General features: G+C 51.6%; 52 protein-coding genes, 1 tRNA gene and 2 pseudogenes (1 of these 55 running past the window's edge). 27 read left to right on the top strand and 28 right to left on the bottom strand.

The annotated features are described in order from the left end of the window. Positions 1-2,096 carry the 5' portion of an AAA family ATPase gene (locus B5F17_RS11820; protein WP_162608173.1) on the bottom strand. The gene continues 100 nt to the left of window position 1, outside the view, so the window shows 2,096 of its 2,196 coding nt (coding positions 1-2,096); the start codon lies at positions 2,094-2,096; its stop codon lies off the left edge, out of view. Then, positions 2,068-3,480: a DNA phosphorothioation system sulfurtransferase DndC gene (gene dndC / locus B5F17_RS11815; protein ID WP_087374091.1), complete on the bottom strand. Its 1,413-nt coding sequence runs from the start codon at positions 3,478-3,480 to the stop codon at positions 2,068-2,070. Before dndC ends, B5F17_RS11820 begins: the two co-directional genes overlap by 29 nt. A gap of 1,409 nt (positions 3,481-4,889) precedes the next feature. Between dndC and B5F17_RS11810 the strand changes: the two genes are divergently transcribed. Genes B5F17_RS11810 through B5F17_RS11800 form a run of 3 tightly spaced genes read left to right on the top strand, consistent with a single transcriptional unit; the run spans position 4,890 to position 6,894 of the window. After that, a complete protein-coding gene (locus B5F17_RS11810) occupies positions 4,890-5,735 on the top strand; it encodes a GIY-YIG nuclease family protein (protein ID WP_087374089.1) in 846 nt (281 codons plus the stop codon). A gap of 26 nt (positions 5,736-5,761) precedes the next feature. Next, the gene (locus B5F17_RS11805; RefSeq protein ID WP_087374087.1) at positions 5,762-6,172 is read left to right on the top strand and encodes a peptide deformylase; all 411 of its coding nucleotides are present in this window, start codon (positions 5,762-5,764) and stop codon (positions 6,170-6,172) included. 14 nt (positions 6,173-6,186) lie between these two features. Next, positions 6,187-6,894, top strand: coding sequence for an SDR family oxidoreductase (locus B5F17_RS11800; protein WP_016148559.1), 708 nt, complete (start codon positions 6,187-6,189; stop codon positions 6,892-6,894). Between the two features lie 42 nt (positions 6,895-6,936). On the opposite strand, the gene B5F17_RS11795 is transcribed toward B5F17_RS11800, so the two are convergent. Beyond that, entirely contained in the window at positions 6,937-7,695 is a 759-nt protein-coding gene (locus B5F17_RS11795) for a MerR family transcriptional regulator (RefSeq protein ID WP_087374085.1), read from the bottom strand. Between the two features lie 129 nt (positions 7,696-7,824). On the opposite strand from B5F17_RS11795, the gene B5F17_RS11790 reads away from it, so the two are divergent. Both B5F17_RS11790 and B5F17_RS11785 read left to right on the top strand, forming a co-directional pair. Then, positions 7,825-8,463 carry a Vat family streptogramin A O-acetyltransferase gene (locus B5F17_RS11790; RefSeq protein WP_087374083.1) on the top strand — a complete coding sequence of 213 codons (639 nt, stop codon included), beginning with the start codon at positions 7,825-7,827 and terminating at the stop codon, positions 8,461-8,463. 47 nt (positions 8,464-8,510) lie between these two features. Beyond that, on the top strand, positions 8,511-9,014 hold the full coding sequence (locus tag B5F17_RS11785) for a DUF6933 domain-containing protein (protein ID WP_087374112.1): 504 nt from the start codon (positions 8,511-8,513) through the stop codon (positions 9,012-9,014). Positions 9,015-9,078: 64 nt separating this feature from the next. Here the strand turns inward: B5F17_RS11785 and B5F17_RS11780 are convergent, their stop codons facing one another. Then, positions 9,079-9,867 carry a hypothetical protein gene (locus tag B5F17_RS11780; RefSeq protein WP_087374081.1) on the bottom strand — a complete coding sequence of 263 codons (789 nt, stop codon included), beginning with the start codon at positions 9,865-9,867 and terminating at the stop codon, positions 9,079-9,081. A gap of 288 nt (positions 9,868-10,155) precedes the next feature. On the opposite strand from B5F17_RS11780, the gene B5F17_RS11775 reads away from it, so the two are divergent. Then, positions 10,156-11,025, top strand: coding sequence for a CPBP family intramembrane glutamic endopeptidase (locus tag B5F17_RS11775; protein ID WP_162608172.1), 870 nt, complete (start codon positions 10,156-10,158; stop codon positions 11,023-11,025). A 49-nt stretch (positions 11,026-11,074) separates the two neighbouring features. Here the strand turns inward: B5F17_RS11775 and B5F17_RS11770 are convergent, their stop codons facing one another. Then, positions 11,075-11,473 carry a (deoxy)nucleoside triphosphate pyrophosphohydrolase gene (locus B5F17_RS11770; protein WP_164470521.1) on the bottom strand — a complete coding sequence of 133 codons (399 nt, stop codon included), beginning with the start codon at positions 11,471-11,473 and terminating at the stop codon, positions 11,075-11,077. 561 nt (positions 11,474-12,034) lie between these two features. Here B5F17_RS11770 and B5F17_RS11765 point away from each other — a divergent pair. The 10 genes from B5F17_RS11765 (at position 12,035) to B5F17_RS11725 (ending at position 21,584) form a co-directional block, all read left to right on the top strand. Next, positions 12,035-12,619 (top strand): restriction endonuclease subunit S, encoded by a 585-nt coding sequence (locus B5F17_RS11765; protein ID WP_087374074.1) that lies wholly within the window; start codon positions 12,035-12,037, stop codon positions 12,617-12,619. Positions 12,620-12,621: 2 nt separating this feature from the next. Next, positions 12,622-14,151, top strand: coding sequence for a type I restriction-modification system subunit M (locus B5F17_RS11760; RefSeq protein ID WP_206396733.1), 1,530 nt, complete (start codon positions 12,622-12,624; stop codon positions 14,149-14,151). A gap of 10 nt (positions 14,152-14,161) precedes the next feature. Then, positions 14,162-15,076, top strand: coding sequence for a Kiwa anti-phage protein KwaB-like domain-containing protein (locus B5F17_RS11755; RefSeq protein WP_087374071.1), 915 nt, complete (start codon positions 14,162-14,164; stop codon positions 15,074-15,076). Between the two features lie 2 nt (positions 15,077-15,078). After that, positions 15,079-15,663: a KwaA family protein gene (locus B5F17_RS14885; protein ID WP_087374069.1), complete on the top strand. Its 585-nt coding sequence runs from the start codon at positions 15,079-15,081 to the stop codon at positions 15,661-15,663. After that, positions 15,647-16,954 carry a restriction endonuclease subunit S gene (locus B5F17_RS11745; protein ID WP_162608171.1) on the top strand — a complete coding sequence of 436 codons (1,308 nt, stop codon included), beginning with the start codon at positions 15,647-15,649 and terminating at the stop codon, positions 16,952-16,954. The genes B5F17_RS14885 and B5F17_RS11745 overlap by 17 nt, the downstream gene beginning before the upstream one ends. Continuing rightward, positions 16,951-17,133, top strand: coding sequence for a hypothetical protein (locus tag B5F17_RS11740; protein WP_087374064.1), 183 nt, complete (start codon positions 16,951-16,953; stop codon positions 17,131-17,133). Before B5F17_RS11745 ends, B5F17_RS11740 begins: the two co-directional genes overlap by 4 nt. Positions 17,134-17,149: 16 nt before the next feature. Continuing rightward, the gene (locus tag B5F17_RS14975; RefSeq protein ID WP_164470518.1) at positions 17,150-17,323 is read left to right on the top strand and encodes a hypothetical protein; all 174 of its coding nucleotides are present in this window, start codon (positions 17,150-17,152) and stop codon (positions 17,321-17,323) included. Between the two features lie 79 nt (positions 17,324-17,402). Then, positions 17,403-20,492: a type I restriction endonuclease subunit R gene (locus B5F17_RS11735; protein ID WP_087374062.1), complete on the top strand. Its 3,090-nt coding sequence runs from the start codon at positions 17,403-17,405 to the stop codon at positions 20,490-20,492. Between the two features lie 5 nt (positions 20,493-20,497). After that, a complete protein-coding gene (locus tag B5F17_RS11730) occupies positions 20,498-21,223 on the top strand; it encodes a M48 family metallopeptidase (protein ID WP_087374060.1) in 726 nt (241 codons plus the stop codon). 70 nt (positions 21,224-21,293) lie between these two features. Then, positions 21,294-21,584 carry a DUF6809 family protein gene (locus tag B5F17_RS11725; protein WP_021748640.1) on the top strand — a complete coding sequence of 97 codons (291 nt, stop codon included), beginning with the start codon at positions 21,294-21,296 and terminating at the stop codon, positions 21,582-21,584. Between the two features lie 8 nt (positions 21,585-21,592). On the opposite strand, the gene B5F17_RS11720 is transcribed toward B5F17_RS11725, so the two are convergent. Next, a complete protein-coding gene (locus B5F17_RS11720) occupies positions 21,593-22,465 on the bottom strand; it encodes a hypothetical protein (RefSeq protein WP_087374058.1) in 873 nt (290 codons plus the stop codon). After that, positions 22,455-25,484: an RNA dependent RNA polymerase gene (locus tag B5F17_RS11715; RefSeq protein WP_242968759.1), complete on the bottom strand. Its 3,030-nt coding sequence runs from the start codon at positions 25,482-25,484 to the stop codon at positions 22,455-22,457. Before B5F17_RS11715 ends, B5F17_RS11720 begins: the two co-directional genes overlap by 11 nt. Before the next feature lie 122 nt (positions 25,485-25,606). Here B5F17_RS11715 and B5F17_RS11710 point away from each other — a divergent pair, with 122 nt between their 5' ends. The 5 genes from B5F17_RS11710 (at position 25,607) to B5F17_RS11690 (ending at position 30,493) form a co-directional block, all read left to right on the top strand. Next, positions 25,607-26,683, top strand: coding sequence for an AAA family ATPase (locus B5F17_RS11710; protein WP_087374056.1), 1,077 nt, complete (start codon positions 25,607-25,609; stop codon positions 26,681-26,683). Between the two features lie 201 nt (positions 26,684-26,884). After that, positions 26,885-27,196 carry a plasmid mobilization protein gene (locus tag B5F17_RS11705; RefSeq protein ID WP_087374054.1) on the top strand — a complete coding sequence of 104 codons (312 nt, stop codon included), beginning with the start codon at positions 26,885-26,887 and terminating at the stop codon, positions 27,194-27,196. A gap of 3 nt (positions 27,197-27,199) precedes the next feature. Then, a complete protein-coding gene (locus B5F17_RS11700; RefSeq protein ID WP_087374051.1) occupies positions 27,200-28,564 on the top strand; it encodes a relaxase/mobilization nuclease domain-containing protein in 1,365 nt (454 codons plus the stop codon). A gap of 14 nt (positions 28,565-28,578) precedes the next feature. Next, a complete protein-coding gene (locus B5F17_RS11695) occupies positions 28,579-28,776 on the top strand; it encodes a hypothetical protein (RefSeq protein ID WP_087374049.1) in 198 nt (65 codons plus the stop codon). Positions 28,777-28,969: 193 nt separating this feature from the next. Continuing rightward, a complete protein-coding gene (locus B5F17_RS11690) occupies positions 28,970-30,493 on the top strand; it encodes a recombinase family protein (protein ID WP_242968758.1) in 1,524 nt (507 codons plus the stop codon). A gap of 45 nt (positions 30,494-30,538) precedes the next feature. Here the strand turns inward: B5F17_RS11690 and B5F17_RS11685 are convergent. After that, positions 30,539-30,615, bottom strand: a tRNA-Ala gene (locus B5F17_RS11685). A 326-nt stretch (positions 30,616-30,941) separates the two neighbouring features. Between B5F17_RS11685 and B5F17_RS11680 the strand changes: the two genes are divergently transcribed. Further along, positions 30,942-31,574 (top strand): hypothetical protein, encoded by a 633-nt coding sequence (locus B5F17_RS11680; RefSeq protein WP_087374046.1) that lies wholly within the window; start codon positions 30,942-30,944, stop codon positions 31,572-31,574. 69 nt (positions 31,575-31,643) lie between these two features. Here the strand turns inward: B5F17_RS11680 and B5F17_RS11675 are convergent, their stop codons facing one another. Then, a complete protein-coding gene (locus B5F17_RS11675; protein ID WP_016148567.1) occupies positions 31,644-32,126 on the bottom strand; it encodes a COG2426 family protein in 483 nt (160 codons plus the stop codon). 188 nt (positions 32,127-32,314) lie between these two features. Between B5F17_RS11675 and B5F17_RS11670 the strand changes: the two genes are divergently transcribed. After that, positions 32,315-33,130, top strand: a complete 816-nt coding sequence (locus B5F17_RS11670; protein ID WP_162608170.1) for a Cof-type HAD-IIB family hydrolase — start codon at positions 32,315-32,317, stop codon at positions 33,128-33,130. Between the two features lie 422 nt (positions 33,131-33,552). Here B5F17_RS11670 and B5F17_RS11665 read toward each other — a convergent pair whose 3' ends face one another. Next, positions 33,553-34,353 carry a M23 family metallopeptidase gene (locus tag B5F17_RS11665; protein WP_087374042.1) on the bottom strand — a complete coding sequence of 267 codons (801 nt, stop codon included), beginning with the start codon at positions 34,351-34,353 and terminating at the stop codon, positions 33,553-33,555. 76 nt (positions 34,354-34,429) lie between these two features. Further along, the gene (gene spoIID, locus B5F17_RS11660; RefSeq protein WP_087374040.1) at positions 34,430-35,467 is read right to left on the bottom strand and encodes a stage II sporulation protein D; all 1,038 of its coding nucleotides are present in this window, start codon (positions 35,465-35,467) and stop codon (positions 34,430-34,432) included. Positions 35,468-35,597: 130 nt separating this feature from the next. On the opposite strand from spoIID, the gene B5F17_RS11655 reads away from it, so the two are divergent. Together B5F17_RS11655 and B5F17_RS11650 are read left to right on the top strand one after the other, a co-directional pair. Further along, a complete protein-coding gene (locus B5F17_RS11655) occupies positions 35,598-36,947 on the top strand; it encodes a citrate/2-methylcitrate synthase (protein ID WP_242968757.1) in 1,350 nt (449 codons plus the stop codon). 206 nt (positions 36,948-37,153) lie between these two features. Beyond that, positions 37,154-37,933: a ZIP family metal transporter gene (locus tag B5F17_RS11650; RefSeq protein WP_016148572.1), complete on the top strand. Its 780-nt coding sequence runs from the start codon at positions 37,154-37,156 to the stop codon at positions 37,931-37,933. A gap of 395 nt (positions 37,934-38,328) precedes the next feature. On the opposite strand, the gene B5F17_RS11645 is transcribed toward B5F17_RS11650, so the two are convergent. The 6 genes from B5F17_RS11645 to B5F17_RS11620 form a co-directional block, all read right to left on the bottom strand. Beyond that, entirely contained in the window at positions 38,329-38,964 is a 636-nt protein-coding gene (locus B5F17_RS11645; protein ID WP_087374036.1) for a cytidylate kinase-like family protein, read from the bottom strand. A gap of 70 nt (positions 38,965-39,034) precedes the next feature. Beyond that, positions 39,035-39,745: an ABC transporter ATP-binding protein gene (locus B5F17_RS11640; RefSeq protein ID WP_016148574.1), complete on the bottom strand. Its 711-nt coding sequence runs from the start codon at positions 39,743-39,745 to the stop codon at positions 39,035-39,037. A 16-nt stretch (positions 39,746-39,761) separates the two neighbouring features. Continuing rightward, positions 39,762-40,520 (bottom strand): ABC transporter ATP-binding protein, encoded by a 759-nt coding sequence (locus B5F17_RS11635; RefSeq protein ID WP_016148575.1) that lies wholly within the window; start codon positions 40,518-40,520, stop codon positions 39,762-39,764. 1 nt (position 40,521) lies between these two features. Beyond that, positions 40,522-41,586, bottom strand: coding sequence for a branched-chain amino acid ABC transporter permease (locus B5F17_RS11630; RefSeq protein ID WP_087374034.1), 1,065 nt, complete (start codon positions 41,584-41,586; stop codon positions 40,522-40,524). A gap of 10 nt (positions 41,587-41,596) precedes the next feature. Further along, positions 41,597-42,478: a branched-chain amino acid ABC transporter permease gene (locus tag B5F17_RS11625; protein WP_016148577.1), complete on the bottom strand. Its 882-nt coding sequence runs from the start codon at positions 42,476-42,478 to the stop codon at positions 41,597-41,599. Positions 42,479-42,650: 172 nt separating this feature from the next. Beyond that, on the bottom strand, positions 42,651-43,826 hold the full coding sequence (locus B5F17_RS11620) for an ABC transporter substrate-binding protein (protein ID WP_087374032.1): 1,176 nt from the start codon (positions 43,824-43,826) through the stop codon (positions 42,651-42,653). A gap of 549 nt (positions 43,827-44,375) precedes the next feature. Between B5F17_RS11620 and B5F17_RS15125 the strand changes: the two are divergent. Then, a pseudogene (locus B5F17_RS15125) lies at positions 44,376-44,474 on the top strand (AbrB/MazE/SpoVT family DNA-binding domain-containing protein); the annotation flags it as partial. Between the two features lie 296 nt (positions 44,475-44,770). On the opposite strand, the gene B5F17_RS15340 reads toward B5F17_RS15125, so the two are convergent. From B5F17_RS15340 to B5F17_RS11590, 6 genes are all read right to left on the bottom strand, one after another. Further along, a complete protein-coding gene (locus tag B5F17_RS15340; RefSeq protein ID WP_407922594.1) occupies positions 44,771-44,953 on the bottom strand; it encodes an IS3 family transposase in 183 nt (60 codons plus the stop codon). Continuing rightward, positions 44,899-45,357, bottom strand: coding sequence for a DDE-type integrase/transposase/recombinase (locus B5F17_RS14715; RefSeq protein WP_162608169.1), 459 nt, complete (start codon positions 45,355-45,357; stop codon positions 44,899-44,901). Before B5F17_RS14715 ends, B5F17_RS15340 begins: the two co-directional genes overlap by 55 nt. A 282-nt stretch (positions 45,358-45,639) precedes the next feature. Further along, positions 45,640-45,768 carry a hypothetical protein gene (locus B5F17_RS15245; protein ID WP_275532129.1) on the bottom strand — a complete coding sequence of 43 codons (129 nt, stop codon included), beginning with the start codon at positions 45,766-45,768 and terminating at the stop codon, positions 45,640-45,642. Between the two features lie 462 nt (positions 45,769-46,230). Next, positions 46,231-47,592 carry a GntP family permease gene (locus B5F17_RS11600; protein WP_087374028.1) on the bottom strand — a complete coding sequence of 454 codons (1,362 nt, stop codon included), beginning with the start codon at positions 47,590-47,592 and terminating at the stop codon, positions 46,231-46,233. Positions 47,593-47,642: 50 nt separating this feature from the next. Then, positions 47,643-49,358: a dihydroxy-acid dehydratase gene (gene ilvD, locus B5F17_RS11595; RefSeq protein ID WP_164470517.1), complete on the bottom strand. Its 1,716-nt coding sequence runs from the start codon at positions 49,356-49,358 to the stop codon at positions 47,643-47,645. 250 nt (positions 49,359-49,608) lie between these two features. Further along, positions 49,609-50,328: a FadR/GntR family transcriptional regulator gene (locus B5F17_RS11590; protein ID WP_087374024.1), complete on the bottom strand. Its 720-nt coding sequence runs from the start codon at positions 50,326-50,328 to the stop codon at positions 49,609-49,611. Between the two features lie 305 nt (positions 50,329-50,633). Here B5F17_RS11590 and B5F17_RS15335 point away from each other — a divergent pair, with 305 nt between their 5' ends. Next, positions 50,634-50,990 (top strand): tyrosine-type recombinase/integrase, encoded by a 357-nt coding sequence (locus tag B5F17_RS15335; RefSeq protein WP_143287731.1) that lies wholly within the window; start codon positions 50,634-50,636, stop codon positions 50,988-50,990. Between the two features lie 64 nt (positions 50,991-51,054). On the opposite strand, the gene B5F17_RS11580 is transcribed toward B5F17_RS15335, so the two are convergent. The 5 genes and pseudogenes from B5F17_RS11580 to B5F17_RS11565 form a co-directional block, all read right to left on the bottom strand. Further along, on the bottom strand, positions 51,055-51,228 hold the full coding sequence (locus B5F17_RS11580; RefSeq protein WP_242968756.1) for a helix-turn-helix domain-containing protein: 174 nt from the start codon (positions 51,226-51,228) through the stop codon (positions 51,055-51,057). A gap of 171 nt (positions 51,229-51,399) precedes the next feature. Next, entirely contained in the window at positions 51,400-52,542 is a 1,143-nt protein-coding gene (locus tag B5F17_RS11575) for a hypothetical protein (RefSeq protein WP_087374020.1), read from the bottom strand. A gap of 290 nt (positions 52,543-52,832) precedes the next feature. Further along, positions 52,833-55,118 carry an S-layer homology domain-containing protein gene (locus B5F17_RS11570; protein ID WP_242968755.1) on the bottom strand — a complete coding sequence of 762 codons (2,286 nt, stop codon included), beginning with the start codon at positions 55,116-55,118 and terminating at the stop codon, positions 52,833-52,835. Between the two features lie 249 nt (positions 55,119-55,367). Continuing rightward, a pseudogene (locus tag B5F17_RS15330) lies at positions 55,368-55,886 on the bottom strand (leucine-rich repeat domain-containing protein); the annotation flags it as partial. A 608-nt stretch (positions 55,887-56,494) separates the two neighbouring features. After that, the gene (locus B5F17_RS11565; RefSeq protein WP_087374016.1) at positions 56,495-57,625 is read right to left on the bottom strand and encodes a zinc-ribbon domain-containing protein; all 1,131 of its coding nucleotides are present in this window, start codon (positions 57,623-57,625) and stop codon (positions 56,495-56,497) included. Positions 57,626-57,671 lie beyond the last annotated feature (46 nt).

Here is a 57,671-nt window from a genome sequence, read left to right as displayed (position 1 = left end):
ATTGCGCGATATGAGCCCACCACCTCTTCGTCGGTGGAAAGAATAATCACTTGACCGCTAATGTTTGGGAAAAACACGGCTGCAATCTGTTCGCGATGTTCTGTGTCGATGCGCGCAAAGGGCGTATCAATAATGAACGGAACAACCTGATTGGAAGTTTTGATGATCGCCCAATACAGCGAGAGAATGAAAACCTGTTTTTCGCCTTTGGATAGCTGATTGAGTTCCACACGATTGTATAGTGGAAGTTCTATATCGTCCTGAAGAGAGATTTGATCTGTGACAATTTTTCCAGAAAAATACCGACGTAAATCATCGATAGAGTCATTTGTTAACAGATGTGCGGCTTCTCTAAGTCCAGCATTCCCCAATCGTTTTTCTAAGGCCTCCACTCCGATATTGTTGGCTAAGAGCAGCAAGTCTCGTGTTATATAGGTCTGCTTCTTATAGAGGTTTACGTTGAAATTATCATCCAGCTCAATAAGCTGTACAAAGTTTTCTTTACGGATGATCTTATTAAACATCTCGAGTGTCAGAGATTCAATCTGGTGGAACTTCTCCTTCGTTACATCAGAAATCATGCGCTGCATAACTTGACTAATACGGCTGGTAAACTCATGCGCAGTGCGGTCCTTCGCTTTGGCCAGCAATGCTTTACGTAAGCGTTCAACCAGAGCCTTTTGATCTGTGATCATTGCCTCCAACTCCGCAATTTGTTTGTCCAGAGTTTCCAGACTATCCTCATAAGCAGCAATGCGTTCGGTCAGGAATTTCACTCTTTCAAAGTAGACGGCGGCGTCCACAGAAGGTAATGCCTCTCGAATCTTTTTGCTGATCTCTTCGTATTTTTGTGAAGCCTTTTTCTTGTCTGCGACAACTTTAAGCAATTGAGCCGCTTCTTCTTCAGCAAAATGCTGCGTTCTGACAATGTCGCTGACGACCTGACTTTCTTGTTCCTGAGACAGGTCGTGGATGGAGGTGAAACACTCCAAAGGAAAGGTAGGCAACGCTTTTTCCGCAATCCCATTAGAAATTGCCTGTGCCAATGCAGGAACCTGCGCAACATCACAAACAGGCTGCTGTTCCAAGACATTCTGAATAGTTTGGACATCCAACAAATTGCAGATGATCTGATACTGACGAACCGCCTGTTCATCTTTAAGCTGCTTATAAGCAACGGCAGCAAGATCTCTTGTGATGTAAAGCGGCATCATAGATTCTACGAACTCTCGAATTCGCTTTGCCTTATCACCCTTTACACGCTCTTGCGTTGCGCGCTGTGCTTCAAGCTGTTCTTGTTCTTGCACGGTCAGCCCACCAGAACGCTCAAACTGATGGTCAAGAGATTCTTTTTCTTCCTGAGTAGAAAGCAGCTGCGCAGCTAACTGCTGCTTTTGTGCTTCCAAGTCTGAGCTTCTGACCATATAAGTCGAAAGATTGGTCTCTTCCTGTTCTACTAATTTAGCAACCTTATCGTAATCTTCGTTATCCTCTTCTTCCCCGATATAAGAATCACAAAACTTCTGTATAATATTAAAAGTGTCATAACCACTTAAAGTTAAAACTGCATTTTTGATATAATTACTGTAATTTCCCGTTGCAAAAAAATCGCCAATTTTTTCGCCGTCGAAAAAGAAGAAATCAAATAAATTTGGGGGAATGATTGAGAACAAATAGTTCTGAAAAAAATCTAGATTCTTGTCAGCAAGAAGCTGATGATCTTTGTATACGGTATAACTTTCCTGAAGTCGCTTTTCGATAAAGGACCATTCGCGACGGATAGTATATAGTGTGTGTACACGATCCGTGGGGAGGTCAATCTCTACTTCGACATAGGCCTTCACATTATCAGATAAAAACGCATCATGGTTGATCAGCTCTTTGATTCGCGCGGTATAACGGTTGTTTTTGTCTTGAAAGCGGAAACACTGAGGCCCATATAAAGCCAGTTTGATAGCGGTGAAAAAAGAGGTCTTTCCTGCACCATTATTTCCACCAATCAGAACAATATTTTGCTTATCGTGGGTGTCCAATGTAATCGTATTTTCTCCCACATAAGAGCTGAAATTATAGAGTGTCACTCTGTTGATCTTCATTCCTGGTTCCTTCCTGCACATTCACCAATTCAGCTTCCTGAAGCCATTGCTGCGTAACAGCTTTTCGGAGAGAGTCGCGAAGAATGCGAGTATTCGAGAAAAATTTGGTTTTGTTTGTTCTAAAAATCATGCTTTTCATCAGGTCCATAGGAACCAAGAATTCATCGGCATACATTTCCAGCTTTTTACAGGTTTCTTCATCAAAGACAGGATGTTTTAATTCGTCCCAAGGCAAATGTTCTCCCATTTCATCATAATAGAGATCTACCAGTACACGACAACTCAAATCCTGCTCTTCATCCCAAATGCGGTCAATCGCGCGAAGCTCATCGATAGTGATAAGCTCATAGTTCATCTGCTTCTGCGTCTGCAGAAGACGACGCAAAATCATTTGACGAGCTTCCCAGGTAAACGGACCAAAGCCAAGCTGATTTTGAGAAGTGCGATATACGCTTCCATCACGGCGTTTTTTTTCACGATACTCAGGTACATCACGAATACTCATGAGCCATTTTCTGAATTCGGCTAGCGGAATCAATTCACGGTGTCCAGAGCGGATGAAACCATTCAAAGAACGATCTTCCTGTACAACTGTACAAATCCAGCATCCAAATCTGGACTTACCACAAGACTGTTGCTGATCATCTTTGGAAGAATATCCCGCAAACGGGCACTCACCGCTGTCTGCATCGGAATACAATTCAATTAACTGAGAATTATCTCCCCCCCAAGCATTCTTTCGATTATTGGACATCAAAATGTCCCAGACATCATCGGTAGATAAAGAAACGATAGGGGGATATACATAGGCTTCTTTGATCGTTTCATGGCGATTCAAAAGGCGATCTGCCAATTCTCTGCCTTCGATGCGCCGCTTTCTGGCAGCACTTTCAGCCTTACGCACGCCCAGAATAAAAACGATCTCTGTATGTTGTTTCTTAATGATATTTTCTACAAACTGTCCACTGGGAGCAATCTTCAAACGGTCGGTGCACCAACGGAATGTGCCGTTTAAACGCGGCGTTGGAAAGCCTCTTCCAATTACATTGGCCCAGAAAGAAGTGTCTGGATCTGGGGTTACCTTATTCACAGAGAGTGGTAAATGATCCCGTTTGGCTGCTTCTCGCAATAATTGAAGCATGTTATCTAAGTAGATTTCAATCAGTGGGTTTTCCACAAGCGTATCGGATGAAACAATATAGACTGTTTTGTGTCGTTCCTCAGGGTGTAAATTCTTCAACATTTGGTATACCAAATGCACAACAACCGTAGAGTCTTTTCCTCCACTATATCCAATAACCCAAGGACGTTTATCCGATTTGTATACGTACTCTATTTCTTCAAGTAGGCCCTTGACCAAAGGCTTCCCATTGTATTCTTTCATGTGTGACCTTTGCTCCCTTTAGAAGTCTTTGGATTGTATAGGAAAATGGAATATATTTCTCATTATAAAGAAAACAATATCCTTTCCTATACTATATTATTATTTAGTATATCATTTTACCGAAAAAAAATCCACCTTGACGGGTCAAAAAACTACACCTTGTCCCCGCGCCGTTAAATTCATGATAATCTCTTATAATTTCTTTTGAATAGAAGTGACACAAATATTGTTAAACGAGAAAAAACATCGTTTTCATGCATACGATCTGGAAAGGTAGTTCTATACAGACATTTGAACGCATAGCCACGACTACGGATATCCACTATTCTTCAAAGCGATTGCCAACGGAATATGGACATACACAGACACGCTAAAACGCCAATAACAAAACAACATGCATTGCGTATATATCCACGAGCTCTGTCCAATTTTCTGAACAAACCAAGACACATGAAGCTAGATTAAACTTTACAAACTTTCTATTTCGGACCTATATAATCAAAGCTATTAAAGAAGTGGAATTTCCTTTTGAAATCATTTCCATTTATTTACATTATAGCATTTTGTATGTACGTTAAAAGGGACTCAATTGTGTATCCCCTTATCAAAATAGAAAACGTATGATTCAAACTATGTATACCTTCTGAACTAAACATAAAATAATATTTATTTCCTAATTCTTGAGGTAAATGTGTCTATCAGCTATCGCAACACTCCTCTGACGAGATCCAGAAGGTACCTGAATCCGCACAGGCCGCTGGCCGTTCACACTGGTAGCCATCAGTAATCTGGACTGGAATCACGACATATTTTTTGAGACTATCCACAACTCCTCATCGGGAAGATTAAACAACAGAGAGCGAAATTAACGAAGTCCCTTGTTGGCGAGGAATCACCAGGTACTCTCTGGCAGAGCTGTGGTTGTTTGCTCTTTATGCCACCTATTTAGATAGATCTATTTTCCTTTATAAAAAGTATATCCTGTTCCTACGGTTTTCCGGAACAAAGAAGTACATGTTTTCCTATGAACTGAAGAACCAGCTGAAGCATATGTATTTCTGCCAAATCCGAGTAATTAGCGGTAAAACACACAGCTACAGGCCTTTGTTAGTTCCTGAGTAGGTAAGGTAACTCCTCCTTCCGTCAGGCTGTGTTCTTTGTATAGACGTGTTAAAAATTAGTATGTCTGGCTCGAAAAAACACCTTGCTTCTCAGGTACAATACCCCAAACACAAAAAAGCCCTTCTGGATAAGCGGCACAGAATACCGTAGGTTCGAGTCCTGTCATCATAGTATTTCTTCTTTCACTGTGCTATAATCTCTGTAATAAGCCAAACAAGAAAGGGCATATCGCGACATTATACGTTTCATATCTTGATTGCAAACCGTTTGAGGGAAGGTTTATTATCATGGCTATTCTATACTTTTCCGATATTCTAAAAAAAGTTGGGTTAGAACCCGCAAAAGTGAAATTGATCCGGCATGCTTTAACAGACAAAGGCTTTCGGACGTGCTATGATCAAAAGATGGTCTTGGAATACACACGTCAACAAAAATGTAGTTTCAGCAAGGGTTATGACTATTGGTGCGTATTTATCAGCGGAAAAGGAACCTTAGCTAAACTATTTGCTTGTTATAAAGTCAACGGCAGCGTCCCGGACACCCCTGATGTCATGCCGCAAGGCTTTCCCTATCCCGAATGGTTCCGAGGCGAAGGCGCTTATTTCGATTTGCAATATGTCGATTTGTTGCAGGACTATGAAAACAGACTAACCATTGATTGGGGCAGTTCTACACGCATGTGGCATCAAAAAGGAACAACCGAAAAGCCCATTGTTTCCATTCAAGCAGACGAAAAGAAAGTATTCTCTGGCTTTGAAAACTTAATTCTTACCTATGATAATTTAAAAGAAATCATTTCCAACCCAACCGTTTATGAGTCGTGGCACACCGCCCTCTCTTCGGTAAATGCCATTTATTTAATCGTTGATCGAGAAACCGGAAAACAATATATTGGATCAGCATACGGAAAAAATGGCTTACTTGGGCGCTGGACTTGCTATGTAAACTCACTCCATGGACATGACAAATTGATAAAAGAGTTGATCTGTGCTTATCCCGAAAGATATCACCAATTTCAATTCTCAATTCTACAAATTTTGCCGAAAACAATTACCGATGATGAAGTAATTCAAATTGAGCGCTTGTACAAGAGAAAACTTCTCACCATCCCCTTTGGTTTAAATGATAATTAAAAAGACAATACAAGGAGCACTCTCTTATGATTCGAGAAATCTGTAAAGACGAAACTTTCTTAGCCCAAAAGGCCGAGCCTGCAACCCCGGACGATCTGTCCATCGCTGCCGATCTGCTGGAAACCCTGGAACACCACAAGGACGGCTGTGTCGGCATGGCGGCCAACATGATCGGTGTCAACAAGCGCATCATCGCGTTTGACAACGAGGGCACCTATATGGTCATGTTCAACCCAGAAATCGTCAAGAAATCCCAGCCCTACCAGACCGAAGAGGGCTGTCTGTCGCTGACCGGCATCCGTCCCACAAAGCGCTGGCAGTCCATCAAAGTGCGCTACCAGAATGAAAAATTTCAGGAGCGCTTCAAGACCTTCACGGGCTGGACGGCGCAGATCATCCAGCACGAAATCGACCACTGTGAGGGCATTATCATCTAAAAGGAGGCTCGTCCATGTTCCAAAACCGTGTTGTCGTCGTGACCGGCGGTGCCAAGGGCATCGGCAAGACCATCGCGGATGAATTCCGCAAGGCCGGTGCGCACGTATGCGTGATCGACCTGCTGGAAAACGACTATTTTGTCGGCGATCTGGCCGATCAGACCGTGCTCGATGCCTTTGCAGACAAGGTCATCGCAGACTATGGCCGGGTAGACGTGCTCGTCAACAATGCTCTGCCGCTCATGAAAGGCATTGACGAATGCACCTACGAACAGTTCAACTATGCGCTGCGCGTCGGTGTCACCGCACCGTTCTATCTGACCAAGCGCTTTGCGCCCTATTTTGCGCCCGGTGCATCGGTCATCAACATTTCTTCCTCTCGCGACCGCATGAGCCAGCCCCAGACCGAGAGCTACACCGCGGCCAAGGGCGGTATCTCCGCGCTGACCCACGCGCTTGCGGTCAGTCTTGCGGGCAAAGTCCGGGTTAACTCCATCTCTCCCGGCTGGATTGACACCGATTTCACCGTATATGACGGCGCGGACGCTATCCAGCATCCTGCTGGCCGAGTGGGCAATCCGCTGGATATCGCCAACATGGTGCTCTTCCTGTGCTCGGACAAGGCAGGCTTTATCACTGGCGAAAATATCTGCATTGACGGCGGTATGACCCGTCAGATGATCTACCACAACGATTTTGGCTGGAAATTACAAACAGACTAAAGACAAAGGCCGTCTGCGCTGATGCACAGACGGCCTGCTTTTTTACTTTGCCCAGTGCTGAACCGCATCGCGCAGGAAGCGGGCACAGCCCGGAACCTGACGGTCATAGTAGGCGATGAATCGCTCGTCTGCTACATAAAGCTCTGCGATTCCACGGTGCTTGGCCGGGTCGTACCGGTTGCCAGTGATGGTCAGCCAGCGGCGGTGCAAGTCGGTAATCGCCCGTCCTTGCTCGCTCTGCGGGGACAATCCAGCCTGCACGGCATCTTCCAGTCGGTTCTGGATCTCCTGCCCCAGATTGCTCCATTCCTCATACTGCGCCTGCGTCAAGCCCATGACCGCAGCGTGTGCCGCGTCCACCTGCTCATCTCCATATTTGGCACGAATTTCCGCCCCGTAGGTCTGTTCGTTATGCGCTACGACTCTCTCCTTGAATGCTTCAAACTTCTGTGCGTCGCTCATGATCTCATTCCTTTCCTGTGCTCTGATGGTGTCTTTCACCGATCGAATCAGTGCTTGCAGCCGTTTCTGCTCGGTCTCCAAAGCGGTCAGGTGACTGCGCAGAGCAGCTAAACGGTCAAAGGAAGGATTGTCCAGGCATTCTTTGATCTGTGCCAGCTCCACCCCAAGCGCACGGTAATAGAGAATGTCCTGCAATCGGTCGACCTCTGCCCCGCTGTAATAGCGGTAACCGCTCTCCGCCACCCGGCTGGGCTTGAGCAGACCAATCTCGTCGTACCAGCGCAGGGTGCGGGTGGTCACCCCGGACAGGCGCGACAGCTGCTGAATGGAATATTCCATGTTCATCCCTCCTTACCGACAGTGTAACAGTTGACGGAACGTCAAAGTCAAGAGAAAAATATATTTCTTTCGGAAGATTTCAAAATCTGGTATACTGATGGCAGCACAACGATGAGAGGAGGCCATCTTATGTTTGGACCAAACCCCGACGCCATTCACCCGAACGAATCCATTCCCAGTCTTTGCTATATCAAAAACGTCATCACTCGCCCCAACATTGAGATTGGTGCGTACACTTACTATGACGATGCCGCGACCGGAGGCGTGGATTTTGAGTCCCACGTGACCCATCACTATGAATTTATCGGTGACAAACTCATCATCGGCAAGTTCTGTGCCATCGGCAAGGGCGTAGAATTTGTGATGAACGGAGCCAATCACCGCATGGCCTCGGTCACAACCTATCCCTTTAACATCTTCGCACACGGATGGGAGAAATGCACGCCGACGCTGGACGAGCTGCCCTTCAAGGGCGATACCGTAGTGGGCAACGACGTGTGGATTGGACAGAATGTCACAGTCATGCCCGGTGTGCACATCGGTGACGGTGCGATCATCGGTACAAATGCGGTCGTTGCCAGCGATATCCCGCCCTACACGATTGCAGCCGGAAATCCCTGCCGTGTGATTCGTCCCCGCTTTGACCCGGAACTGACCGACTACCTGCTCGCGCTGCGGTGGTGGGACTGGGATGCGGACAAGATCTTCCGCAACTTAGAAGCCCTGTGCAGCGGTGATCTGACCCAGATCCGCAAGATCGTCCCGTAATGGACGCAGACAACGTTCGTCATTATCTTTTTATGCGAGGTATCCCCATGGAACTCGGTCTGACCTTCCCCTTACAGCGTTTTCTCAAACAAAAAACCGACTACGGTACCCAACCCGACCGCCGGTACTGCTGGGACGCGCACGTCATCGACCTGCGCGGATGCAAAAGTCTGCTCGCCGTCCACTGTCACAGCCGGTACACCTTTGTGTGCTTCGACGTGTCCCCGCTCGCGTGGCGCGATTTGCCCGCGCTCTTTGAAACCGGACTGCGCGACAGTCTGACCGCTGCCGGGTTCACCCAGCCGGTCATCGACGGCTATCTGTCCCGCGCAGGTGCGCTTTCCCTGACCCGCACGCATGGTCGTCGGGAAGTCGCCTTCCTCAACCGTGCATGGGATGACGTGCTCGCGCTCGACATGGCCGTGGACACCGCTACGCAGGTGCAGCCCCTGCTCGATGCCGCCGTCAACGCCCGTCCAAGCCGCTGCGTTGGCTTCGATGGACTGGGCACGGCTGCGTCGCGCATTGCATGTTCCCTTTCGGGTGACTGAATGCCATTTTACAGACAAAAACCGCCCTTGCAGGCGGTTTTGCTTTTGTTTTAAGGAAATACACTCACAGACCGGTCTGCACCAGACGGTCTGCCAGAAATTCGCGCAGTTCGGGCAGCGTGCCGGTAATCAGGTCGCGCTTTTGCAGAACGGTCACCGACTCCGCATAAATGGGCAGCATCAAGTCCTCTGTCTCGATGAGATAGGTTAGCTGCGTGAGCGGTACGGTGTACTTCTGGTCGGGCTGGTCGAGCGTCTCCATCATAATCTCCTGCTCGGAAATGGTGAATCGCACCTGCTCCATCGTCTGCGGGTCGGTTTCTCGCGTGAGCAGCTTCTGTGCTGCGCGATCATAAGCAGTCACACGACGGCGTCTGCCTGTAAACAGGCATACCAGACCGAGCACGGCCAGACCAATACCCAACGGCAGCAGATTGCCGAACTCTTGCGGACTGCCATGTCCCACAACGCACAGGAAGAATGCGCTGAGCATGCTCAGTACACCAAGCAACATGCGCTGATACTTCCACAGCACAACTATGCCGCATGCAACTCCCGTCGTTCCGGCAATCAGCAGAACATACAGCCCGGCGGGATCGGTCACAGCCGGGATGAGCAGCAGCATACCCAGAAACCAGTCGATCAGTCCCAACACCGTACGCCGTCTGCGGCGTTTTCTGCGCACCTCTGCGGGTGCTTTGGGCACTCGGCGCAGCCGGTCGACCAAACGCCAAGTACCCGGGTACTTGCGTCTGGACTCCTGCTCATTATAAGCTTCCAGCGCACAGCTAACCTGCGGCATCAGGGCTGCGGTATCCATCGGGCTGATTCGGAAGACAAATTCAGACGACATGGCGTGGCCTCCTTGTACGCTCAAAAGGTTATTTTTATGATCTATCTGCAAAATATTCCTGTAAATATGAAATAGTATATCATAGGTTTTTATCCACTTTATGAAATTTTTGCAAATTATATTTCCCGTGTTTTGTCTTATATCATCGGTTTTTCGTCACATTTTTCCTGCATTTTTATCTGAAAAATGGCAGAAATTCTCATTTTGTTCTTTCAATCGCTCACAGCGCATGTTACAATGAACAAAATACCGTGCGCTCTGCCGCGTGTCGACTGGAGGCCGTCCCTCATGCAAGAAAAATCTGACTCCCGCTCATTTACCGCCGTCTGGCTGTGTCTGTTCCTGTTCAGCGGCTTGTTTGCCGTGCTGCAAGCCTTCATCCTGCCCCCGCTCCATCTACCCCAAGGCATTATGTTCATGCTGTGTTCCTGCCTGGCCGCCTCTCCAATTCTCTGCTACGGCAGCCGTACCGGTGTCTGGCGACTCTATCCGGTGACCGGCACACAGCGTCCCCCGGTGCGCGTCTTTCTCTATCTGTTCAGCATCATTCTGATTCTCAATCTGCTGCTCTCTCTGTGCACGCCTGCCATAGAACACGCGCTGCGTCTGGCCGGCATCGGCCTGCGTGAGGTCACCATCAATACAGCCTCTTCCCTGTCGCTGACTCTGTACGTCTGCATCGTTGCCCCAATCGTTGAGGAACTGATTTACCGCGGTGTTATCCTGCGCAAGCTGCTGCCCTATGGCACGCATCTGGCAATCGTGCTGCCGGCGGTGTGCTTCGCACTGATGCACCACAATTTCTATCAGGGGCTGTCCGCTGTACTGGGTGGTCTGGTCTATGGCTTTGTCGCCCTGCGCTACTCGCTCGCCGCGTCCATCTGTCTGCACATCGCAAAAAATACCGTTTCAACCGTGCTTCCGCTGCTCGAAAAGGGCGGCGAACTGGGCGCTTGGGCCACGCTTCTGCTCTTCTTCATCGCCGGCGTTTTTGTGCTGATCGGCTCTATCGTCGTCATCCGTCGTAAGTCGTTCCGGCTTCCGCAGTCTGTGTCCTTCCCCAACCAGCCGCGTGCCATTCTGTCCCATCCTGCGCTCTGGCTGGTCCTGCTGTTTGACACGGTGATGCTGATTGTGCTGAGCTTTACCCACGTGTAACAGCATCTATATCACAAAAACCGCCTTTTCAGGCGGTTTTGTTGTCCTGTCATACATTTTGATCGGCGTAAGTCTGTCTCAACCGTTCTAAAATCTCCTCGTCTGCCGGGCAGAAGGCATACTGTCCGATTTCATCCGCAGTGATCCAGCGAATGTCATTGTGCTCGAGCATCTGCGGCTCACCCTCCACGATGGAGGCGTGAAAAAGGACCAAGTGGACGGTAATGTCCGGGTAAGTGTGCGTGACTTCCATAAACGGCTTGCCGACCGACACCGTAACCCCAAGCTCTTCCCGGCACTCACGCACCAGCGCTTGTTCCCCGGCCTCTCCCGGCTCTACCTTTCCGCCGACAAACTCCCACAAAAGCCCCCGCGCTTTATGCGCCGGTCGCTGACAGATCATAAACTCTTTGCCCCGCCAAATCAGGGCAGCTACTACTTCGGTCACCATATTTTTCCTCCGTTAGTCGTTCTTTTTCTCAATTATACGGCCTTTTTAGGGAAAAGGAAATAGAGAAGAGTGAAGAAGTAAAAATCATCCCTTCACTTATTACCGATTCCCTATTACTTCTTACTTCCAAAAATCGACTTCTCCGTTTTCACGGAAAAGCGAATCGAACATCGCGAATAAGCAAAAAAAAAACGACAAGCTCCTTGCGAAACTTGTCGATTTTTGGTGGACCTGGAGGGATTCGAACCCTTGACCTCTCGGATGCGAACCGAACGCTCTCGCAAGGTGGTAAGTTTTCTGCCCACGGACTGCGGTGTATGGTTTGATAAAAATGCTGGACGAGGAGCAGATGCAAGAAACACTACCCCCAGTTTTTCAATAAGGAGGGAGTGGACAGCAAGCTTATATGCGTAGAAGACCAAAAGTTATTTTTTTGCCATGACAAATTTGTTCTTGACAAGGAAAGGCGGCCTGGTGTATAATGGGAATAATTCATCAGGGTAAAATTTTTTTAGAAAGTTATTGTTATTTATTAGCCGTGACAAAAGAGGTGAAAGGATGAAATTGCAGGACCTTGCGAGTGTTCGCAGCGGCCTGGTCTTGTCGAGAAAACAGGCCAAAGAGCCAAGTGAGTATCGATATCCCTTGATTAATCTGCGGTGTATCCAGCAGGAAGGGACAATTCAATTAAAAGAGGCCGATATTTATGAAGCAAAAGAACCGCTGAAAGAAGAATACCTCTCGCAAAGCGGAGATATCATTGTCCGCCTTACAGCTCCCTATACAGCAGTTCTGATTGATGAAACTACATCTGGAATGGTGGTTTCCTCAAACTTTGTAGTGATTCGAGTTGAAGATAAGAGCCTGTTGCCGGAGTATCTTTTTTGGTTGCTGAATACAGAAAAGATAAAACGAAAAATTTATGAGAATGCAACCAGTAATATGCTTGGCGCAGTTAACGCAAGATTTTTAGCTGACTTTGAATTGGCCCTTCTTTCCGTGGAGGATCAGCGTAAAATCTCCCAGTTCAATCTGCTGGCAAAAAAAGAACGCCAATTACTTAGGATGTTGGCAGATGAAAAAGAAAAGTATTATGCTGGTGTACTGAATCAGGCGTACAAAAGAGCAAAGAAAGGGAAATGAAGATGACAACCAGAAAAGATATTGAACAGGTCCTGTGGAACGCCTGTGATAGTTTCCGCGGCAAGATCGACAGTTCCCGCTATAAAGACTATATCCTCTCTATGCTGTTCGTAAAGTACCTCAGCGATGTTTCCAAAGAGAGGCGCGAAGGGTATATCAAACAGTATGACGGGGATATGCGCCGGGTGGAACGGGCCATGAGCCGGGAACGCTTTGCAATGGACGAGCAGTCCACCTTCGACTATCTCTATGCCAACCGGAACGATGCTGAAATCGGCCAGAAAATCAATGTGGCATTGAACCATATTGAGGAACATAACAGCGGAAAGTTGCGCAATGTATTCCGGGCCATCGACTTCAACTCCCAGGTAGACTTCGGTGAACCCAAAGAGAAGAACGCTACCCTGCGCAACTTGCTGGAGGATTTCAACGGTCTGGATCTGCGTCCCAGTCAGCTGGGTTCCGCCGATATCATCGGAGATGCCTACGAGTACATGATTGCTATGTTCGCCTCTGATGCCGGAAAGAAGGGAGGCGAGTTCTTCACGCCAAGCCAGGTCTCTGAGTTGGTGGCTTCTCTGGTTCAGCCCAAAGAGAATGACCGAATCTACGACCCCACCTGCGGCAGCGGCGGTTTGTTGCTGAAAGCCTATAAAAAAGTACCCAGTGGCAAGGTGGCTATCTATGGCCAGGAGCTCAACGCTCAGACCTGGGCTCTCTGCACTATGAATATGTTCCTGCACGGTGTGGATGACGCCAGGATCTGGCAGGGCGATACTCTCTCCAATCCTCAGAATGTTGAGGATGATAATTTAATGAAGTTCCAGGTTGTGGTGGCAAATCCGCCGTTCAGTCTGGATAAGTGGGACAGTGGATTCCTCTCAGAGGCCGAAGCGGACAGCAAGGGAAAGAAGAAAATGTCCGCTGAACTGGATCAATACCACCGTTTCGATTGGGGTGTGCCTCCTACTTCCAAAGGCGACTACGCCTTTGTGCTGCACATGCTCTCCAGCCTGGATGCGGAAAACGGCCGCATGGCAGTGGTGCTGCCCCATGGTGTTCTGTTCCGTGGGGCCAGCGAGGGAAAAATTCGCCGTCAGTTGGTGGAGATGAATCTGCTGGATGCAGTCATTGGCCTCCCTGCCAACCTGTTTTACGGCACCGGTATCCCTGCCTGTATCCTGATATTCAAGAAGAACCGGACATGCCGTGATGTGCTGTTCATCGACGCCTCTGGGGACGGGAACTTCGAAAAGGGTAAGAACCAGAACATTCTGCGGGACAGCGACATCACCCGCATTGTCAATGCCTATCAAGCACGACAGAACGAGGATAAGTATAGCTATGTGGCCTCCTTCGACGAGATTAAGGAGAACGACTTCAACTTGAATATCCCCCGGTATGTGGATACCTTTGAGGAAGAAGAACTGGTGGATATTGAAGAGGTACAGCGGAACATTGCTAATATTGAGGCAGAACTGGCCCAGGTTCAAGCACAGATAAAGAAGTATCTGAAAGAGTTGGGGCTATAAGGAGGATAACATGGAGCGTATTAAAGATATTATCGTTGATGATAACTCTAATGTGCGTGTATATTTGCTTAAAAAGAAGGGGTATAAAGGCCAATATGAAGCCGTTGTGTTTCCTAATGCACTGGATCAAAAAATCAAGGAGACCTATGCTACGAATTATGAGCACTTTTGTGGTGAAAGAAAGATTGCAGAATACGATAGTGTGCATAGTGAAAAAGGAACAATTAAAAAAATACCACTGGCTGACCTGCCGTATTGGAACAACATGATAGTTGCTTTATCTACCGCTGATCAGAATGGAATTATTTTAAATAAAGAGAATTTTACTGACAATTATGCTGCCATTGTATTAGCCTATGAGAGAGTAAAAGATGATCATGTTGAGAAAACTTATTTAATTGCGCAGTATCGTAAAGTTGAATCATGGTATAAACGTAGTGTAAAGTTCGGCTTTGTAGCAAACACCATTAAACAGAAGGATGAAGAGATTTTTGTACTTAATGGTTGTATCGATACTGCAATTGTTGCTGAAGATGTCTTTGTCCTTCAGGAGACAGCTTTTGAAAAAGTATTTAGTTATTATGAAAAATCAAAGCGTACCGTTGCCGCTAAGAAAGCTGAAATTGAAAATTGGAAATTCTTAGATAATCCAAAGTCGTTTTATGAGGATGTTGTCGGTAAAAAGGGTGCGACCACGAAACTTGCACGTGCATTAGAGAAAGCAGTTGGAGATTTTTCTGCTTTAGAGCCTGCAACAGTAAAGCACACTCTTTCTCAGTATGATGAGTTTAAAGACCTTGCTTATGATGAGAATGATTGCATTAAGTTTACTCCGTCCGTAAGGGATTTGATTATAGATATTCTTCGGCTAACATATGCACGAGATTTGTTTTCTGATAGTTTGGTTCATACCAAGGGGGTATAGTTATGCTCCGGAAGTTGGTGATGTATCTCTCTGCATTTTTACCGATGTTTTTGATTATGTGGATCAAAGAGATACTATTGGGAATCCGAAATGTGCTGGAAAAACCATGGAAGTATTCCTGGAAAAGTATTTATCTAAATCCATATTTGATTGGGGAAATTATAGTAATTTTTCTTATCGGACTAATATTATATTGTTTGCTGAAACGTAATCAAAGGACCAGCGTGTATACTATAACGCTTAAAACAGTAAAAAATCGGTCTGCGGAATACTATCTTGCATACTATTCGCTGTTTATTTTAGCCCTAATTGAATTTTCGCTAACAGATCCAATCGATTTGACGGTTTTATCACTTTTACTTCTTGTATTGGGTATTGTTTATATCAAAAACGATCTGTTCTTTATGAATCCTACAGTTAACATTTTTCAGAGCTATATCTATGAAGTCGAGTACGAGACACATCAAACTACTATATCAAAACTTATTATCTCTCCGGTAAAACTTTCAGAAGGGAACATCATAGATATTGATGTTTCAGAGTTTGAGTTTACCTTTTTTAGGAGGAAACATGAAGACAGAGACTAAACAGCGAATAGAGCAAATCCGGCACGGAAATGTTCCAGAGGGATATAAAAAAACAAAAGCAGGGATTCTCCCTGCTGATTGGGATGTGCATATGCTTGGAGATTGCCTTAGCCGTGTGGAGAGACCGGTGGAGATTAAGCCTAACGAATTGTATACGCAAATCGGTATCCGTTCCCACGGAAAAGGCCTTTTCTATAAAGAACCAGTTACAGGCGCAGTACTGGGAAATAAGTCTGTTTTTTGGATTGAGCCGGACTGCTTTATAGTAAATATTGTTTTCGCATGGGAACAGGCAATTGGAAAGACCACACAATCTGAAGTAGGAATGATTGGTTCCCACCGTTTTCCGATGTACCGTCCTGTAAACGATAGAGTTGATGTCGATTACCTGATTTCTTATTTTTTGACAAAGCGAGGAACTGATATTCTGGAGGCAGCCTCTCCTGGAGGAGCAGGGCGAAACAAAACTCTGGGGCAAGATCGCTTTTTAAAAAGCAAAATCATACTGCCGCCCATTGAAGAACAACGAAAAATTGCCGCTATCCTTACCACCCAGGATAAGGTGATTGAACTGAAAGAGAAGAGACTGGTCGAAAAGCAGCGACAAAAAAAGTATCTCATGCAGCAGTTATTGACCGGGAAAAAGCGCCTTCCGGGGTTTAGTGGACAATGGGAGATAAAAGGGTTTAATCAGGTTTTTACATTTGGTGCCACAAACACATTTTCAAGAGAATGTATGTGCGAAGATAGTACAGGGGTAAAAAATATACATTATGGTGATATACTTGTAAGATATGGAGAAGTTCTCAAACTGTCTGAACAAGAAATACCGTCATTGCTTTCGGATATCGGTGCAAAAATTACCACCTTTGTTGATGATGGAGATGTTGTTATTGCTGATACGGCTGAAGATTTGACTGCTGGTAAAGTAGTTGAGGTACAGGAAACGCATGGGAAAAAGGTTGCAGCTGGACTGCATACTATGTTGTGTAAACCTATAAAAGGTTGTTTTGCGCCAGGGTGGTTAGGCTATTATATGAATTCTGAAACCTATCACAAGCAGCTTGTTCCATATATAGCTGGAGTAAAAGTAATGTCAATATCTAAAGGTAATATTGTGAAGACACATATATTGGTGCCGCCTATTGAGGAACAAACCGCTATTGTTAAAGTTTTTTCCACTACTGACCATGAAATTGACCTGCTCCAGCGGGACATCGAACAAGAAAAACAAAAGAAAAAAGCTCTGATGCAGCTCTTGCTGACGGGCATTGTGAGGGTGAAAACATGACGGAAAAAGAATTGCAGGAACACGCCTTCAAAGAACTGCTAAAGAAGGTTGTGGATAACGGGCAGAATTACACGGAAAAAATGAAGTCTGACCTGAAAGAAATCATTGACCACGGCAAATCTCCTGAGGAGATTTGTGAAGCAACGCTTGCCTATTTTGCTATGTGTAGATGGCAGTGAAAGGAGGTGAACACGCATGGCAACCAATCCCCCCAGCGGTGACGGACATAGAAACGGAGCAGTAAAAGGACGTTCCCAAGTTTTAAACCCTAAAACCGGCCTGTATACAAAACGGAACACCGAAAACGGTCAGTTCATGGATGTTAAGACTACCGGTGGAAAGTTTAAGGGAGTCCGCAAAGAAAAGTAAATCCAGAGACAGGAGAGCGAGGCGGGATTTCCCGCCCCGCTATTCCTGCTTTTACTGATATTTCCGAAAGGAGGCAACCATGGACAAATCCCTGTACTTAGAAAAGAATATCAGCCAGCAGCCGGCCATTGATCTGCTGCGGTCCATGGGCTATACCTACATATCACCGGAGGACTGCGAGGCGCAGAGAGGCAGCCGATACCATGTGCTGCTGAAAGACATCCTCCGGGGCCAGCTGCGGCGGCTCAACCGCTATGCCTTCGCCGGCGCGGAAAACGAGTTCTCCGCCGCCAACATCGAGCGGGCTATGGAAGATCTGGACGAGCCTTTAACTGACGGTCTGATCCGCTCCAGTGAAAAAATCTATGATGCCCTGTTGCTGGGCAAAAGCTATCCAGAGACTGTCGGTGAGGGTAAAACCCTCAGTTTCAATCTGAAGTATATTGACTGGGAACATCCGGAGAACAACCTGTTCCATGTTACCGAAGAGTTTGCAGTAGACAGCCGGGACAAGATTCACAATGCCCGGCCGGATATCGTGCTGTTTATCAACGGTATCCCATTCGCTGTCATTGAGTGTAAAACGCCCCAGATCAGCGTAGAACAGGCTGTGGAGCAGAACATCCGCAACCAGCAAAAGGAGTATATCCCACAGCTCTACAAGTTTGCTCAGATCGTGATGGCGACCAATAAAAACGCTGTGAAGTATGCCACCACCGGCACGCCTAAAAAATTTTGGAATGTATGGAAGGAACAGGACACCGCTTTTCTGGAAGAGGCACTGGCCCAGCATGTGACTGGCCGGACCTCCACTGAACAGGATCGGAATGTGATTTCTCTGTTCAGCAAAGCACGGGTCATGGAACTGATCCGGTACTTTGTGCTCTTTGATGCCAATGTAAAGAAGATTTGCCGGTATCAGCAGTATTTTGCCATCAAAGAGATTATCAAGACCATTCAGCAGTCGGACGAAAAGGGCAACCGTCAAAGCGGCGTCATTTGGCATACTCAGGGCAGCGGCAAGAGCCTGACCATGGTTATGCTGGCAAAGTATATTTTAATGGAACTGTCCGACTGTAACCCGAAAGTAGTCGTTGTCACGGACCGTAAGGAACTGGATCGACAGATCGCCGCCACCTTTGCTCATACCCGTCTCAATCCGGCCCGGGCCACCAGCGGGCGGAATCTGGTGGAGCTGCTGAATAGCGGCAAGGCGGATGTGGTTACTACCATCATCAATAAGTTCAACACCGCTGAGAAAATGGAGCACAAGAATTTTTCACGGGATGTGTTCCTGCTGGTGGATGAGAGCCACCGTTCCAACTATGGCCTGCTGGCCACCAAAATGAGGGCGGTGTTCCCCAATGCCTGCTACATCGGCTTCACCGGCACGCCTTTGATGAAAAAAGAGAAGAACACCATGGCCAAGTTCGGAAAGCTGATCCATAAATATACCATTAAGGACGGTGTGGATGACGGAGCCATTGTGCCACTCATTTACGAAGGCCGCTTTGTGGAACAGAATGTGGACGAGGCAAATATCGACCTCTGGTTCAAACAGACTACCAAGCGGCTGACGGAAGCGCAGCGGGATGACCTTTCCCGGAAATGGAGCAGTATCCGCCGCTTGACCTCCACCGATGCCCGTATTAAGCGGATCGCTCTGGACATCAATGAGCACTTCATTGATGGGTACAAAGATACCGGCTTTAAGGCTATGCTGGCCACTAACTACAAGCGGGATGCAATTCGGTATCTGGAGTGTTTTGAGCAATTTGGGGATTTGAACTGTGCCGTGGTGATCTCACCGCCTGATCTGCGGGAAAGCGTAGACGATATAGACGAGGGTGCCGACGATAAGGTCATTGCCTACTGGAATAAAATGATGAACCGCTACGGTGACGCAGATGCCTACGAAGAGGCAATGAAGAACCAGTTCTGCGCAGGGGACATCGATATTCTTATTGTGTGCAGTAAGCTGCTTACCGGTTTTGATGCCCCCATCTGCCAGGTGCTCTACATTGACAAAGAGTTGAAAGAACACGGTCTGCTCCAGGCTATTGCCCGCACCAATCGTCTGTATGAAGGCAAGGACTATGGCCTCATTGTGGACTACCGTGGACTGATTGAGAAGTTGGATACCGCTATGGATCTGTACAGTGGCGCCGGGCTGGAGAACTTTGACAGTGGAGACCTGAAGGGCGTCGTGGTGGATGTCATGTCGTCTGTGGCTGGCCTGCGGGAAGCCTATACCCGGCTGACGGAACTGTTTACAGACTTGAAAAATCCACGCGACACTGAAGAAGTGGAAGTGTTTCTTGCTGACGATAAGAAGCGAGAGAACTTTTATAATCTCCTCTGTGCCTTTGGCAAAGCGTTGAATATGGTGCTGAATGCGGAACAGGCGTATGCAGCCATTCCGAAGGATGAATTGAAGCAGTATCAAAACACTTTTATCTTTTTCTCCAAGGTACGCCGTAGCGTGAAAATCCGTTACTGCGATGCCATTGATAACCGGGAATATGAGCCGCTGATGCAAAATCTTCTTGATACACACCTCTCGGTAGCCGGTCTGAAACAGATTACCAGCCCCATCGATATTCTGAACAAGGATGACTTTGAGCGGGAATTGGAGGAATTGGGATCTCTTCGAGCAAAGGCGGACGCTATTACCAGCAAGTTGACCCGCAGCATCAGCGAAAAATATCAGGAGAATCCCGCCTATTACGACAGTTTCTCCAAGCGGATCAAGGACGCATTGGAGCAGTACAAGGAAAAGGTGATCTCTGAGGCCGAATATCTGGCAAAGATGCGTACCATCATGGAAGACTATCACGCCGGAAAAAGCACCGTGACCTATCCGGAATCCATTAAGAATAATGTCCACGCCCAGGCGTTTTACGGTGTTCTGTCAGCGGTATTCGACGAAGCAAAAGAAGCGGAAGTTTCTCCTGATTTTGCTGCGGAGATTGCGGAAGAGATTACAAAAATTGTGGCCAACCACAGTCAAGTGGATTGGACCAACAACAAAACAATCCACGACCGAATCTCGCAGGATATTGATGACCTTTTTTATGACTATGAGAAAGAACGGGGATTAAAACTGTCTTTTGACACCATTGATAAGATCATCGAAAATGTCAAAACAGTAGCACTTCGGAGGTTTTGACAGCAATGGCGCAGGAAAGAACCGTTGTATATGGAAACAACGAGATCCACTACCTGCTGGAGCAGAAGCAGGTAAAAAATCTCAATCTGCGGGTTCATAAGGATTGTATGGTTTATGTTTCAGCTAATCCAGATGTCCCGGCTGAAAAAGTCGATGATTTTGTGGTAAGCAAAGGAGCCTATATTCGCTCAGCACAAAGAAAGTTTCGTGAGATGGCGCAGTATGCCCCTCAACCCAAGCAGTATGTCAGTGGAGAGACTTTCTATCTGCTGGGCAGAGGAGTCCGCCTGAAAGTGGAAAACAGTCTGCGGGACGCAATTTCCTCTGATGGGATATATCTTCATCTTTGTGTGAAAGACACGGAAGACTTTGCAAAAAAGCAAAAGATGGTGACCCGTTACCTGGATGAGCAGTGTCGATCCATTTTCGGTGAAATTATTTTGGAGACCTACCCCGTATTTCAAAAATATGGGGTACCGATGCCACAATTACGGATTCGGAATATGGAGACCAGGTGGGGATCTTGTCTGGCCAAAAAGGGAATTGTTACGCTGAATAAGAGGCTATTAGAAGCCCCACGCAACTGTATCGAATATGTTGTGATGCACGAGTTTTGCCATTTCGTTCACCCCAATCATTCAAAGCAGTTCTATGCGTTCCTAACGATGCTGATGCCGGACTGGAAACAGAGGAAAGAGACCCTGGATAAAAGCGCAACTTTCTGGTTGTAAAATATCCGCAAAGAGCTGGCTATTTTCCTTAACCTGTGCTATTGTGTCTTGCTACAAGGAGGCGAGGCACATGAACAAAACGCTGAGATTGTTGTACGATAGATTTTATACACCTCTGCCCATGGTGGAATCCGAACAGGAAGTGGAAAACTGCCACCGGCAGCTCATTGAGCGATTGGATAAACCTGAGCGGAAGTTGGTGCTGCGGATCATCGACGCCCAGAACCTGATGATAGAGCAACGCTCCGTGGATAGCTTTATCTGCGGATTCCGTCTGGCGTGGGAAATGGCAAACGAACTGAATCATTTTGAAATGAACAGGCATCCATCTCCAGTGGAAGAAGCGGAGATGGATGCCTGATGCTATCCCTACTTAATGACAATGGTGCCACCCAGCCGATACCGGCACAGTCCAAAGCCTGTTTCAGATCGCTCTAAAATGGTCTCCGGGATTTGTTTCAGATACTTCCGCCCAAAGCTGGTGGTGCCGAAGTATGCATCAAAATTGGCCACCGGCAGCACCACCCAGTCGGAATCCTCCGGCTTATTGGCAAGGTAGTAGGCTGCCAGCGTCTCCACCATCTCCACGGGAACGCCCTTAGGCGTGCGGCTGTGAAGTTGCTCTACCAATGCGGGTGGAAGTATCGGTTCCTCCGTCCGGAGCGGCCCCAGTTCCAGAGCCTGGGCCAGAAAACTGTCAAACCGCAGGCCCCACTGCCCTTTGGTGGTGGGGGCGAACAGGGGAATCTGCATCTGGATCACCTTGTCCTGCCAGGCCTGGTCAAAGCCTTTTTCAATGGCGGCACACTTCTTCTGGGCGCTGCTGGACACCCTCTCCGGTTTTTCCTGCACAAAGGTTGCCACCCGATGCACATGCCTATGAAACCATCCGCTGCCGTTTTCATCCACAAGGCTGGGGAATTCCGAATGAAGTTCCCCAAAATCACTGCCAAACTGCCACGCCTCCCGGGGCGTGGCTTTTTTGCTGTCCGGCACACTGCACCAGGCGCACAGGCCCCGCTTGGCATAGTCGATACGCTCCCGGGGCAATTCCGCCAAACTGCCGTCCTCATTATGAAACAGAAATCCTCTTGCCAGGATGGTCAGCACCCGGTTGAGCCCCTCGAAATCAAGGATGGTGTCGAATGTGAACCGGCCCAGATAGGTGGTGTCCTGCTTGTTCCGGGCAGTGTAGTTTACCACACAGGTGTAGTCCTGAAATTCTTTCCATTCATTCAGCATGGTCCACCTCCAGAACATGTTCCTCAATGTGGTCCGGCAGCAGATCCCACAGCAGGTTCCGCTTACCCAGGGCTACCATATAGGGCGCCGCCAGGCTGGGACGGACGATCTTATTCAGCAGCTTGCGGCAAACCCTGGACACCACGGCCCACTCGTTGCCGCTGAAGGAAGCAGACAGATAGGCCTCCATCATCTTCTGAAAGGCCGGGGAGTCCGCCGGGCGGCGGAGCTGCTTCCGTTCCCGTGCTGCCTCCAGATCGTCGACGTCACAGACCAGATCTCCCAGCAGACGGAACCCGCCGTGGCGGAAGTCGGTCAGAAGATCGTAGTAGTCCGCCGCCTCCGGCAGCCACTCCCGCAGAAATATTTCTCGCTGTGCTTCTGTCATCAGGTGCCACTGCTGTTCCACAATCGCCTTTCGCAGAGCGGCAATACGCTTCGGGGAGAACTGCTGGAAGAAGGCATATAGCTCATCGCTGTCGCAGACTTCCTCCTGTCCTCTGGCGTAGAGAATGCGGTCAACGTCCGTTTTTCGCTGCTGCCCCTTGGCAGGGGCACGGCAGGCCCGGATGCGGGAGAGGCAGTGCTCGTAGTCCCGCAGCAAGGCAGAAACAGAAGAAAGAATGTTCTCATCCAACTGTTTTTTCCAGTTTCGCTCTTGGGCGAAAGTAAATAACTCGCCGTCCTTTGCCGGTTTCTTCTGGATCTTGGGCGTGTTGCGTTCCAGCTGGCGGGCCAGCCAGGGCAATCGCTCCACCGGGGAGTCCACCGTGTCCCAGTCGATCCCGGCAAAGAAGGCATCCAGACGCTCCCGGTGGGTGGGCTCATACCAGGTGCGGCGGCGCTCCTCCGCACGCTCGGCCAGATATTTGTACTGGAGGAAAGGAGTGCGCTTTACCTTCCGTCCGCCCAGAAATTCATCCAGGTTAGGACGCACACCGGTCTTGGCCGCGTCGATCTCCAGCCCGCTGTAGATGGCCAGAGCCTCCAAGTCCCGGCGGCACCGCTTGCGCTCCTCCGGGTCGGCGTGGTCGTTGTAGGCGATGACGCTGCGATCCAGGGCAGCGTTGCAGATCTGTCCGATGCGTGCAGCAAAGGTGTTCTCTACCGTCTGAAAACGAGCCTGCCAGTCGTTGGCGTCGGACTTGGGCGCGGACAAGGATGGAATTTTCAGCAGGGGCAGGTTGGCGTTGTTGGAGAGCTGCTGATGGACATCGTAGTCATAGTTCCGTTTCACACATCGGTTCAGAATAGGATCGGCAATGGTTTTGATCAGGTCGCCGTCGTAGTCGGCGCCGCCCAACCGCTCCGCCGCCAGACTGTCAGCGGACACCATAACCACATCTGTGAGATGACCAAAATAGTGTTGACGCAGTTCATCACCCTCTGGATATACCGACAGCTGCAATTCTTCGTTCCGGGCGATGTGAGGGTTGCGGAGAAGGGTGCAGCTGTCCTCGTGGTCATAGGCTGCGCCAGGAGCAAAGAAGCTGTCCTCCGCAAAGAAATCTCCCATCACCTGATTGCAGAAGTCCCGTTCACCTGGCAGCTGGAACACACGGGGCGCAATTAACTGCCGCAGCAGTTCCAGCAGGTCACCGGAGAGAAAACGGTTATCCCCCGGCACCAGCAACCGCCCAACGGCGTAGCCCTTGAGAATTTTCCTGGCCTGTCCGTCCAACTGCTCCGCGTAGATAGGCTCACAGATAAACTTCGGATTCTTCTCCAGTACCCGGGCCATGATGTTCGCCCGGCTCCCTCTGGGTTGGCTTAGTCCCTGATGGAAATACGCCAGACGGTAGCGTTCGTTGGCTCGAAAGTTGAAATAGGTTGTCTCAGTGGCCTTGGTCAGCCACTGGCGAGAATCATCCTGCGGACTGTGGTCCCAGCCTTCCGGCAGGTCAGCAGGACGGAACTCCTCCGGCTGGATGGAGAGGGTGGAGAGAAATTGGTAGTTGAGCTCCACCAGCTTCTCCGGCTCTATCTTGCTCAGATTGGTAATGTACAGGGCGTGGTTGTAGTCCCGGAAGGTGTGCCAGTAGTCTTCCCAGGTCATACCGTTCTCCCGCAGCCAGCCGTAGGCCTTGAACTGACTGCGGGTGAGGATGATGTCCACACTGCGGACAGGGTGCGCCTTGCCCCAAATATCCACAATGCTCTGGGTGCCGCTGCGCTTCAAAAAGTCCTTGAAATCCACCTGATGGAGCATCCCCTTGATGTAGGGCATACGGATCTGGAAGGAGGTGTGGGTGTGGCTACCGCAGCAGGCCTTGTCCACCACCTGGGCGTACTCCTTGGAGATGAGACCTACGCCGTCAAAGCAGGTGATGTCCAGATCTTCCAGTGTATCTGCCCGGTAAAAGGTTCCCGGCTCATCTCCTTCCCGCAGGGTGATGACAGGGGCTCGCTCCACTCTCTTGGATGGATTGTCTATGACTATGACCCGATGTTTTTTGTCAATGCGGATGCCGTCCACCCGGGTTCCGCTGGAAAACATGAGACCGTTGTAGGCGTAGAGTTTGCTGAGCTGGCATCGGTTCAGTTTCATGTTCAGCATGATCCGCTGGCGCATGGGCTCATACAGATCTGCTCGGATGAAGGAGAGACGGGACTGACGGCTCATGCTGGCGGAGCGCTCAAAGGCCACATAGCGGTGTGGGCCGCAGCCGAAGTCCAGGGTAATCCCTTCGGGACGGAACATGTCCCTGGCCTTCTCCCGGCGGGCCTGCTGCGTCCTTCCGGTTCCACGCCGGTCAAAGATCCCGGCGAAGTCCATATAGAACAGCACATCGGAAAGAGCTGTGACTTTCTCATCGCTACGCTCTCGCCAGCCTTTCCCGTGGAGTTGGTACATCAGCTGGTGGAACATGGCGCAGCTGTCCTGCTCGTGATTGGCACCCGGTACCTTGCAGTGCTCGGTGGCACTGCGGTTCAGAGCAAAGGTGTAAACGCCGTCTTTCTCTGCGGCATAGCTCATCACTGCCCGGGCAGAGAGTTCGTAGATCTGATAGGTCGCCATTGGCTCACCTCCGTTTGCTCCATTCTACCATAAACCATTTCAAAATCAAAATGAATACTACTCCCACTTCTTTTGAGGTGGGAGCTTTTTGTATTCAAATTCTTGAAATGGAGGTACCAAACATGAACAACAAAATGAACCATCCCCTCATCACAGTGGACGGCAGGACCCTGATGGATCGTCCACTGGAGCCGCCCAATTTTGTGGTGGACACCCTGCTTGCACAGGGCCTGCACATCCTGGCTGGCTCACCAAAGGTGGGCAAGTCCTGGCTTGCTCTATGGCTGGCGGTGACAGTTGCCAAGGGAGAACCGGTCTGGAACATGACCACCAAGCAGGGCACCACCCTCTATCTCTGTCTGGAGGATTCCGTCCTCCGCATCCAGAATCGACTCTTTGAAATCACGGAGGATGCACCAGACAGCGTCCACTTCTGCACGGAGTGCGCCCTCATCGGCCAAGGGTTGGAGGAACAGGTGGACGCATTTATCGCCGCACATCCCGACACAGTGCTGGTCATCATTGACACCCTGCAGATGGTCCGTCCGATCCACGACGCCACCTACGCCAATGACTACCGGGATCTGTCTGTGCTTAAGCGGCTGGCGGACAAGCACGGCATTGCCATCCTGCTCATCCATCATCTGCGGAAAGAAAAGGCGGAAGATGTGTTCCACCGGATCTCCGGGACCACTGCCATCAGCGGCGCAGTGGATTCCAGCTTCACACTGGTGGAAGAAAAGCGGGGCAGCGGCAGAGCCAGACTGACCTGCGTGGGCCGGGACATCGAATACCGGGAGCTGGAGCTTCGACGCAGCGAGGAAAATGTGTGGGAGTTGGTTTCGGACAGCAGAGAAGAACCCGTGCTGCGTGAGGATCGGATCGTCATTCTCCTCTCTGCATTTATGAGCACAAGAACAATATTTATCGGCACTCCCACGGAACTCTCCGAAAAGATCGACCCTGATAAGTCTGAAGGGGTAACGCCCAAAAAGATTTCAAGGATGATCCTGCAAAGCGTTGAGGCCCTAAGGAAGAACGGAATTGCTGCAGTGATCCGCCGAAGCAACGGAAAGCGAGTGATTGAGCTGCGCCGTGCCGATAGTGTCGATTTGGAGGGTGCCGGAGAAATCGTCCCTATCGACCCTGTCGAGGCGCTGTGCGGTGATTTGCGGGCGGTTTCCAGGTGCGGCGAGTAAACTCCCGCAAAGCAAAAGAAACGCCGTGTTGGGCCGCTTGTGGCCGAAGGAGGAGCGCGGGTGTTCGGCGCGGGAGAATCACCTCCTTGGAGGTGGCCAGCATCGCGTTTGTCTGGTCACCGGCAAAGCCGCCGCCCGCCTTCCGCATAATTTCCGGGCAGAAGCCCGGACCCACTTTATCTGTGATTTGGAGGAAACGACATGAAAAAAGATATCAAGTTCAGTACCCGGATGGCATCCAAAGACCGGGAGGACATCAAGGAATTAGCGAAACGCTCCGGGATGTCCATGAGCGATTATGTGACGGCCTGCTGTCTGGGAAAGCAGGTTGTGGTCGTCGATGGACTGAAAGAAGTGCTCAAGGAGCTGAAGTCAATTGGCAGAAATCTGAATCAACTCGTCACCCTGGCACATATGGGACGCGTCACGGTAGTCAATCTGGACAGCGTACGCCAGGCATTCTCTGAACTCTGCGCCACTGTCCGGTTGATTCTGGAACGAAAGCGGTGGTAAAAAATGGCGATTATCAGCTTCACTAACTACAAGCGAGGACAGACCACCGGATGCATGGGAGCCGTGATGCGGTACACCATGCAGAACAAGAAAACCGAGTGTGACGGTAAACAGTTGGTCACAGGCATCAACTGCCAGCCGGAATCTGTCTACGCGGACTTCATGACCACCAAGCGGCTGCATCACAAAACCGACGGTGTGCTGTTCTACCACATGGTGCAGAGCTTTCCAAAAGGCGAAGCGGTCGATCCGGTCGCCGCTCATGCGGCGGCACTGAAGCTGGCTGAGTACTATGAGGGGTATGAAGTTCTGGTCTGCACCCACACAGACCGGGAACACATCCATTCCCACTTCCTCATCAACTCCGTTAACTTCGATACAGGAAAGAAGCTGCACATCGCAAAGGAGCAGCTCCAGGAACTGCGGCAGCGCAACGATCAGGTATGTATGGAGTTTTCTCTCCCTGTGTTCCAGCCCAAGGATAGGAAGCAGAAAACGAAAACTATGACGGTTGGCGAGTATCATACGGCCGCCCGTGGCCAGAGCAAAAAACTGCAGCTCATGAATATCATCAACGACTGTATGCGCCACGCCTCTAATCGTGCGGAGTTTATTGCGCTGATGGAGAGCGAGGGCTACAAGGTACGCTGGGAAACCTCCCGGCGGAACATCACTTACACCACACCCAGCGGCTGGCAGTGCCGTGACCGCCTGCTGTTCGGGGACAAATATCTGAAGGAGAATATGGAATATGAATTCAGGATCAGAGAAGAAATTATCTATGGACGAGCTGTTGGAAAAAAACCGTCCCGCGCAGATGGTACAGACTACGCAGCCTCCGGCGCAGGAGCCGACAACGCTCCTCGAAGTGCATCCCACGAAAGCGGAGTGGGAGGAACTGCTGAGCAGCCTCTACACACTGGGGGACCACACCGAGAGACAGACTGGCTATCTGAAGAAGAGCAGCGAACTGCTGGTGCAGCTCCCGACCCGGACGCAGATGGAGGAGCTGCTGAAAGCGGTGAAGCATCTGGAGCAGATGAACGAACAGGCTGGGAAGCGGAACGAGAAGCGTTTTTCTCTGCCCGGCATCAGACTGCCCAGACCGAGTCTGCCGGACATTCCATGGACCAGTCTGCTGTTGGGACTGGCAGCCCTGGCGCTGACTGGGCTGGTGCTGTGGGTGGTGTGGTCCAGCTTGGACACGCTCTGGAGCGCGGCCAGGGGCCTGCTCCTGTGATGGACGCTACCACTACGCACCACCAAACCGACAGCAAAGCTCTTCGGAAAGAGCGGCAAAAGAAAATCGCCCTCGGTCACAAGGAGGACGATCACGAAGAAGAACCAACTTGGCAGCAGACCATGTAAAGGAGGATGATCACATGAGTTATCAGCAGGCGATGTATGATCGGGAGCATCCCCGATACTCTGAGCCGACAGAATATATCACGATGGAAGTGGACGGACTGATTGTTGCCCTCCGCTTCAAAAACGCCGTTACACAACCTGGCACAGTGTCTGCAATTGAGCAGACGCTGTTGATAGCGCAGGACTTTGAAAATCTGAACAAGCCCGCTTGATTCAGTAGACTTTTTACCAGTAGTGTGGGATACTGTGTGTGCATATGAACCTTGACAACTGAATGAACAGCAAACCATATGCACCGCAGTCCTACACCAGAAAGGACAAGGTGCAATCATGGAAAAAAACAAAAGAGTATATTGCCTCTATCGAGTCTCTACCAAAGGACAGGTAGAAAAAGATGATATCCCTATGCAGAAACAATACTGCCGTGAATTTGCGGAAAGCCAGGGATGGACGATCATCAAAGAGTTTGCGGAAAAGGGCGTCTCCGGTTTCAAGGTGGCTGCCGCTGACCGCGACGCCATTCAGGAGATCCGCCAGGATGCCGAGGAACGGAAGTTTGACATCCTGCTGGTGTTCATGTTCGATCGCCTGGGGCGGCGGGACGATGAGACGCCCTTCGTGGTGGAGTGGTTCATCCGCAACGGAATCGAAGTGTGGAGCGCAATGGAAGGGCAGCAGAAGATGGACGATCATATAGACAAACTGCTGAACTACATCCGTTACTGGCAGGCCTCCGGCGAGAGCCTCAAAACCTCTGCCCGAACAAAGACACGCCTTTCGCAAATCGTGCAGGAGGGGAGGTTCCGCGGCGGGATCGTTCCTTATGGATACCGCCTGGAAAAGCAGGGGCGCTTCAATAAAAAGAATCACGAAGTCAACGAAATTCTGATTGACCCGGATGAAGCTGCGGTGGTGCGCATCATCTTTGAAAAATATGTCTATGAGGGATTCGGCGCACAGCGGTTGTCCCGGTGGCTATATAACAACGGCTATCTCAACCGAAAGGGGACCAACTTCGCCAATACCACCATCATCAAAATGCTGAAGAACATCATGTATGTGGGAATCCTGCGCAGTGGGGAAACACGCTCAGAAATCTTTCCGGAGCTGCAAATCGTTCCTCTGGATCTGTATGAGCGGGCACAGGAGTTGATGGAAGCCAGGACAATGCACCACAATGAGGTGCCTTTTAACTCCAAGGGGAAGGCGCTGCTCTCAGGGATGGTCTACTGTGCCCACTGCGGTTCTAAGCTGGTGCTGACCACAAGCAGCGGCAGACGCGCCAAGGGTGAGCCCAAACGGGAAACCCGTATCCGATACGCCTGCCACTACAAGATCCGCCATCCTCAGGACTGTGACGGACAGACAGGCTATTCCGGCGAGAAACTGGACGGCATTATTGATAAGATCGTCATTCAACTCTTTGAGCGGGTGAAGACTGCACCCAGGAGCCAGCTCATTCAAAAGCAGCGGGAGAAAGAACTCCAACTGGCAAACAGTTCAGTGGCGAATCTGGAGAAACTCCATGCCGCCGCAGAACGGGAGCTGGAGAGCTACAAGAAAGAGATCATCAAAACCATCAATGGGACTGGCAGTTTTGGAGCGGATATCCTCGGCGAGATGATAGAGGACACCCGAAGCAAACTGGCGGCGCTGGCCCAGGAATTGGAACAGGCCAAGGAAAAAGCGGCTGATTTGAAGAGCTCTGCCGTTGCCGTCCAAAAGGAGTATGACGAGATTATGTCCTGGGCCGACCTATATGCGGGGAGTAGTATCGAGGGAAAGAAGATGATCCTGCGGCAGCTCATTGAGCGGGTGAATATCGGAAAGAATTTTGAAATCGAAGTGGAATTTAAAATCAGCGTCACACAGTTCTTCGACTTCCTGTATCCCGAAGGGGACAAGAGTGTGTACTATCGTGCATCCTGAAAGTATAAAAAACTCGGGAGATCTCAAAACGAGATCTCCCGAGTGTGGTGGACCCGAAGGGGATCGAACCCTCGACCTTACGGATGCGAACCGTACGCTCTCCCAGACTGAGCTACGGGCCCAAATCAACAGTTCCAAAAGGGGAACAGAAGAATAAAGCAATATGAAATTATAGATGTGGCAGAAAACCGAACCCTTTGCTCTCCCAACTGAGCTACAGGCCCATAATATACAAAATTTCTAATCGGTTTTGCCAGAAAAAGGCTCCTAACAATTTTTAATTATACTCTCCCATACTCAATTGTCAAGGGGAACGCATCCCATTTTTCCCGACCTGTGCGGCACAAAAAAATCTGCCTATTTTGTCCGCCTCTGCCTTGCTTTTCCACGCCGTGAACCATATAATAAGTGTACCAAACCGATTGTGTCCAATTCAGGAGGGACGTATATGCACAACGACTGTATCGATGAAAATTTGACCGACAAGCAGCGCGAGCGTTTTCGTACCTGCTGGGTTCTGCTGGCGGATCAGTCACACAAAAATGCGCACATGTTCACGCTGCGCCCCTATCTTTACGAGCAGTTCTTTGCACCCGAAGCTCAGCGCGATGCTGTGCCGATGATTCTGGACGTGCTGCACATGATGACCAACCATCTGCCCATACTGATTCACTTCCACTGTGTCCGCCCCGATCATCCCGACGCGCCCGTGCTTGCCGACTGTGCCGAGGCCTTCGGTCAGGTCGTGCGCGACAGCGCCAGCCCCTCGTTCCTGCTCCATCCCGGCTCGCAGCTCCCGCTCGATCTGCTCGCCGCCATGCTCTTTGACCCCGACAGTGCCTTCCATGTCATCTGCTACGTTCCGCAGCGCTTCCTGATGGAAAAGCTCGCAGCAATGCCCTACGGCGGCTGTCTGTGGTATCTGTCCCACGGTCTGGGCCGCCTGCGAATGGATTACCTGTCCGGCCGTCCGATGCTGGAGATCGTGACCGACGGCGATGTAACCGCTGAGTTCCTCATGGGACGCATTACGCCCATGCTCTGGCGGCATGGTCTGCGGCTCGTGCTGCGAAAAGTATAAACCGGTCAAAAAAATTGCGCCGTCTGCGAGACGGCGCTTTTTTCATGCAGTTTGAGATTTTGCCGCGTGTCAGGTGAAGAGCGAAAATACACCCGAAGATGCAACCGCCATAATCAGACCAGCCGCGACAACACCGGCAGCGATGGAGAAAAACGCACGAATGGGCGGCATTTTGAGCAGCGCTGCGATGGCTGCGCCCGACCAGGCACCGGTGCCCGGCAGCGGGATAGCGACAAACAGGAACAGACCCCATTTTGCGTACTTTGTAATCTGTCCCTTCTTGCTGTTGAGCTTATTGGTGTACCAGGTTGCCGGTTTTTTAAATAGCGGCTGTCTGGCCAGCCAATCGAGCAGACGCTCAGCAAAGAGCAGCAAAAACGGGATGGGCAGCAGGTTGCCCAGAATACAGATGGGCAGCACCTCGGTCCAAGGCATACCGGCGGCAATGCCGATCGGCACCGCACCGCGCAGCTCGATGAGCGGCAGCATGGACACAAGGAACAGGGCGGTCTCTTTTCCCGCCGCGCCCAGCCATGTGAATAAACTTTCCAAACTTCAAACCCTCTCTTTATCCAAACATATTATCTATTTTAGATGGTATCAGAACGCCGGATGAAATGCAACGCAATTTTGTAAAAACTCTCTGAATTCTATCATTTGTTCCCCGGTTGACTTTGCTCTCTGTAACCTGTATGATGGGAACAGATGCAAATACGCTGTATTCGGAGGACTCTGCCATCATGTCTTGCTTTGATTTTGTCGTGACCGATCTGGACGGTACACTGTTCTACGATCGGGAAAATATCTGTGACCGTGACCGCGATGCGCTGCACCGCCTGAAAGCTCAGGGCATCCGCTGTGCCATTGCAACCGGCCGCGAACTAGACGCCGTTGTCCCGGCGCTCGACCGTCTGAATCTCTGGGATGACTTCACCCATATTATTCACTCGGGCGGTGCCGGTGTATACACGATCGCCACCCGCGAAAACCAGATGACCGGCATGTTATCCATCCAGACGCTGTGCGAGATTTTTGACCGCTATGTAGATCTTGGTCTGTCCTTCGTCCTGCCGATGGACGGCAAGCTGTACGTCTCGCGCCGCACGGCACTGCTGGAAAACGAAGCGCGCCTGCTGTGCTATCCGCTCGTTGAAGTTCCTGACCTCAAGACCATTATCTATAAACCCATGAATAAGATCGTGCTCAATGCACCGTTTGAGGACATCGACCGCGCCCTGCCCATCCTGACCGCAGACACCGACCCGCGCTATCAGTGGCATCGTAGCCACGATAACTACATCGACTGCTACGCACGTGGCATCAGTAAGGGCACGGCATTGACCGCGCTGTGTGAGACGCTCGGGATTGACCCTGCGCGGACATTGGCAATCGGAGATAATGAAAACGATATTCAGCTGTTGGATGCGGCCGGTACGTCAGCTTGTCCGGCAGATGGTACCGATACCGCCAAAGCGCACGCTGATTACGTGTGCTGTCCGGCACACGAGGGCGCGTTCGCCGATATGTGTGAACATTATATCTTTGAGAGAGAGTAAAACGACGCACGTGTCTTTCGTCCCGCCCGCAGGCGAAATGAAGCTTTCGCTCAAGCCTTTCTCGAAAGGCTTGCGGAGTCTTGAGGCAGAGCCTCAAGTCGCGTCCCGCAGGACGCGAAATCCCCTCTTGAAACCCGGTGTCCGGCCCGGGTTTCAATTCAAACATCAAAAAAATCGCTCGCCGCAGCGAGCGAAATTCTCTGAAAAGACCACCCTTTTGGGTGGTCTTTTCCATGAGCGCACTTTGTGCGCGAAGTATTGCGCGTCTGCGGACGCGCTTTTTTGTTCTTTTTGGTTGATTTTCGCAAAAGCGAAAATCAAAAGGGAGTTTCGCGCTCTGCGGAGCGCGACTCAGGGCTCTGCCCTGAGAACCCGCGGCCTTTCGAGAAAGGCCGGCGAAAGCTTCATTGTTTGGTGCGGTGCTATTCTTCTGCATAAATCCCATCCTGCGGCTGACTGACGTCGACTGCACTATCCTCTTCCGCCACAGTCTCTTCACTCACGCCCAGAACCTGTTCCGGGTCAATCGCTTCACCATTCGCATATAATTCCAAATGCAGGTGACTTTCCTGTCCGGACTCTGCGTAGCCGATTGTTCCCACCGTACCGATTACATCACCCGCACGCACGTTATCGCCTGCACTGACCTTCAAATCCTCGGCCAGGCACTGATACACGGCCTGTTTGCCGTCGGTCAGGTTGATGACAACCGTACCGCCATACTGTGCGTCGACCTCAGCCCGCTCGACGGTGCCGTCCGACACGGCATACACACGCATTCCTGACTGGGCGGCATAATCGGTTCCTGTGTGTACCCGCCAGTCGCCCATGGTCTCGTCCTTGACCAGCGTATCGCCCGAGAACGCCTTGAGCACCTCACCGTCTACCGGTCTGACCCAGATGGGTGCAAGCTGTTCGGCTGCGGTCTCCTCCTTGGGCTGCTCGGCCTCGGGCGCTGCCTCGGGTTCGGGCTCTGGCTCAGGCTGCACCGTCGGTTCGGTCGGCTCGGCGGGTATATCCACGTCGGGCACAGCAACCGGGGTCTGCACGGCGGTATCGCTGCTCGACGGCAGATAAACCGTCTGGTCGGTCTGGTCGCTCTCCCTTGCCGAAAAGAACAGGACATAACTGGAAACCGCGATGACAACCAGACAGATGGATAAAATGACATAGAAACTGCGGTCGGACTTGTTCGCCTGACCGGTATATCCCTGCTTGCGCATACTCTGAACACCTCCGGGGATAGTATCGGCTGGGCTGCGCCGGTTTATACCGGGTTTTCGCGAAGAAATCGACCGGTTATTCTGTCGAAATCGTGGTCAAAGTCGTACCCGGATAGTAATGTGCCAGAATCTCGTCGTAGGTCTGTCCCTGCTCGGCGCTATACTTTGCGCCCCACTGGCTCAGTCCCACGCCGTGACCGTAGCCGGTGGTGGTAAAGGTCAGGGTATTGCCGTCGATCTTGACCGTAAAATTGGTGGAATTGAGCCCCAACAGCGTGCGCATGACCGTTCCCTTGACCTCCACGCCGCCGAACTTCATGCGCACAATGCCGCCCGCCTCGCTGCGCTCGGAAGCCTTGAACCAGCCCGACGGGTCGCCCGACAGGTCGGCTGAGGGCAGGGTCTTTTCTGCGCGTGCGCGAATCTCGTCCGCGGTCAGCACGACCGCGTCGTAATACTTGGGGCAGGCCTCGCCGCCCGGACTGTCTACCGACTGCAAGTAGGGAATGTCACTGCCCCACACGTCGACCGCGCGTTCGGTCTTTTCACCCGCCGCAGAGCTGAACACTGCGACGATGGGCTCACCCTCGTAGGTCAGTACCTGACCTGCTGTATCCTCGACTGCCTGCCGGATGACGTCCTGGGCTGTATCCGCCTGCTCGCCCCAGCGCGCTGCGGCTTCGGTTTTGAGGTCGACGAAGGCGGCACAGTGCGCCGGGTCGTCGCACACATCAGCCTCTTCATGCTGTGCCGGTCTGCCGGTCTTTTGTTTATAGAGTGCGTAAGTACGGGCAGCGACCGCCTGGGCGCGGATGGCTTCGGTTGGAAAATCGGGCGAAATCTCGCCCGCGACCACGCTTACCACATAATCTTCCAGTTTCATCGTCCGTGCTTCGCCGTCCACCAGGACGGTGATTTCTCCATTTGCAACAATCGACTCGCCGGTTACCGTTTGTTCGCCCTCTGCCGGCGGGCTCTCGGTGATTTCTGCATCCGCTGCAACGCTCTCTTGCGGGATTGACAAGGGCTCTTCCTGCTCTAAAAGTCCGCAAAACACCGGAAGTATATAGATCACAGCCGTGAGAAGTAGTCCAATCACCAGCACTTTCCTCATTTTTTCCGCCCTCCTGACTTCACGATTTTTAACTTTAACACATTGACAACTTTGCAGGATAATAGTAATATTGATTCATATAGTTTTTCTAAGAAAAGGGGATTTTGCCATGGTCAACCAGATGAAAAATATGGACCCTGAAACGATCCATACGATCTGTGAACAGCTGCGTCCGCTGCATCAGGTCAAAAAGGATACCTTCTCAAAGTACAATGTCAAGCGCGGCCTGCGAAACGCGGACGGCACAGGCGTTATGGCCGGTATCACCCGTCTTGGTAACGTTCATGGCTACCTGCTCAACGAAGGTGAGCGCGAACCCATCGAGGGCAAGCTGACCTACCGCGGCATCGATCTGTACGACCTGCTCTATGCCTTCGAGCACGAGAACCGCTTCGGTTTTGGTGAAGTCGGCTACCTGCTGCTGTCCGGCAGTCTGCCCACCCGCGAGCAGCTCAGCCTCTTCACGGCAATGATCGGCGAGGCACGCTCCCTGCCCGACAACTTCACCGAGGACATGATCATGCGTGCGCCCAGCCCGGACATCATGAACAAGCTCGCAAGCGCAACCCTCGCGCTCTACTCCTACGACCCCACCCCGGACGATATCTCGACCGAGAACATCCTGCGTCAGGGCATCGGTCTGATGGCCAAGTTCCCGGTCATCATCTCCCACGCCTATCAGGCACGCCGCCGCTACTTTGAGGGCAAGTCGATGTTCCTGCACGAGCCCGACCCCAAGCTGTCCACGGCCGAAAACATCCTGCGCCTCATCCGTCCGGACGGCTCGTTCACCGACGACGAAGCCAAGCTGCTCGACCGCTGCCTGATTATTCACGCAGAGCACGGCGGCGGTAACAACTCGGCATTTACCGCGCACGTGGTCTCGTCCTCGGGCACCGATACATACTCGGCGATTGCCGCTGCGGTTGGCTCGCTCAAGGGCCCCCGTCACGGCGGTGCAAACCTCAAGGTCGTCCAGATGTTCGACGACATCAAGGCGCACGTCACCGACTGGAGCGATCAGGACGCGGTCTATCAGTACCTGCTGCGTATCCTCGCCGGTGAGGCCGGTGACCACAGCGGTCTGATTTACGGTATGGGTCACGCCATCTACACCCTGAGCGACCCCCGTGCGGTCTCGCTCAAGGCGGCTGCACGCCCGCTGGCCGAAAAGAAGGGTTATCTCGACGAGTTCAACCTCATCGAGACCGTCGAGCGCCTGACCCCGGCTGCTTTTGCCGAGTCCCGCGGCATGGATTCCAAGGTCATGTGCGCAAACGTCGACCTGTATTCCGGTCTGGTTTACAAAATGCTGGGCATCCCGCAGGAAATGTTCACCCCGCTGTTCGCAACCGCTCGTATCGTCGGCTGGATCGCACACCGCATGGAGGAAGTCGCATTCGGCGGACGTATCATCCGTCCGGCGTACAAGGCGCTCTCCAAGTCCGCGCCCTACATCCCCATCGACGAACGGGGATAATCTCATTATACGCACAGCCCGCGCAAACATGCGGGGTCTGTGTCGCCCTTGTGGCATCGCAAAAAATTTGCCCGGAACGCACGCACGTTCCGGGCTTTTTCTCGCTCCTTCTGCATATTTTAGATTGACAAAATCAAAATGTTAGTTTATGCTAACATTAAGATAGATTATCAATGACGGTCCCGTCATTTGGAAAGGAGCTTTGTATGCAAACCTTCGTCGGATTACTCATTCCCTTCCTCGGCACCACGCTGGGTGCTGCCTGCGTCTTCTTCCTGCGCGATGCCTTTCCCGTCAAACTGCAAAAAGGCCTGCTGGGCTTCGCCTCGGGCGTTATGGTGGCCGCCTCCATCTGGTCGCTGCTCATCCCTGCGATGGAGCAGTCTGAAGATATGGGCAAGCTGGCCTTCATCCCCGCCGCCGTCGGCTTTCTGGCCGGTATCGCTTTCCTGCTGCTCATCGACCACCTGATCCCTCATCTGCATCTGGAAAGTTCGGTCGCAGAAGGCCCCGCCTGCCAGCTGCGCAAGTCCACCATGCTCGTGCTCGCCGTCACCATCCACAATATCCCCGAGGGTATGGCCGTCGGTGTGGTCTTTGCCGGTCTGATGGCGCAGAATACCACCCTGACCCTCGCCGGTGCGTTCGCTCTGTCCATCGGCATTGCTATCCAGAACTTCCCCGAGGGTGCGATTATCTCGCTTCCCCTGCGCAGCGCCGGTGAAATGAGCCGTTCCCGCGCATTTGTCTACGGCACGCTGTCGGGTGTTGTGGAGCCGATTGCGGCGGCAATCACCATCGCACTGTCGTCGGTTATGACCCCGATTTTGCCCTATTTCCTGTCCTTTGCTGCGGGCGCGATGATTTATGTCGTAGTTGAGGAGCTGATTCCTGAGGCTTCAGAGGGTGAGCATAGTAATATCAGTACGATTGGCTTTGCGGTTGGATTTGTGCTGATGATGATTTTGGATGTCGCCCTCGGCTAACCACCGCACCAAACCCGCCCGCAGGCGAAAACGGGTCCGGGCCTGAGGCCCGGCGCGATCCAGCCGCGCAGGCTGGCCCGTCCAGGTGGAACCTGGTCGCTCGCCGCAGCGAGCGAAACTCCCTTTTTGAAACCCGGTGTCCGCCCCGGGTTTCAATTCAAACAAACAAAAAAGGAAAGACCGTCCCTTCGGACGGTCTTTCCAAGAGATTGCGCCGTCTGCGGACGGCGCTTTTATTTTTCATTTTAGTTGATTTTCGCATGCGCGAAAATCAAAAAGGGATTTCGCGTCCTGCGGGACGCGACTTGAGGCTCTGCCTCAAGACTCCGCAAGCCTTTCGAGAAAGGCTTGAGCGAAAGCTTCATTTCGCCCACGGGGCGGGAATCATTTACCCCTTAGTCCTGAAATGCCGGATCGAAGCGCTTACGCACCTCAATATAAGCCAAAATCGCCTCTACGGTGCCCTCAAAGCCCAGCTTCTTACTATTAAGCGAAAGGTCGTAGTTCTTCGCGTCCTTCCACTCCTTGCCGGTATAGTACTTATAGTACCTTGCGCGGTAATCGTCGGTCTTGGCAATCAGCTTTTCCACTTCGCGTTCGGGCAGGCTATTGACCTTCATTGCCTCCTGCAAGCAGAAATCAGCCGGCGCGTGGACAAACACGCTGATAACACCCGGTGTGTCGCGCAGAACGTGATCGGCGCAGCGGCCAATCAGCACGCACGAGCCCTCATCTGCCAGCTTATGAATGATCTTGGCCTGATAGTTGAACAGATTATCGTCCTTGGTAAAGCCCGCACTCTCGGGCGAGAGCAGCTTATTGCCCTGATAACCGCCGCCAAGCAGAGCGCGCAGGCTGTGCAGCTTTTTCTCATCCTGGAACAGTACGGCATTGATACCGCTGTCCTCTGCGGCCATCTCGATGATCTCGCGGTCATAGTACGGAATGCCCAGACGCTTTGCCAGTATCTTACCGACCGTGCGGCCGCCGCTGCCATACTGACGCGCAATGGTGATGATCGTTTTTTCCATAGAGATAACGCCCCCTTTGGTTTATCCTACCCTTTATTGTAACAGGGTCAAAGCCTCGGTGCAAGGCGGATTACTCGCCCAGGTATGCCTTCTTGATGGATTCATCGTTGAGCAGGTCGCGCGCATTGCCTTCCTTGACGATCTTACCGGTCTCAAGGACATAAGCGCGGTTTGCGATAGACAGCGCCTTCTTTGCGTTCTGCTCGACCAGCAGAACGGTAACGCCCTGCTTGTTGATCTCCTCGATGATCTTGAAGATCTCGCTGACAAACAGCGGAGACAGGCCCATGGACGGCTCGTCCATCAGGATAATCTTGGGATGTGCCATGAGCGCACGGCCCATTGCAAGCATCTGCTGTTCGCCGCCCGACAGGGTACCGGCCAGCTGGCGGGTACGCTCCTTGAGGCGCGGGAAACGGGTGTAGACCATTTCCAGCGTGTCTGCGATTTCCTTCTTGTCCTTACGGGTGTACGCACCCATCTTGAGGTTCTCGTAAACCGACAGACCGGCAAACACGCGGCGGCCTTCGGGCACGTGGGACATGCCCAGGCTGACGATCTGGTGACCCGGGGTCTTGATGATCTCCTTGCCCTCGAACTTGACCGAGCCAGACTTTGCCGGCAGCATACCGCTGACCGTATGCAGGGTGGTGGTCTTGCCCGCGCCGTTGGCGCCGATCAGGGCGACGATCTCACCCTGATTGACCTCAAACGACACGTCCTTGAGCGCGTGGATCATGCCGTAATATACGTTTAAGTTTTCTACCGTAAGCATTGCCATGCGTAAAAGCCCTCCTTTAGTCGCCCAGATAGGCCTTGATGACCGCCGGGTCGTTGAGTACCTCTTTGGGCGTACCCTCGGCGAGCAGCTTGCCGAAGTTCAGGACGTACAGATACTCACAGATACCCTGAACCAGCTTCATATCGTGTTCGATCAGCAGGATGGTCACGCCGTACTTTTCACGTACCAGACGGATGGTGTCCATCAGCTCACCGGTCTCGTTGGGGTTCATGCCCGCTGCCGGCTCGTCGAGCAGCAGCAGCTTGGGATCGGTCGCCAGTGCGCGCGCGATCTCCAGCTTGCGCTGTTTGCCGTACGGCAGGTTGGCCGCCAGGTTGCCCGCCTCGCGGTCGAGGTCGAACACCTTCAAAATCTCCAGTGCGCGGCGGTCCATCTCCTGCTCCTTCTTGCGGTAGCTGCCCAGGTGCAGCATGCTCTCGATCAGGCTGTATCCAACCTGATTGTGCAGGCCGACCTTGACGTTATCCAGCACGGTCAGCTTGGGGAACAGACGGATGTTCTGGAAGGTACGGGCAACGCCCATCTTGCAGATCTCGTGCGGCTTCTTGCCGACGAGGTTCTGACCGTCCAGACGGATACCGCCGTCGGTCGGGCGGTACACACCGGTCAGCATGTTGAACGCCGTGGTCTTGCCCGCGCCGTTCGGGCCGATCAGGCCGACCAGTCCGCCCTTTTCAATCTTCATGGACAGCTCGTCAACAGCACGCAGGCCGCCGAACGAGATGCCCAGCTTGGTTACTTCGAGCATTGCCATATCAGAGCCCCTCCTTACTTACCTGCTTTGCTGCGCGGCGTGCCGCACGCTTTTCCATCAGACGTTCCTTCACGCCCGAGTTGTTGAAGATCATCATGACGATCAGCAGGATCGCGTAGATGAGCATACGGTAATCGTTGACCGCACGCAGCAGCTCAGGCAGGACGGTCAGCAGGGCTGCCGCGATGATCGAACCCCAGATATTGCCCAGGCCGCCCAGAACGACGAAGACCAGAATGAGGATCGAGGTGTTAAAGTCGAACTTTGCCGCAGTGACGGTCGAGAAGTTCATGGCGTACAGCGTACCTGCCATACCGGCGAAGGCTGCCGAGATGACAAAGGCCAGCAGCTTATAGCGGGTGACCGAGATACCGATGCTCTCGGCTGCGATCTTGTTGTCGCGTACCGACATGATGGCGCGGCCGGTGCGGCTATGTACCAGATTGAGGATGATAAAGAGCGTGATGAGGATGAGCACAAAGCCCGCGGTGAACGAAGAAATCTTGGTGACGCCGCTGACGCCCATGGGGCCGTTAATGATCATCTTACCGCCCTCAGCCAGCTCAAACTTCTGCTCGATGAGGCTGAAGTGTAGACCGCTGCTGTCGCGGCCGATGTACAGAACACCAACAATATTCTTGATAATCTCACCGAATGCCAGAGTAACGATGGCGAGGTAGTCGCCTTTGAGACGCAGAACCGGCACGCCGACGATGACGCCCGCGATAGCAGCGCAGACAGCACCGATCACCATGGCGATCGCCAGACGCAGGGGTGCGAAGGGAATGGTCTCAGCCAGGCTGGTCGTAGCAACAATGCCCGCGAACGCGCCGACCGACATAAAGCCTGCGTGGCCGAGCGACAGCTCGCCCAGGATACCGACGGTCAGGTTGAGCGAGACCGCCATGACGATATAGGCACAGATCGGTACCAGCTGACCCTTGAGCGACGACGTGATGCTGCCGGTCATGATCATGATTTGAACAACAATGAAGGCGACAATGACGATACCGAACGAGATCAGGGTATCGCGCTTGCCTGCCAGCAGATTTTTGGACTGTTTCATCTGGCTCACCTCACACTTTCTCACTCACGCGCTTGCCCAGCAGGCCGTCAGGCTTGACGAGCAGGACGACGATCAGGACGGCGAAGACCACAGCGTCCGACAGCTGGGTGGAGATATACGCCTTGGCGAAGATCTCGATGATGCCCAGCAGGATGCCGCCGATCATAGCGCCCGGGATGGAGCCGATACCGCCGAAAACGGCTGCGGTGAATGCCTTGATACCGGGCATGGAGCCGGTGGTCGGCATGAGCATCGGGTAAGCCGAGCACAGCAGAACGCCTGCGATGGCAGCAAGGCCCGAACCGATGGCGAAGGTCAGCGAGATGGTAGAGTTGACGCTGATGCCCATGAGCTGGGCTGCGCCCTTGTCCTCAGACACCGCACGCATGGCGGTACCGAGCTTGGTCTTGGTGGTAAACAGGGTCAGAGCGACCATGATAACGACACAAGCCAGAACGGTGACGATGGTGACACCGGTAATGGTCAGCTGATCGTTAAAGAGCTTGATCGACCAGTCACCGACAACCGACGAGAAGGTCTTGGAGCTCGAACCCCAGATGAGCAGCGCTGCATTCTGGAGGAAGTACGACACACCGATTGCAGTAATCAGGACGGCCAGCGCGGGCGCCTGACGCAGCGGTTTGTAGGCCAGCCGCTCGATGACGATGCCCAGTACCGTACAGACCACGATGGCCAGCAGGACGGATACGAGCGGCGACAGGCCGAGATAACTCGTCGTACAGAAGGATATGTATGCGCCTACCATGATGACGTCGCCGTGCGCGAAGTTCAGCATCTTTGCGATGCCGTAAACCATCGTGTACCCCAGCGCGATGATTGCGTAGACGCTGCCCAAACTGATACCGCTGATCAGATAGGATAAGAAGGTCATGCGATACACCTCATTCTTTCTCTAGTGGATGGCCGATGATGCAGGGCGGAGGTTCGAGCGTGCGAGCCGTCGCCCCGCACCATAGGCGGAACAAAAAAGCGCAGGGGAGCGCCGGGCGCTGATGCTGCCGGCTGCCTCCCCTGCGGATTTCGTACATTCTTACTTTCTGGCTTTACATACCGACATAAGCGCCGTTTTGGATGACCATGCCCTTGGGGCTCTTGGAGACCGCACCGGTCGAATCCCAGGTCACGCCCTCACCGGTCAGACCGTCAAAGGTCAGAGTCGGGAAGGTCTGAATCATCAGGTCGCACAGCTCCTCAGCCGACATGTCAGGCGTTGCGCCCGATGCCTCGATGGCTGCCTTGTATGCGTAGACGCAGTCGTATGCGTCTGCTGCGAACTGGTTCGGTACATCGCCGAACTGTTCCTTGTACTTGGTAACGAAAGACTGGGTCTTCTCATCCTCTGCGTCCGCGTTAAACGGAGTCAGCAGCATAACGCCCTCTGCCAGAGAGGTATCGAAGCCCTCGAGCGTCAGGATACCGTCCATGCCGTCTACGCCGAAGAACTTGGGCGCATAACCCATGCTCTTAGCCTGCTGCAGGATGAGAGATGCGGGCTGGTAGTAGATCGGCAGGAACAGCAGGTCTGCACCAGCTGCCTTAGCCTCGCCCAGCTGTACCGAGAAGTCGGTTGCGCTGGAGGAAGTGAAGGTGGTGGTCGAAACGATGTTCAGGCCCTTGGTCTCAGCCTCTGCCTTGAACTTCTCGTAGATACCCGAGGAGTAAACATCGTCGTTCTTGTAGATGACTGCAATCTTGGTGCCCATCTGGTTGTCGGCAATGTACTCTGCCGATGCAGTACCCTGGTTGGGGTCAGAGAAGCACATCTGGAATACGTTGTCCTTGCCCTCGGTAACAGCCGGAGCCGATGCCGACGGGGTCAGAGCGAAAATACGGTCTGCAAAGTTCTCGGTTGCGGTAGCCTCGCCCGGCTTACTGGTAACCGAACCCAGGGACAGCTGTACGCCCCAGTCCTTGAGTGCGTTGTATGCGGAAACGGCCTTTTCAGGATCGTTCTCATCGTCTTCCATCTTGAGCTCGAACTGTACGCCGCCCTCTGCGTTGATCTCGTCAACTGCCAGCTGTGCGCCGTTCTTAACTGCGTTGCCGTAAATTGCAGCGTCGCCGGTCAGCGGGCCAGTGCCGCCAATCTTAAATGCTGCCGCAGTGCTCTCGCCGGAGTCGCCATTGGTTGCCTCATTCGTGTCTGCACCGCCGCCGCAGCCAGCCAGCATGCCAGCACACATCGCAGCTGCGAGGAACAGACTCAGTGCCTTTTTCATCATAGTATCCTCCCTCATTAGGTGATGCGTTCAGCCGTCCCCAGCAGAAATACATCTGTCCTTATGGAACAACTTTCTTGTATTATACACCTGTTTTCTATAAATGTATAATGTTTTTTCTCCTTTTTTATACTTTCGTCGCTTTCACAGTTTTACCCACTAAAATATTAGCACTTTTCGTCAATCTGACATTGAAACAGACCACAGTCTTTCGGGCATTTTTTAATTTACCGCAATTTTTTTGGTTGTTTCTGCTTCCATCAAAAATATTTTCTGTTTTCCGCCTGAGCAGGCACAACAGGCCGATTTTTTTGCGTCGTGCCCTCAAAAATGTATCTCTTCCCGCTCGTAGACAGCCGCCTCGCCTGACCGCCGTCCGTGTACACTGCGTCCATCCGTGGACACCATCCATATTTCCAGCATTTTTCGCGCCTTCCGTTTTTTGTCAATCCCGCCTCGTTCCGCCGTTTACATATTTGCTGTCTCCGTGCAAATACTACCATCACAATCTTTGTAAAGAACATTCCGATTCTGGGAGGAGATCCAAATATGAAAGCAACCGGCATTGTACGCCGTATCGATGACCTCGGCCGCGTGGTCATCCCCAAGGAGATCCGACGGACCATGCGCATCCGCGAGGGCGATCCGTCACAGACCACATTGACATGGTGGGAAGCCTTCTGCTTCGGTATGCTTGATCTGTCGAAACGGCAGGGTTGGTGATACATATCCGATGATTTTCTATAAAATTGTCGCATATCTAGCCAAAAAGTGATGATTCTGTATCTTTTCATGATGTCGGAACAACAGGAAAAGAGGCTGACCTTCGGGTCAATGTCATTTAATTAAGCAAATCCAATCGTAATATCTCATTAAGATCCCCCTGTTGAAAATGAACCGCTCCCCGTCAAGAGGACAGTAAAAAAAATATAAAGTTTTCCCGGCTAGTAGCATAGATGTGCTGCTGGCCGCTTTTTATGCAGCGAGATACAACTCGTGCTTTTCCACGGGGGTAGGACACCCAGGTTGCGCTGCACTCTCCTGGTGTTGTAATAGCAGATGTAATGTTTAATCATCTGGACAAGTTCTTTCTTGTTGGTAAAGCGTCTGCCGTAGTAACGCTCCACTTTGAGATGCCCCAGAAACCTTCCATAGGGCCGTTGTCAATGCAGTGGGCCACACGGGACATACTCTGTGTCATCCCCGCCTGCACGAGCTTGTGGTGGAAGGTTCGGTTTGTATACTGAAAGCCTCTGTCACTATGGAATAGTGGGTGAGCGGTTGGATTTGTCTTCACCGCTTTGTCAAAAGGCTTGAATACGAGAGGGTTATCGTTGCGTTCACCAATGACATAGGACTCAATCCGCCGATCATACAGGTCCAGAATAGCACTGAGATAGATCTTGTGTACTTCGATACCTTCATACCACTTGAACTCGGTCACATCGGTCAGCCATCTCTCATTCGGCTTTTCTGCATAGAACTGGCAATCCAGCAAGTTCTCAGCTAAATACTGCGGAACGGACCACATGGAACAGCTTGCCGGTTGCCTCAATGGGAAAACCCTGCTCCTGGTGGCACTCATGAACGGCTTGATAAATATGGCGTTGTCTCACTTCTTCCAAGCATCTCTCCCTTCTATCTCGTCCAATCTTTTTAGCAAAGCATTCTCCATTTCTGCCAGATACAGCTGTGTTTGAGTTGCTCGATTTCGATTTGGGCTTTTCCAGTTCAGTACGGGGACTTTGGTCTTTTTTTCGGCGGCCTCACTGATCTTCTAACCCAGCTACCCCATCTACTCAAATCTAGGTATCTAGGTCCGTACCTGTTGATAACTCACCTGATATTTTAGAGTCATTTCTCCGTAATTCTTCCCACTTGCAATGCAATCCTTAGCAATTTGAATGCGCTCTTCCTGTGTCGTTTCCCATCCTTGCTTCATGTAGCTTTCGCCTCCTGATCGTTTTACAGAGTTGAAGTCTCCATGAGCATTATACAGCTTTATCCACGTTATGAGCTGTCTACAATTGCGAATGCCATACTTTCTGCAAATGAATACCTGACTTCCCTTGCCTGACGGATACTTCTCCAGAGCCTGCTTCTTTAATTCCAGGCTGTATACATGGTTTTGAGGAAACAAAATGCCTCCTCTCCATCCGCTTCATAGTTACGTACTCACTGGTTGATCGTAGCCCGTGCTACGCCACCTTTGCGTGCGGCTTCACTTATCTTTACAGAAAGTATCACTTGCAATAATGAAATGGTGCTGATAAAGAAGCGAGGGTAGCGGACGCCTGATTTTTGGGGATCCTATGGAGCCTCTTAAAACAAAAAATAAAACCACCCCGCCCGCGCAGAACGCGCGGACAGGGTGGCGAAAGGATGGATTGGTATTTAAATGCAATTAAAAAATGAGGGAGATAATGAGTGCGACCACAAAACCGGTGGTACCAACAATGGTTTCCATCATCGTCCAGGTCTTGAAGGTGGTCTTTTCATCCAGGTTGCACAGCGACTTGACCAGCCAGAAGCCGGAGTCATTGAAGTGCGAGAATGCGGTGGAACCACCTGCGATGGCCATAACCAGACAGGCCAAATGCAGCGGGGACAGGGTCGCAACGACGGGCATGGAAGCGACGATACCGGCTGCCATGGTCATCGCGACGGTTGCCGAACCGACCGAAATACGAACGGCGAGGGCAATCAGGAAAGCAACGACAACGATCGGGACGGGCAGTACAGCGACAGCGTTGCCGATGATATCGCCAAGGCCGGAGTCCTGGAGCATGTAGCGCAGGACACCGCCGCCAGCGGTAACCAGCAGGATGAGGCCGGTCGGCTCGAGCGATTTAGTCATGACCTTTTCCAGCTCCTCACGGGAATAGCCGTGACGGACACCGAGCAGGAACATAGCAACGATGGTCGCGAGCAGCAGTGCAACGAAGGGAGTGCCGAGGAAGGAGAAGACCGGGCGGAGCATATCGACCGCGGTGCCTTCCGGGATGGCACCGAGCACCGAGTTGATGAGAATGAGGAACAGCGGGATCATAATAATGGCAACGACGCTGCCGAAAGAGGGGAGTTTGCTCTCGTCATACTCGGGTGCATTCAGATACTGATCGGGTACGGGTACATCGAATTTTTTGCCGCAAAACTGACTGAATACCGGGCCTGCGAGAATCATAGCAAAGACACCGCAGACAAGGCCGAGGCCAATGACCAGACCGAGATCAACACCCAGAATGTTGGCGACCAGAACCGGGCCGGGCGTGGGCGGAATGAAGGCGTGACCGACTGCCAGACCGGCCAGCAGGGGAATAACGAAGAATAAAGTAGACTTTTTAGCACGACGTGCGATGGAAAAAGCAAGGGGGATCAGGATAATCAGTCCGGCATCGAAGAAAACCGGGATTGCGACCACCATACCGGTCAGGCCAAGTGCCCAGGGCGCACGTTTTTCACCGAACCGGCGGATCATGGTCAGGGCGACGCGCTCTGCGCCGCCCGAGATTTCCAAAATCGCACCGAACATAGAACCGAGACCGACGAGCAGCGCGATGCCCTTCAGCGTCTCACCCATGCCCTTGCTGACCGTATCCACAATCATGGATACCGGCAGACCGCCAATCAGACCGATGGCCAGAGCAGAGAGAAGAATGGCGATCAGGGGCTGGAATTTCACCTTAATGATAAATACCAACAGGAGTACGAGGCCGCACAGTGCGGCGATGATCAATCTTGCGGGGTCAGCAACAAAAGTTTCCATTACGATGATACCTCTCTTTCAAATGTTTCTGTTGCCGTATTTTTTTACCATTATTTCATGTATCCACCCTTCATAGGGGAGACTGCGTGTTCAGAGAAGATCTTGAGGACACCGGAGGGGTATTTGGGTGCTTTGGGCTTCCATGCGGCCTTACGTGCGGCAAGGATGGCATCCATTTCTTCGGGTGTCTTGGGCTGACCCTGTACGCCGACGATTTCCAGCTTGCGCTCGATCACATCGATATGGATGAGGTCGCCTTCCTCAACCAGAGCGATCGGGCCGCCGTCAGCTGCTTCGGGAGAGACATGACCGATGGACGGGCCGGTGGACGCGCCCGAGAAGCGACCGTCGGTGATCAGAGCGATGGAACGGCCGAGTTCCTTGTCCGACGAAATGGCCTCGGAGGTATAGAACATTTCGGGCATACCCGAGCCCTTGGGGCCTTCGTAGCGGATGAATACCGCGTCACCCGGCTTGATGGCGTGAGTCAGCACGGCATGAATGGCCTTTTCCTCACTGTCAAACGGGCGGGCGTTGAGTGTCGCGCGGAACATTTCCTTGGGGCAGGCGGTGTGCTTGATGACTGCACCTTCAGGTGCGAGGTTGCCCTTGAGGATGGCGATGGCACCGTCCTTGCCGATGGCCTGATCGAAGGGACGGATGATATCCTGCCACTTGCAGCCGACCGCTGCGCAGTAAGCGTCGCACTTGTCGTAATAGCCGTTGGCCTTGAGTTCGTCCAGGTTCTCGCCCAGCGTCTTACCGGTGACCGTCATGACATCCAGATGGAGCATAGAGCGAATCTCTTCCATGATGCGCGGTACACCGCCGGCGTAATAGAAATACTGTGCGGGCCACTTGCCGGCCGGACGGATGTCGAGCAGGTAATGCGCACCGCGGTGCAGACGGTCGAAGGTCTCTGCGTCAAGTTCCAGACCAAACTCGTGCGCGATGGCCGGGATGTGCAGCAGAGAGTTGGTCGAGCCCGAGATTGCCGCATGCACCATAATTGCGTTTTCAAACGACTTCATGGTGACAATATCGCGGGGCTTGAGTCCCATGCGTGCCAGTTCCATGACCTGCTGACCAGCACGATAAGCAACATCGCGCAGATCGGTGCAGGTTGCGGGCATGAGTGCCGAACCGGGCAGCATCAGACCCAGCGCTTCGCCCATGACCTGCATGGTAGATGCCGTGCCCATGAAAGAGCACGCGCCGCAGGACGGGCAGGCATGATGCTTGTACCAGGTCAGCTTGTCCTCGGTGATCTCACCGCGGGCGCACTGCGCGGCATAGATACCAATCTGTTCGAGCGTGAGCAGGTCGGGACCTGCGTCCATCACACCACCGGTGACCAGGATAGACGGCATGTTCACGCGGCCAATGCCCATCAAATGCGCGGGAACTGCCTTGTCGCAGCTGGATACAAAGACACCGCCGTCAAACGGGGTTGCACCTGCGTGAATTTCGATCAGATTTGCGATGGTATCGCGGCTGGCCAGAGAATAGTTAATGCCGTCGTGACCCTGTGCCATGCCGTCGCAGATATCGGTCGCAAAGTAGCGTGCCGCCTTGCCGCCGGTTTCGTTGACACCGGCAACCGCACGCTCTACCAGTTCAAACAGATGTGCGCTGCCGGGATGACTGTCGCCGAAGGTGCTCTCGACCATGATCTGCGGCTTGGACAGGTCTTCTGCCGTCCAGCCCATGCCCATGCGCAGCGGATCCTGCTCGGGAGCAATCGCGCGAATGTCCTGACTTATCATACCAATACACTCCTTCTGTACTTCATTTTCCGTATCTGAATTCTGCGGAAATCATACAATATTACTAAAATAAAGTCAATATATACAAATTATTTTCATCCTGTTATATAAAATAGAAGAGATGCAACTGGGGAAAATGCAGATGGTGGTCAGACCACAGGCGGACAAAACGAGTGGGCTGGTCTGAACACGAAAAAACCCGGACAGAGCACACGTGCTCGACTGTCCGGGTACGAAAAATCGGGTTTTATCATTTGGGCGCATACCGTCCGCCGCGCGAAATGGGATCAGCTTGCAGACGGTCGCGGTTGTAAATCAGATGAAGGTACATCGCATCGTTGGCTGCTACTGGATCGTGTGCACGGATGGCATTGAAAATGGCACGGTGGGTGCGGATGGTCTCATCGCGTAGTTGTCCGCCGGTTTCCGCGATGAACAGACCGATTGCGCCGTGGATGATGGGCAGCAGCTTGGGCATGATGATGTTGCCGCCGCACCGCGCAATGCAGGTGTGAAACTCCTGGTCGCGTTCCAAGTGCGGTTCGCCCGAGCGGATGAGGTCATCGACCGAAGAACATAGAAAATCCAGCTCGGCGATGTCGGCATCGGTTGCGTGCAGGGCAGCAAGTGCAGCTGCACGCGGTTCAATCAGGATGCGGAATTCCAAAAGATCGCGCGCCAGGCGCTCTTTGTCGCGGATGAGGGTAAATCCAAGCGGGTCATCGGCGACACCGTGCTTGTACGAGACAAAGGTGCCCACACCACGCCGCACTTCGAGTACATTGCGCGTGGTCAGACGCTGGAGTGCCTCGCGCAGCGTGCTTCTTCCGACCCCCAGACGCTCGGCCAGTTCGCGCTCATTGGGCAAACGCTCGCCGTCTCCCAGTCCTTCCTCCATCAGGTAGCGAATGATTTGCTCCATGGCGCGTTCGACCGCAGATGGCTTGTCTTCGCCCTTGTATTGATACATGGGAAACTCCTCCTTCATCCCGCGCGGTATTGTTGGTCTGATTATAGCTTGGATTGGCTGGGAATGCAAGGTATCGTTCAGACAAGTTGCCAGAAGGGGTAAACAGAGTTGATTTCTTGCACCATACAGTGCACTGTATAGTGGTCCACATGCTTCTCCTCAAAATACGCGTACACTTTGCTTTTACCGCTTGAGTCTGAAGAAATCAGGGATGTAAGAATCCTTTCTGCGCTTAAAATTCGAGTGGAAAAGCCGTTGACATATTTCTATTATGGCAAAGCATGTATACCTGATAGTGCCAAATCTTGCACCTATTCCCCAACGCGGTTGGAAAGCTTTGGGATCTAAACGGTTTCGCCAGAACCTTTGCAAAATTCATGGATACCCTCCCCTCTCAGATTCCGCGCCTGTCCCCACATGAATTGTGGCATACCTGTGGCACGGCATTGCGCCAGCATGGTTTAGATATCTACACCATTCAGCAGTACCTCGGATGCCGCGACATTGAAGTCACTGCAAACACCTGTGTACATAGCACTGCAGCCTGCATTGTCTGCTTTCAACAATACTACGACAAATTCACGACAAAGTGTACCGCAAACCGCTCTAAAACGCCCAATTTCCCAGCCCTACTCTGCAAAACCTGCAATCAGATTTCTTGACTTTTGTATTGAATTAAACTGCGATTACACATAATACCCTCCCATCTTTATATCATTCTATGTTTTACGCTAACGCAGCTCGTATAAATTCCTGTAAAACTGCGAGCGGGATACGATATTCCCGTCCGACCTTGAGCGCAGCCAGCTCTCCGCTTTGAATCATGCGCCGCACCTGCACCCGGCTGGTCTGGAGCAGCACGGCAACTTCCTTGACGCTCAGCAAGCGATTCATACTCATGTATAATTCTCCTATCTCATTCTAAAGCAACCCATAGCATAATAACGCGATTTGCGATCTTTCAAATTGATGTACGTATCGCGTGCTATCTGCATTTACCTTATACCACTGTTACCCATTTGAATTTATAATTCGTTGCGATTTCCGCAAAATTCCAGTGTGATTGCACGATTATTTTATTTTCTGGTATGGAATCACAACCTCACCTTCCGAAATCATCCGAAGCAAGGACACCGGTCCGGGAATCTGCTGAGCACAGAAATTCTTCCACAATGGGATGGGACTGAACCCCAGCTTGTGCACCTTTCTGAGCAAATCTTCTACCAAAAAGCCTTCTGATCGCATTTCCTCCAATACCTGATCGACCGACTGCTTGCGCTGCATTCTATGGGCAAGTTCCAGCATTATTTGCTTGGTCCCATCTTCGTATTTTGAACCCACAATCCGCTTCTCAATCTCCTCGATCTGGCAGAACTGAACATCAGCAAAGCACTGCTCGAAGTGCTTGCAGATACGTTTTTCACTTTTCTGCATCAAGTGCCATAACAATTCACTCGGGTTATCGGTACCCAGCTTCTTTTCCAATCCACGTAATACAGAACGCTGATACTGTACCTCAAATCGCAGCACACCCTCGGGTAAATCCTCATAATCGACCCGCAAACCTTGTTCGGTTGCCTGGTAAGTCTTGTCATAAATGACGAGGCTATGGGTACCACATTGAAACTTGATGTAGTGCTTGTTGTACTTGTTCGCCTTTTTCTTGTCCTTTTCTTTGCGGGACACGCGCTTGTACTTTGGAGGCGTGGGCAGTTTTCGCAATACACGGACAACCTCGCGAAATATCTTCTTATGATCGCAACGCATATTAACACACAGATCCACCCGGCTAAGGTAATAGTCATCTAACTGGTCGTTAAAAGCTGATGGCTTCAGAAGTGCATGAAACGCCGCTTGTAGCTCAGTGATACTGGACTTTTCAGGTGGGAAAATACCGATGTAGGATGCATCTGGATCGATGACTTTGCGTGGATTGACCACCATGCGTACATAATAACCGCGGCTGTTCTCCTGATCGTGTGCGTGCTCCAACGTGATACGCAGACCATATGGTTCGTACTGTGATACTCGATATACACCTTTCGACTCTTGATAAATACAAATCTTGGAAGAAACCTGCTTCTGATCGTACAGTTTCTCTTTACAGTGAGCCCATTCACTCTTTGTCAGTTTTCTGGAAATCTCAAATGTATGGATGGAGAATCCATCTGCTTCTAACTCAAAACGTGCTTTCCTTGTCACAATCTTACTCAAATCAAACAGTCCTTTCTTGCTAAAACATTGTTTATTGAACTGTCTGATCTGTGTGTAAAAAAATACCCCCTTATTTCTGTGCTATAACATAGGAATAAGAAGGTATTTGAATGATTTTATGTACTTTTAAGTGTAGATTTGTTGGGAATACAATAGGGATGTGCTGCGTAATTCTTCCCCTATAAAATAGACTGGTTTTGTCAACATGCCATATTTATTAGATTTGGAATCATCCAGCTTGCGCTGCAAAAAGGGCCGACCAAACGGCCAGCCCTTTGCGCGAACGTTATTTATTTGACGTTTTCACAGTAATTCATCAGAATCTGCGCAATTTCTGCACGCGTTGCGGTACCGCGCGGATTGAGTGTACCATCTGCATTTCCGCCGATTACACCCTGATCGTATGCCCAGATCATCGCCTGCTGCGCATAATCAGATGTCAATGCAGCGTCCGAGAAGGTATTCAGCATGGCCGGATCCCCCGTCACCGGACTGCCGCTGTAACGCCACAGGACCGTTACCAGCTGCTCACGCGTCAGCGCATCGTTCGGACCAAAACTGCCCGTACCATAGCCGCTCATATAGCCCTGCCAAACCGCCCAGTTGACGGCTTCGGCATACCAAGCATCAGAATCTACGTCTCTGAACGCTGCCGGCGCCTCGGTGTCGGACGGCTGCTCCATATTGAACAGAATCTGCGCGACCATTGCGCGGTTCATCTGCGCATTCGGTGCAAAGGAATTCTCCGACACACCGGTCATCAGATTGTTCGCAAAGACATACTGGACAGCCTCGGCGTACCATGCATCTACCGGCACATCATCAAAATCAGCCTCGGGTGCCTCAACGATTGCAACGAAGGAGGCCTCAATCTCAACCTCACCCTCGGGCATTTCGAAGGTGTACTTACCGTCGCCCGCGTCCTCAAGGTCGATCTCGTCGCCGTCCTCATCATAGACTGCCAGCTCGTCCAACTCATAACCTTCATCCGGGGTTACGGTAATCGTGATTGTGTCGCCCTTCTCTGCCTTGGAGTTGCTGATCTTGATCGAACCATTTTCTACATTGGACGGCTTACTGATCTCGTAGCGATCAGAGGACGAAGAGGAAGAAGTACTGCCTGCTTCCGGATGCGATGCGCCGCCGCTGGAAGAACCCTTTCGAATGGTCAACGTACCGGTTTCATACTCAATGTCATCATTATAAAGCTCCGTATTCGGAACATTTGCACCACTTGGGGTGATCGGATAGGTTCCTGCTTCATCGGTATCTGTTGCATCACAAGCAAACGAGACCGTTCCGTTCAGAGTGTCCGTACCAACCAGTCCAGATACAGTATAGGTGAACTGCGGCATTTCATCGCCTACATAGACCAACTGATCATCTGCCTTGACAGTAACGGTAGCCTTATTGATGGTAAATACGAGAGATTTGTACAGATAGTATCCATTCCCCTCTGCACTGGCGGTAATGATGTAAGTGCCGGGCTTGGTGGGCAGAGTAAGGCCGCTGATGGAGGACAGGTCTGTCCCAGTAGAGATCCCGCTTACCTCGCTGTGGAAAGAAGTATCGTTCAGGCCCTCAATGTTGACGGTAAAGGTGCCAATATCAACGGGGTCGGAATTGGTGCTGTTGTCTGCGTAGGCATTCAGCGTACCCTCAACGGGCAGCACACCCTGGCCGGTATAGACGAAGTTCTGGTCGGCCTTGGGTGCGGCAGAAGCCAGATAGGCGCGCTGGGAACCTTGGGCAACCACATGCACATCGATCTCCAGATAGTCGTGGGTGCCGCCACCAGACAGGCCGAAGGTGTAGTTCTCATTCAGCAGGTTGAACTTCACATTATCATAGTTACCCACCGGCATGGGGAGATAATCATAGGTGAGCGCCGTTCCGCCATCCGGGGTCTCATCGGTTTTGGGAACGGTGTAGGTATAGTTGATATCGGTGCCTTCTTCCAGCTCAACCACTGTATTGGGATCATCCTTCCACTTAAAGGTCAGGGAATCGGCCAGGGCGTGATGACCGCCCGAGTAGTTGTAGGTAATGGAGCCGGAGCCGGTATCGCCGCCCGCCAGCGTGTATGTAAGCACACGGGGAGTGACCTTTACAGGAATGGACACTTCCGCCGCATTACCATTGCAGGTAGCTGTTGCGGTGATTGTAGTTTCGCCCACGTTAACAGCAGTGATGGTTCCGTCTACCACCCTGGCAATGCCAGAGTCCTCGGACTGCCAGTTGGAGAATGTCACACCATCAGGAGCGGCAAAAGTTTGTGTTCCCTGATACTGAAGGGAGACGTCCGAGAATCCAAGGTCGATCCACTTGGCATAGTAGGTCTGTCCAGCTGAGGGGACAGTAACCTTTTCACCCCGGTCATCACCTGTTCCATCCTTTGTGTACCATCCCTCAAAAATTGCGCCGTCCTTAGTGGGGGTGGCAAGTGTTCCAGTTTCAAAGACAGTATCCTTCCCAAAGGTGCCGCCGTTGGTGACTGCAAGACAAGGACTTGCTGTAGAACTCCAAGATATAATTTCATTGTTTATGCCATAGATAACCGTCGGAGATGTATTCATAAAAGCGTTTTTATCTATCTGCGGCAGCGTTTCCTTCAAAAATACAAGGGCATATATATTTGTACCGTAATGTGACATGGAGCCAGACTTAAATGTTAGTTCGTTTCCGGCGTTCACCAGTACAGCGTGGAAGTCCAAACCCGCAAACTGGCTGTTAACGACGGTGTTTTCGTTGACACCACCACTGATAGTCAAAACACCGTTTCCATCTGTCAGGTGAACTTTCTCTGGATTTGTTGTACTACGATTAAATACCGATCCTCCCCAAGTTTTAATATTGGGACCTATTCTTACTGAGGTAATGGGAGAAGTATTGAAGGCATAATTGCCCAAGTTTTCCAAACTATCTGGCAGGTATACTTCTCCTGTCAAATTGGGGCATGAGCAAAATGCACTTGCTCCAATAGTCTTCAAGTTCTCGCCAAATTTTACACTGGTAATACCTGATCTTTGGAATGCAAGATTACCAATTGTTTTCAAACTATCTGGAAGAACAAGTGCCATTTTTAATTCAGAGGTGCCCCAGAATGCACCTGCTCCGATGGATTCAAGTTTACTGGGCGCAGCAAACTCTACATGAGCGAGCTTGCTGGAACTAAACGCATCATTTTTTATTTCTTGAACTGTAGATGAAATTCTACAAGTGGTAACCGCAGTAGCAGAGAAGGCTCGTGAGCCAATGGTAGTAAGCCCTTCAGTCAAATCTACATGCGTAATGACACTCCTAAAATCTACCCATGGAGTTGAAGAAATATTAGAATAATCCATCATAGCTCCTGTGCCAGAGATGGTTAATGTATATGCATCCTCTGGCTCTCCATCAATGGTTACAGTTTCACCGTTTTTATTCAGTGTCCATCTAACATTATCTTGTTCGGTGGCGCCGCAAGTGCCAGACATAGTTCCATCTGTGCTATTTCCGCTTAAAAGGTCCGTTGTAGTTTCAAGGGTACTGTCCGTCGCTGTAGCTTGCTGCTCAGAGGCTTCTCCTTGTGTCTCACTTGCAGGACTCTCCTCCGCCAGGGCCACCGTGGGCAGCAATCCAACCAATAGGCACAGGCTTAAGAATGTCGCTAGTATTCGTTGTTTCATTTGGTTTTCTCCTCCTTTAAGTTGCTTTATCTATCCCTGCGCCGCAGGGCTAAGATAACAAGTGAACAAGCCGCTCCTTTGCGGCCTGAGCCGTGTCCTCCGGTGGTGCACCCGTCAGGTAGTCCAGCGCATCATTCCATTCATGGACATCATCCTCACGGGGTGTCAGCCGCTCCAGTCTTTGTGCCAGATACCGGCGCTGCTCCGGTGACAAAACCGCAGATCGGACAGGTACATACAGCCCATTTGGATAGACATTAAGTCCAGCAAAGATTGTTCCGCCGTCATACTCCCATCACCTCCTTTGCCATTACCGCACGATACCGAGCCAAGCGGTTTTTGCTGATTCGCCCGGCACAGATGGGACAGCCACATTTTTTCGGTCCTGTGCGGGAATAAATTGCCGCCTGCCACGCATGGCCCTGGTCACATTCCCACCAAACTTTGCGATGGGAGCCCGCGGTTACCATCTCGGGTGTCAGGATGCCGTTCAGTGTAGGGTGCCACTGCCGGGACACTTCCGGCTCCAGTGTTGCCAAATCGTTAAACCCGGGCAGAACCTTCCGCCCGGCGCAGTAAGGACAGCCGCTGCCGCTCATGGTGCGGGCTCCTACTGCGGCCTGGTAGTCATGGCCCTTCTCGCAACGCCACCACACCTTCCGGTTGGAACTCGGCGTGACCTGCTGGGGGGTCAGTGTTTCATTTTTGCTGGGATGCCATTGGGCTGCAATGGCCGGGAACTGGCTGGCCAGATCATTTTCACCAGCGATCACCCTTTTCCCGGCGCAGACGGGGCAACCGCTGCCGCCGCAGGTCCGGGACGCTACGGAGGCCTGCCACTCATGTCCCTTTTCACAGCGCCACCACACCTTACGAGTGGTGCCCGGCGCAACGGTATCAGGGGTGATCGCCCCGTTTTTTGTTGGGTGCCACTGGACGGCAAGCCGGGGGTACTGGGTAGCCAGATCGTTTTCCGCAGGGTGTATTTCCCGGTTGGCGCACACCGGACAGCCACAGCCAACCACGCGGGATTTGACCTGTGCCCGCCACTCATGGCCTTTTTCACAAATCCACCACACCATCCGGTGACTGCCGGGGAGCACCTGCTCCGGGGTGAGGGAGCCGTTTTTGATGGGATGCCACTGGCAGGCCAGTTCTGGAAAGAGCGTGGCCAGATCGTTCTCTCCCGTTTGAGCCACCTTACCGGCGCAGACCGGGCAGCCGGTTCCGCTGCCGGTTCGGGTATATACCGCCGCCTGCCAGCTGTGGCCTTTCTTACAACGCCACCAGACTTTTCGCTTGCTGCCATAGGTTACAAGATCGGGTGTCAATGGAAGATTGCGCGGTATGTCCCATTGCTCAAGCAGTTGACTTTGCCCGTTCTCGTCGCAAAACTCTCTCAGCGTTTTTTTCACCCAATCCCTCCTATATCACAAAATCAACATTTTGTTGATATACTGC

It is taken from the genome of Butyricicoccus pullicaecorum (genome assembly GCF_002160355.1).
GTDB classification, from domain to species: Bacteria; Bacillota; Clostridia; order Oscillospirales; family Butyricicoccaceae; genus Butyricicoccus; species Butyricicoccus pullicaecorum.
This window is presented reverse-complemented; position numbering and strand designations above follow the sequence as displayed.

What these genes read in the sequence shown, in the direction of transcription:
- dndC (WP_087374091.1), bottom strand. Translation starts at nt 3,480, where the DNA reads ATGAAAGAATACAATGGGAAGCCTTTGGTCAAGGGCCTACTTGAAGAA.
- B5F17_RS11810 (WP_087374089.1), top strand. Translation starts at nt 4,890, where the DNA reads ATGGCTATTCTATACTTTTCCGATATTCTAAAAAAAGTTGGGTTAGAA.
- B5F17_RS11805 (WP_087374087.1), top strand. Translation starts at nt 5,762, where the DNA reads ATGATTCGAGAAATCTGTAAAGACGAAACTTTCTTAGCCCAAAAGGCC.
- B5F17_RS11800 (WP_016148559.1), top strand. Translation starts at nt 6,187, where the DNA reads ATGTTCCAAAACCGTGTTGTCGTCGTGACCGGCGGTGCCAAGGGCATC.
- B5F17_RS11795 (WP_087374085.1), bottom strand. Translation starts at nt 7,695, where the DNA reads ATGGAATATTCCATTCAGCAGCTGTCGCGCCTGTCCGGGGTGACCACC.
- B5F17_RS11790 (WP_087374083.1), top strand. Translation starts at nt 7,825, where the DNA reads ATGTTTGGACCAAACCCCGACGCCATTCACCCGAACGAATCCATTCCC.
- B5F17_RS11785 (WP_087374112.1), top strand. Translation starts at nt 8,511, where the DNA reads ATGGAACTCGGTCTGACCTTCCCCTTACAGCGTTTTCTCAAACAAAAA.
- B5F17_RS11780 (WP_087374081.1), bottom strand. Translation starts at nt 9,867, where the DNA reads ATGTCGTCTGAATTTGTCTTCCGAATCAGCCCGATGGATACCGCAGCC.
- B5F17_RS11775 (WP_162608172.1), top strand. Translation starts at nt 10,156, where the DNA reads ATGCAAGAAAAATCTGACTCCCGCTCATTTACCGCCGTCTGGCTGTGT.
- B5F17_RS11765 (WP_087374074.1), top strand. Translation starts at nt 12,035, where the DNA reads ATGAAATTGCAGGACCTTGCGAGTGTTCGCAGCGGCCTGGTCTTGTCG.
- B5F17_RS11760 (WP_206396733.1), top strand. Translation starts at nt 12,622, where the DNA reads ATGACAACCAGAAAAGATATTGAACAGGTCCTGTGGAACGCCTGTGAT.
- B5F17_RS11755 (WP_087374071.1), top strand. Translation starts at nt 14,162, where the DNA reads ATGGAGCGTATTAAAGATATTATCGTTGATGATAACTCTAATGTGCGT.
- B5F17_RS14885 (WP_087374069.1), top strand. Translation starts at nt 15,079, where the DNA reads ATGCTCCGGAAGTTGGTGATGTATCTCTCTGCATTTTTACCGATGTTT.
- B5F17_RS11745 (WP_162608171.1), top strand. Translation starts at nt 15,647, where the DNA reads ATGAAGACAGAGACTAAACAGCGAATAGAGCAAATCCGGCACGGAAAT.
- B5F17_RS11740 (WP_087374064.1), top strand. Translation starts at nt 16,951, where the DNA reads ATGACGGAAAAAGAATTGCAGGAACACGCCTTCAAAGAACTGCTAAAG.
- B5F17_RS14975 (WP_164470518.1), top strand. Translation starts at nt 17,150, where the DNA reads ATGGCAACCAATCCCCCCAGCGGTGACGGACATAGAAACGGAGCAGTA.
- B5F17_RS11735 (WP_087374062.1), top strand. Translation starts at nt 17,403, where the DNA reads ATGGACAAATCCCTGTACTTAGAAAAGAATATCAGCCAGCAGCCGGCC.
- B5F17_RS11730 (WP_087374060.1), top strand. Translation starts at nt 20,498, where the DNA reads ATGGCGCAGGAAAGAACCGTTGTATATGGAAACAACGAGATCCACTAC.
- B5F17_RS11725 (WP_021748640.1), top strand. Translation starts at nt 21,294, where the DNA reads ATGAACAAAACGCTGAGATTGTTGTACGATAGATTTTATACACCTCTG.
- B5F17_RS11720 (WP_087374058.1), bottom strand. Translation starts at nt 22,465, where the DNA reads ATGCTGAATGAATGGAAAGAATTTCAGGACTACACCTGTGTGGTAAAC.
- B5F17_RS11715 (WP_242968759.1), bottom strand. Translation starts at nt 25,484, where the DNA reads ATGGCGACCTATCAGATCTACGAACTCTCTGCCCGGGCAGTGATGAGC.
- B5F17_RS11710 (WP_087374056.1), top strand. Translation starts at nt 25,607, where the DNA reads ATGAACAACAAAATGAACCATCCCCTCATCACAGTGGACGGCAGGACC.
- B5F17_RS11705 (WP_087374054.1), top strand. Translation starts at nt 26,885, where the DNA reads ATGAAAAAAGATATCAAGTTCAGTACCCGGATGGCATCCAAAGACCGG.
- B5F17_RS11700 (WP_087374051.1), top strand. Translation starts at nt 27,200, where the DNA reads ATGGCGATTATCAGCTTCACTAACTACAAGCGAGGACAGACCACCGGA.
- B5F17_RS11695 (WP_087374049.1), top strand. Translation starts at nt 28,579, where the DNA reads ATGAGTTATCAGCAGGCGATGTATGATCGGGAGCATCCCCGATACTCT.
- B5F17_RS11690 (WP_242968758.1), top strand. Translation starts at nt 28,970, where the DNA reads ATGCAGAAACAATACTGCCGTGAATTTGCGGAAAGCCAGGGATGGACG.
- B5F17_RS11680 (WP_087374046.1), top strand. Translation starts at nt 30,942, where the DNA reads ATGCACAACGACTGTATCGATGAAAATTTGACCGACAAGCAGCGCGAG.
- B5F17_RS11670 (WP_162608170.1), top strand. Translation starts at nt 32,315, where the DNA reads ATGTCTTGCTTTGATTTTGTCGTGACCGATCTGGACGGTACACTGTTC.
- B5F17_RS11665 (WP_087374042.1), bottom strand. Translation starts at nt 34,353, where the DNA reads ATGCGCAAGCAGGGATATACCGGTCAGGCGAACAAGTCCGACCGCAGT.
- spoIID (WP_087374040.1), bottom strand. Translation starts at nt 35,467, where the DNA reads ATGAGGAAAGTGCTGGTGATTGGACTACTTCTCACGGCTGTGATCTAT.
- B5F17_RS11655 (WP_242968757.1), top strand. Translation starts at nt 35,598, where the DNA reads ATGGACCCTGAAACGATCCATACGATCTGTGAACAGCTGCGTCCGCTG.
- B5F17_RS11650 (WP_016148572.1), top strand. Translation starts at nt 37,154, where the DNA reads ATGCAAACCTTCGTCGGATTACTCATTCCCTTCCTCGGCACCACGCTG.
- B5F17_RS11645 (WP_087374036.1), bottom strand. Translation starts at nt 38,964, where the DNA reads ATGGAAAAAACGATCATCACCATTGCGCGTCAGTATGGCAGCGGCGGC.
- B5F17_RS11640 (WP_016148574.1), bottom strand. Translation starts at nt 39,745, where the DNA reads ATGGCAATGCTTACGGTAGAAAACTTAAACGTATATTACGGCATGATC.
- B5F17_RS11635 (WP_016148575.1), bottom strand. Translation starts at nt 40,520, where the DNA reads ATGGCAATGCTCGAAGTAACCAAGCTGGGCATCTCGTTCGGCGGCCTG.
- B5F17_RS11630 (WP_087374034.1), bottom strand. Translation starts at nt 41,586, where the DNA reads ATGAAACAGTCCAAAAATCTGCTGGCAGGCAAGCGCGATACCCTGATC.
- B5F17_RS11625 (WP_016148577.1), bottom strand. Translation starts at nt 42,478, where the DNA reads ATGACCTTCTTATCCTATCTGATCAGCGGTATCAGTTTGGGCAGCGTC.
- B5F17_RS11620 (WP_087374032.1), bottom strand. Translation starts at nt 43,826, where the DNA reads ATGAAAAAGGCACTGAGTCTGTTCCTCGCAGCTGCGATGTGTGCTGGC.
- B5F17_RS14715 (WP_162608169.1), bottom strand. Translation starts at nt 45,357, where the DNA reads ATGTGGTCCGTTCCGCAGTATTTAGCTGAGAACTTGCTGGATTGCCAG.
- B5F17_RS15245 (WP_275532129.1), bottom strand. Translation starts at nt 45,768, where the DNA reads ATGAAGCAAGGATGGGAAACGACACAGGAAGAGCGCATTCAAATTGCT.
- B5F17_RS11600 (WP_087374028.1), bottom strand. Translation starts at nt 47,592, where the DNA reads ATGGAAACTTTTGTTGCTGACCCCGCAAGATTGATCATCGCCGCACTG.
- ilvD (WP_164470517.1), bottom strand. Translation starts at nt 49,358, where the DNA reads ATGATAAGTCAGGACATTCGCGCGATTGCTCCCGAGCAGGATCCGCTG.
- B5F17_RS11590 (WP_087374024.1), bottom strand. Translation starts at nt 50,328, where the DNA reads ATGTATCAATACAAGGGCGAAGACAAGCCATCTGCGGTCGAACGCGCC.
- B5F17_RS11580 (WP_242968756.1), bottom strand. Translation starts at nt 51,228, where the DNA reads ATGAGTATGAATCGCTTGCTGAGCGTCAAGGAAGTTGCCGTGCTGCTC.
- B5F17_RS11570 (WP_242968755.1), bottom strand. Translation starts at nt 55,118, where the DNA reads ATGAATACATCTCCGACGGTTATCTATGGCATAAACAATGAAATTATA.